Genomic DNA, 54,634 nt, shown 5'->3' with positions numbered 1-54,634 from the left:
GCACTCCGTGCTCGGGCCCGCGTGCCGCAGCCCCGCACGGGGTCCGGCGGTGCTTGGATGCCCCGAGCGGCGCATCGGACAGATGTCCGCACAGTCGGACAGAGCGGACCGAGGAGGTGGCGGATGACCCGGCGTACCGCACTTCTCGTCGTGGGTGAACTCCTGGCCTGGTGGGCCGGGCTCGCCCTGCTGTGGCTGGTGTTCATCACGTCGGTCGACACCGTGGAGCGGATCGTCGGCGCGAGTGCCGCCGCCGTGGCGGCGCTGTCGGCCCGGGCCGGACGGCGGGCGGTGACCTGGCGGTGAACGGCTGGATCCTCGCGGCGACCGTCGAACTGGGCGGTGCCGGGGCGGCCGTCCTGTGGGGAACGGCCACCGGCCCGCTGCCCCGCCGGGTCATGGCCCAGAACCTGGCCACCTCCGTGGTCTGCCCGGCCCTGCTGCTCCTCGCCCAGGGCTACGGCCGCCCCTCCTACATCGACCTCGCCCTGCTGATGGCCCTGCTGGGCCCGGTCGGCACCCTCGTCTTCGCCCGCCTGCTCGCCGAGGAACTGAGAGCCGACCGGCCGAGCGCCTGGGGGCCCACCTGGGCCGCCGCCGGCCTGGGCGCGGCGGTCGTGGTGGCCGTGTGCGTGGCCACCGGGCCGGGCCGGGCGATGGTGAAGCTGCTGGTGATCGGCGCCCTGCTGATCGGCGGCAACGTCATCGCGACCCGGGCACTGGCGGGTGGGTTCCGGGGGGTGCGAGGTGCCTGACACGGTGGCCGTCCCCGTACCGGGCGGTTGTGCGCAGGTGCGGCATGGCTGATGCCGTGATCGTCGTGGCCCTGCTGCTCGTGGCCGCCTCCGCCACCGCCGCCGTGGCCCAGCGCGAACCGGCCCGGCAGGCCCTGGTGCTGTCCGTGCTCGGTGTCGTCCTGGCCGTCCTGTTCACCGTGCTCCAGGCCCCGGACGTCGGCCTGTCACAGCTGGCCGTGGGCTCGGCGCTCACCCCGCTGCTGATCATGCTGTCGGTGCGCAAGACCGGACGGCGGGCCCGGACGAGGGACCGCCCCCGATGAACCGGCGGCTGCGGCTGTGGCTGCTCGCCGTGGGCGGCGCGGGGGTGGCCGCCCTGCTGGTCGCCGCCTGCCTCGACCTGCCCGCCTTCGGCGGCCGTTCGCACCCGTACGGCGAGCGGGCCGTCCGTGCCTCCCTCGCCCGGCACACCGCCAACACCATCGCCTCCGTCAACTTCGACCAGCGCGCCTACGACACCCTCGGCGAGATCAGCATCCTGTTCGCCGCCGTCCTCGGCTGCCTGGTCCTCCTGCGCGAGGCCCGCGACGAGCGCCGCGCACCACCGGAGCCGGCCGAAGTGGATCGGCCCGTCCGCCGCTACGCGCTGATCGTGCTGCCCGTCGCCCTCCTCACCGGCCTCTATGTCGTGGCCCACGGCCAGCTCAGCCCGGGAGGCGGCTTCCAGGGCGGAGTCGTCGCCGCGACCGCCCTGCACCTGCTGTACCTCGGCGCCGACTACCGCGCTCTGGAACGCGTCCGTCCGCTCGGCATGTTCGAAGTCTGCGACGCGCTCGCCGTCTCCGCCTACGTCGTCCTGGGCCTGGCCGGCATCCTCGCGGGCACCTCGTTCCTCGCCAACACGCTGCTGCCGTACGGCACCTTCAACACGCTGTCCTCCGGGGGCACCGTTCCCCTGTTGAACGCGGCCGTCGGCATGGAGGTGGCCTGCGCGGTCGTCCTGCTGCTGGCGGGGTTCCTGGACCAGGCCGTCGAGATCGAGGAGAAGGAGGGGAGTTGAGAGCGCCGTGATGCAGGTCCTTCCCTACCTGGTCGCCGCCTACGTCTTCCTGACCGGCTGCTACGGCCTGGCCACCAGCCGCAATCTGATCCACACGGTCGGCTGCCTCGCCGTGTGCCAGTCGTCCACGTACGTCCTGCTGCTGGCCGTCGGCTACCGCGACGGAGCGACCGCCCCGGTCTTCTCCGATCTCCCGCCCGGCTCGCGGCCGGTCGTGGACCCGGTCGTACAGGCCCTCACCCTCACCGACATCGTCGTCGGTGCCACCGTCACCGCACTGCTGCTCGCCCTCGTCCTGCAGGTCGCCAAGCGGCACGGCACCCTCGATCCGGACGAACTCAGGGAGCTGCGCGGCTGATGCACCATCTGCTCCCGCTGCTCGTCGCGGTGCCGCTGCTCGGGGCCGCCCTGCTGGTGGCCACGGGCCGCCGGCTGCCCCGGGTCGCCGCCGAGACCATCGGCTGCGCGGTCTCCGCCGGCACCGCAGCCCTCGCTCTCGTACTGCTGCTCAACTCCTCCCCGCCGCTGGTCGAATGGGTCGGCGGCCGGCGGCCGGTGGACGGGGAGAGCGTCGGCATCATGCTGGTCGGGGACGGTCCGGCGCTGGGCATGGCCGCGGTCGTCTCGCTGCTGGCCCTGTCGGCGCTCGTGTACTCCTGGCGCTACTTCGACGAGCCGCCGCGCGGCCACGCCGGCTCGTTCCCCGCGCTGATGCTGGTCTTCCAGGGCGCGATGTGCGGCTTCGCCCTCGCGGGCGACCTCTTCAACGCGTTCGTGTTCTTCGAGCTGATGAGCGTCGTCGCCTACGCGCTGACCGGCTACCGGATCGACGAGGCGAAGGCCGTGCAGGGCGCGCTGACCTTCGGGGTCGTCAACTCGCTCGGCGCGTACGCGATGCTGACGGGAATCGGCCTGCTGTACGCCCGCACGGGCCAGCTGGCCATGACGAAGATCGGGCGCGGCCTCGACAGCACGGCCGCGCACGGCGGCCCGGACGCCCTCGTCCTGGCCGGGTTCGTGCTGGTCATGACCGGACTGCTGGTGAAGGCGGCCGCCGTGCCGTTCCACTTCTGGCTCCCTGACGCGCACGCGGTCGCCCCCACCCCCGTGTGCATGCTGCTGTCCGGCGTCATGGTCGAACTCGGCACCTACGGCGTCTGGCGCGTGTACGGAACCGTCTTCGCCGGACCCGGCGGAATCCCTGCCGCCGACCTGACCCGGGTCCTGGTGACACTGGGCGTCGTCACCGCCGCGATCGGCGCCGTCATGTGCTGGTACCAGCGGCACATCAAACGCCTGCTCGCCTACTCCACGGTCGCGCACACCGGCCTGTTCCTCATCGGCCTCGGTGTCCTCACCCCCGAGGGGGACGACGGTGTGGCGCTGTACATCGTCGGGCACGCCGGGGTGAAGGCCGCGCTGTTCGCCTGCACCGGCGCCCTCCTGGACCGGTTCGGCAGCGTCGACGAGCATGCCCTGTACGGCAGGGCACGCGAGATGCGCGCCTTCGCGGTGATGTTCGCGATCGGCGGCCTCGCCCTGGCGGGTCTGCCGCCGTTCGGGACGGCCCTCGGCAAGGCGGTCGCCGAGGAGGCGGTCGGCGGCCCGCTCACCGTGGTGTTCGTGGTCGCCTCGGCGGTGACCGCGGGCGCCGTGCTGCGAGTCACCGCCCGGGTGTTCCTGGGGCTCGGGCCGCGCCCGGAAGACGCCGAGTACGAGACCAGCGGGTCCGGCGAACGGCCCGAGACCGGCAGCAGGCTCCGCCGCATCCCGGACTCCATGACCGCGGTGCCCGCCGTACTGCTCGCCGCCGCCTTCGCCGTCGGCGCGGCGCCCGGCTTCGCCGCACTGGTGGCCCGCTCGGTCAACGAGGCCGGGTCGGGCGGCGCCCACGCCTCCGTCCACTGGACACCGCACGGCATCCTCCTGGGCCTGGCCTCCACCCTGCTCGCCGCGGGCCTCGCCGCCCTCGCCGTGACCCGCCCGCGCCGACTGGCCACTCCCGACCGGGCGCTGCCCCTGCGCCGCCTGCAGTCGGGTCACGTTGGCGACTACGTGGCCTGGCTGCTGGTCGGCGCCACCGTGCTGGGCGCGCTGGCCCTCCCGGGAGTGCTGGGCGGCTGATCAGGACCCGTACGAGACGTGCACCTCCTTGAAGCCGAGGGAGCGGAGCAGCCCCTGCAGCATGCCGGTGGTGTTGGTCTCGGCCCGTGTGGTCAGCCCGCTGCCCTTCGCGGCCTCGCCGATGTGCCGCACGGCGAGCCTCTGCACCGCCTGCTCGCTGTTGGGGTTGTCCGAGAACAGGTCGCCGAGCCGGTCCAGCAGACCGCGCTGCTTGGACACGGCGTAGGAGTGGTCGGGGTCGAGGGCCGGCCTGCCGAGGCGTGCGTGCGGCAGCCGGAGGGTCGCCGAGGTGCGGTCGCCGTCGACCGTCACATCCTCTGTGCCGACCTGGCCGAGGTCGACGTACGCGTCCACGGTGCCCGCGCCGACGTACAGGGTGCGGCTGCCGCGGATCGCGTCGGGCAGGTACTTGGCGTTCTTCTCCAGGTCCACCACGACCTGGAAGGTGCCGGAGGCGGCATCGTAACGGCTCATGTCCTGAATGGACTTGAGGAGTGCGGGGCCGGAACGGTCGTGCGACTCGGTGCCGAACAGGTCTTTGATGCCCGGGAGTACGGCCAGCCGGATGCCCGCGAACAGCACCACGAGCACCAGCGCGAACGCCGTGACCACCTTGGCCCAGCCGGGCATGCGCCGGGGCAGGCGCCTGACGGAAGTCGTCATGTCACGGTCCTCCTTCCTGTTGACCGGATTCCCGTAGAACGCCGTGCCAGACCGCCGAGTTGACCGAATGGCACCCATTGACGTACGCACCGGCTCACATCCTGGGCGTAAGGGCCCGGCGGCCGGGCGTCCGGTCATCGCCGGAGTTCGGGCACATCGTGGTGGCGCGGCTGGGCCGGGCCGCCGAGCGGTATCCACACGGTGAGCCGCAGGGCCGCCGTCAGAGCGTCCAGGGCGCGGGGCGAGGGCTGGGGCCGCGGGCCTGTTCCAGGCGTGTGCAGTAGTCGGCCGACATGTGGGCCGGCTCCCGCACCGGCAAGCACATCGCCCGTCTGCCGGCCGCCGAGGGCTTCACCGTGCACGTCGGCTCCCGAGACGCGTGGCGTGGGGAGGCGCCCGCGACGGAGACCGGCGCGGGCGCCCGCCCGCTGGGCCTCGACGTCATGGATGCGGAGGGCATCGACCGGGCCGCGGCTCGCATCGACCACCTGGACGTTCAACGCCTTCCTGCCCCCCTGCGCCGCTCCGACCGCCCGCGTGTCGTCAACGTCTCCAGCGGCACCGCGTCCCTGACCCGGAGCAGCCGGCCCAACCCCCGGTTCACCCCGGGCAGCGGGGGGCCGCAGGCCGAGGAGGGCTTCAAGGTGAACGCGCTCGCCCCCGGGCTCCGGGCCGCAGATCTCAACCCCCGGGCCACGGCCTGCGGCGGCGATCCGGCCGAGGCCGTCGAGGCGGCCCTGCGACTCGCGCTGCTGTCGGACGACGGTCCCACCGGCGGGTTCTTCTCCTGGGACGGCACACCGGTGCCCTGGTGAGGGTGGTGCCGCCAGTAGCATGACCGGCGCAGCCCGTGATGATCATGCGAGGAGCGGATCGTGCGAGACATCGCCGTCTTCAGTGGCAGTGCCCATCCCGAACTGGCCCAGGAGGTCTGCGCACACCTCGGAGTGCCGCTGAGCCCTATCCGGGTCAGCCGGTTCGCCAACGACTGTCTGGAGGTGCAGCTTCAGGCCAACTGCCGGGAGCGGGACGTCTTCCTGATCCAGCCGCTGGTCAGGCCGGTGCAGGAACATCTGGTGGAGCTGCTGCTGATGTGCGACGCGGCCCGCGGTGCCTCCGCGGGCCGGATCACCGTCGTCATGCCGCACTACTCCTACGCGCGCTCCGACAAGAAGGACGCGCCCCGCATCTCCCTCGGCGGGCGGCTGGTCGCCGACCTGCTGGTGGCGGCGGGAGCGAGCCGCGTTCTCGCCATGACCCTGCACGCGCCGCAGGTGCACGGCTTCTTCTCGGTGCCGGTGGACCACCTGCACGCGCTGCGCGAACTGGCCGCGCACTTCAGCCGGTACGACCTCTCGCGCACCACGGTCGTCTCCCCGGACCTCGGCAACGCCAAGGAGGCCGCCGCCTTCGCCCGGCTGATCGGCGCGCAGGTGGCGGCCGGCGCCAAACAGCGGTTCGCGGACGACCGGGTGAGCATCAGCTCCGTCATCGGCGATGTCGCCGACCGGGACGTCATCGTCCTGGACGACGAGATCGCCAAGGGCAGCACCGTACTCGAACTCCTGGACAGGCTGCGGGAGTCGGGGCCGCGCTCGATCCGGGTGGCGTGCACGCACGGCCTGTTCGCCTCCGGTGCGCTCAAGCGGCTGAGCGAGCAGCCGGACGTGCTGGAGATCGTGTGCACCAACACCGTGCCGGTGCCCCTGGACGAGCACACCGACAAGCTGCGCGTCCTGTCCATCGCCCCGGCCCTCGCCGAGGCGGTACGCCGTATCCACAACGGTGAATCGGTCAGCGCCCTCTTCGAGGACCCGCGCAACGGCTAGCCGGGAACAGGCGGCGCGGCACTCGCGGACTCGGCGGCCCGGCAGCCGCCCTCACAGGGAGCCGGACGCGGCCTCCGGCTGTTCCAGGGCCGCCTCCAGGGTCGGCTGCGGCGGCAGCAGCCGGGACAGGCCGGTGACCCGGAAGACCCGCAGGGTCAGCGGGTGGGTGCACACCAGGTGCAGCCGCCCGCCGCGCTCCAGTACCCGGCTGCGGGCCCGGTAGAGCAGGCGCAGCCCCGAGCAGTCGAAGAACTCCACGGACCGCAGGTCGATCACGATCCGGACGCCGGGCCGGTCGGTGGCCCGGTCCAGGGCGGGAGCGAGCTCCGCCGCCGCCGCGATGTCGATCTCTCCGCGTAATTCCAGGACCGTGTGCCCGCGGGCCTCGCGGATACGCAGATGCCGGGTGGGCGGTGTGGGCTCCTGCTGCACGACGGCATCACCTCCCACGCACGCCCGGAAACTGTTTCCCCGACCGTCAAGTTACCCTCGTCGGAAGGAATTTGAGCATGTTCGATTGACATATGTCTTCGAGTTTGTGGATGCGTGCCGCTCCCTTCGCGAAGACCGGCCGGTCGGTGCGGGACCTGAGCACGGGCAAGGCGATCAAGCCCGTGCCCACCTTCGGGCCCCGGGGGCTCAGTCCACCAGCAGCACCGGCCCGCCCGTCGTCCGGCCGGTGTCGCCCAGCTCGTGCGCCTTGGCGGCATCGCCCAGCGGGAAGGTCCCCGCGATCGTGGTCCGCAACTTGCCCGACTCCGCCGGTTCGGCCACGGACCGCATCCCGGACCGGTCGGCGTCCACCAGCATCCGCACCGCCCGCGCACCGAGGCGCTCGGCCTCTTCGTAGAAGTCCCGGTCGCCGACCGGCAGGATCGACACCACGACCCCGCCGGGACGCAGCACCCGCAGCGACGCGACGGACGTCTCCCCGCCCAGCGTGTCCAGCACCACGTCGGCGTCCCGGACGGCCTCGGTGAAGTCGGTCGAGCGACCTGCCGGTGGACCCCATCGCCGCCGAGGTCGGCTTCGCCACCGGCGCCTCGCTGCGCAGCACCGGCACGTGTCGATCGGGGTGTCCCCGAAGGCCTGCCGGTGCACGTTCCGGAAAGTCCGCTGAGCCGCGAACGTTCCGGCCCGGCCCCGCGTCGGAGGAGCGCAACGACAGTCCAGGAACAGGGGCGGGCATGCGCAGAGGGCTTGTGGCGGTGGCGGTGCTGGCGGCCGTGACCGTCGTGGGGTGCGACGACGGCACCGGAGTGCGGGTGACGGTCGAGGGCACGGCTCCGGCCACTCCGTACAGCGGTCCGCTGTACGTCCCCACCCGGGCCGTGGACGACAACAGCCCCCCTTCCCTGCGCCTGGCCTCCGGAGCAGCGGGCCGGGCCCTGGAGTGCGACGGGGAGATCTTCGAGGGCGGCGGCCCCGACGGGTGGGGCAAATCCGACGGCGGTGAGACACCGGAGGAGGGGCTGAAGCTCTACTTCGACATGTTCCGGCCGGTGCAGCCCGACCACGGCTACCGCGTGGAGCGCAGGGAGACGGACCGGGTGTTGTACTCCTTCGACGTGAGGGGCCGCACCAAGGTGGCCGTCGTGGTGGCCAAGGACCGGAAGGGACGCCCCGGTTGGGGCCCGGAGACCAATGCCTCCTGCGATCCCGCCGAACTCCCCGGCTCGTCCACGGCCGCCGAGGGCTGGGAGGTCTGGAGGGACCGCGACGGCAAGCGGGTGCCGGTGAGCCGGCTCAGCAGTTCCACCGGCCCGGAACACTGCAACTGGCAGTCGGCCCACTTCCTCGACATGGGCGACCGTTCGTACGTCCGCGATCCCGACGGCGTGCTCGGCGGCGAAGGCCTGCTCGAAGCGCCGTACCGCAAGCAGGTCCGCATGCCGGCGGGCGCCCACGACACTGGCTACCACTACCGCGACTGGCGCCTGTGGCTCACCGACGACAAGGACACGGCCTACGTCCGCACCTCCGAGGGAGTGGAGGCCTGGCCGCGGTCGAAGCACGGCGTCGGCTGCAAGTGACCCGTCACCGGCTCCGGTGCAGTGCGACCAGCAACTGCCACACCTGGTCCGCCACTTCGTCCGGCCCTGCCGCCAGCAGCCCGTGCAGCCAGTCCGCGAGGACCCCCGCGAAGGTCGCCGCCACCGCCGAGGCGACCAGCGGGGCGTCCGCCGCGCCCGCCAGTTCGCGCTCGGCCAGGCTGCGAGCCCGCAGGTCCCGGTGCAGCACCCGGCCGAGCGGCCCGCCGCCGCCCGGCGCGAGCAGCGACCGGTACAGGGCCGCGTGCGGGGCCAGACCGGCGAAGAACTCCCGAAGCGCCGGCGGGGCGTCGACCGGATCGGGCCGCCCCCGCCAGGCGTGCAGCGCGTCCACCGCCTGCCGTACGACATCCGCGCAGGTGTCGACCGCCAGCGCCTCCAGCCCGTCGTAGTGCACATAGAACGTGGCCCGGCCCACCCCGGCCCGGCGTACCAGGGCGGCCACGCCGACCTCCTCCAGTGGGCGCTCGGCGCACTCCGCGAGCAGGGCCGCGCGCAGCCGGGCGCGGGTGCGCGCCGCCCGCGGGTCCTCCTGGGGCGCCCGGGTCATCGGGCGGCGAGCACGGCCGCCAGGGCGATCGCACCCGGCAGCGCCTGGGCGAACAGGATGCGGCGGTTGGCGGTGGCGGCGCCGAACACGCCCGCCACCACGACACACGACAGGAAGAACACCTGGGCCCGGAACCCGGTCGGATCGGCCGCGACGAGCCCCCACACCAGGCCCGCCGCCAGGAAGCCGTTGTACAGGCCCTGGTTGGCCGCCAGCGGCGCGGTCGTCCGGGCCATCTCCGGATCGAACCCGTGCAGCCCCCGCCCCGGCTTCTTCTGCCACAGGAACATCTCGAGCACCAGGATGTACGCGTGCAGCGCGGCCACCAGGCCGACCAGCACGTTCGCCACGATCTCCATGACCAGCGGCCCCCTCATCTACTTGGACAGGTGTCCAGGATAACGGGACACCTGTCCAAGAAGTCACTCGGGGGCCGCTCCTCGCGCCGTGGTACCTCTGCGCAGCTCCCGGGCCCGTAACGCCAGCTGGATCTCGAAGCGGGCCGCCGGGTCGTGCAGCAGCCCGCCGAACAGCTCGTCCAGCTGCCGCATCCGGTACCGGACCGTCTGCGGGTGCACCGCAAGGCGCACCGCCACCTCCGCCACTCCCCGGCCGGACTGCAGCCAGGCCAGCAGGGTCTCCGCCAGCCGTTCCCGCTGCGGCGGCCGCACCTGTTCGAGCGGGCGCAGCCACCGCTCGGCCATCGCGTCGAGCAGCGCGTCGTCGCGCAGGAGCAGCAGCGTGGACAGATGGTCCTGGCAGCGCACCACTCCGCCGGCCGTGTCCGTGCCGGGCAGGACGCCTCGCCGCACGAGGTCCAGCGCCTCCGTGGCCCAGCGCAGCGAGCGCGCACCCTCGTCCAGCGCCACCGTCGGCCCCATCGCGGCGCGCAGCCCCTGCAGTGCGGCGGCGACCGCGCGCGCCCGGCCCGGCCCCTCCGGATCGGGCACCACCAGCAGCACGGGCTGCACCGCGAACCGGGTGAGGAACTCCGGCGGCACGATCGGCGCCGCGCCCGGTCCGGGGTCCACGGCCACCACCGCCACCGCCCGTGGCAGCGTCCAGCGTGCGGCATGCGCGAGATCGGCGACCGCTCCCGCCGGGGCCGGGGGATCGGCGGTCAGCAGGTCCACCAGCCGGGCCCGCCGCTGCTGGAGTTCGCCGGCCGCGTGCAGCCGGGCCTCGGTGTAGGCGGCCGTGGCCGCGGCCGCCATCTCGTCCAGGTGCAGGAACAGCGCCTCACCGAAGGCCCCCAGCACGTTGCGGGGCAGCAGCCCGTCGTCGACCAGGGCGTTGACCCGGCGCCAGGTCACCCGGGCGCCGAGCCGCAGCGCCGACTGGAACGAGTCGAGGCTGCGGCCCTCCTCGGCCTCCCCGCGGCCGATACGCTCATACGTCGCCTTCACCGGTTCCCAGTCGGTGTCCGGCTGGGCCATCCGCTCCAGCAGCCCGCGCAGTGCGTGGTCCACACCCAGGTGCACGGTCTGCATGTACGTGTCGTCCATCGGACGCGCGTACTCCGGTATCCCGGTTCCGATCGCGCGGACGACCTCCTCGGTGATCTCGGCGACATACGGTCTGAGGCGGTCGTGCAGTCCCGCGGGCAACGCCTTGAACGGGCCGCCCGTGTCGACACCAACCGCTGCGGCTCTCTTCGGCATGCCGGTGACGATACCCGCGAGTAACCCGTACGGGCTCATCACCCGGGGACAGTTGTCCGTGCGGAATTTGTGCGTCGCTGACAAAAGGGCCGACTCACGTCCCATCGGCCGCGTACACCCGTTCGCCTCCCACGTAGGTGAGCGCCACCGAGGTCTGCGCGATCGCCTCCGGCGGCCCGGCGTACGGATCGCGGTCCAGCACCACCAGGTCGGCGAGCGCTCCGACGGTCACCCGGCCCGTGTCGTCCAGGTGGTTCACATACGCCGACCCGGCCGTGTACGCCGTCAGTGCGTCCGTCAGGCTCAGCCGCTCGCCCGGCAGGAACACCGGCCCGCCGCCGCCCGGTTCCACACGGTTGACCGCGACATGGATGCCCTGGAGCGGGTCGGGACTGCTCACCGGCCAGTCGCTGCCCGCCGCGAGCCGCGCCCCGGAGCGCAGCAGCGCCCCGAACGGGTACTGCCACGCGGCCCGTTCGGGCCCCAGGAACGGGATCGTCAGTTCGTCCATCTGCGGCTCGTGCGCGGCCCACAACGGCTGGATGTTGGCGGTGGCGCCGAGCCGGGCGAAGCGCGGCACGTCGTCCGGGTGCACCACCTGGAGATGCGCCAGGTGCGGCCGGGTGTCACCCGGCCCGTTGGCCGTGCGGGCCGCCTCGACGGCGTCCAGCGCGTCCCGTACGGCACGGTCGCCCAGTGCGTGGAAGTGGCACTGGAAGCCGAGCGCGTCCAACTCGGTCACATACTCGGGGAGTCGACCCGGATCGATGAAGCTCTTGCCCCGGTTGGCGGTGGCGCAGCCGCACCGGTCGAGGTAGGGGTCGAGCAGCGCGGCGGTGTGGTTCTCGGCGACCCCGTCCAGCATCAGCTTCACGGTGCCCGCACGGAACCGGCCATGGCTCGACGCGGCCCGCTTCTCGACGAGTTCGGGCAGTTGCTCGGCCCCGCGCTCCCGGTCCCACCACAGCGCGCCGACCACCCGGGCCGTGAGCGAGCCGTCCCGGGCCGCCGTCAGATAGGCCTCGGCCGGATCGTCCATGCCGAGGAAGTCCCCGACCAGCGCGTCCTGCCAGGCGGTGATGCCGAGCGCGTGCAGATGCCGCTGGGCGTGCAGCAGCGCGGCCAGCCGGTCCGCCGCCGTGGCGGGCGGTGCGAGCCGGCCGACCAGCCGCATCGCGCCCTCCTGCAGCGTGCCGCTCGGCCCGCCCGAGGCGTCCCGCTCGATCCGTCCGTCGGCCGGGTCGGGCGTGTCCCGGTCGATGCCGGCCAGCTCCAGTGCGCGGCTGTTCACCCAGGCTCCGTGGTGGTCCCGGTTGGGCAGGTACACCGGCCGGTCCGGGACGACCGCGTCCAGCAGCTCCCTGGTCGGCGTCCCGCCCTCGAACGCCTCCATCGACCAGCCGCCGCCGAGGATCCACTCCCGCCCGGGGTGGGCCTCGGCGTACGCGCGCACCGCGGCCACGGTGGCCTCGGCCGTCGTCGTCCCGGTCAGGTCGCACTGGGTCAGTTCGAGGCCGGCGGGCACCGGATGGACGTGCGCGTCCTGGAAGCCCGGCAGCAGCAGCCGCCCGGCCAGGTCGACCACCTCGGTGCGCGGCCCGGCCAGCTCGCGCAGTCCGCCGTGCCCGACGGCGGTGACGCGGTCCCCGGTGACGGCCACGGCGGTCGCCGTGCGTCCCCCGGGGGTGAGGACGGGGCCGCCGGTGAAGAGCAGATCAGCGTGCATGATGCCTTTCCTGGAAGGTCAGTTGGAGGTGGTCAGAAGCTGCGGGGAGTCGGCGTCGGTGCCCTCGCCGGCGCGGAAGTACGGTGATCGGCGCACCCACTTCGCCCACGCGGCCACGACGAAGCCGGACACGATCATCACCAACGGCATGAGCAGCAGGAACCAGCCGTTGTCCGCGCTGACCTCGAAGTGGTCGGCCGAGGTGTAGAAGGACCAGCCGAGATAGCCGCCGAGGCCCAGCAGGGCGAGAGCGCTCAGGGTGGGCAGGACCACCGCCCGAACCCCCTGCCGCCAGTCCTGCCGCAGCAGCGAGCGGAAGCGGGCGGCGGCCGCGAGCGCGGTGAGCGCGTACGACAGCGAGACGACGATGCCGACGGCGTTCACCGTCGCCATGATCATGTCCGCGAGGCGGGGGATCACCAGGGCGAGCACCGCGACCCCCGTGGCCAGGGCCCCGACCAGCAGCGTTCCGGCCGCCGGCGTTCCGTACCGGGAACTGACCCTGGACCACACCGGCCCGAGGGTACGGTCCCGGCTCATGGCGAACATGCCGCGGGCCGTCGGGATGACCCCGGCCTGGAGCGAGGCCACCGCTGAGAACATCAGCGCCACCAGGGGCAGCGCGGCCAGCGGCTGGGAGGCCAGCCGGTCACCGAAGTACGCCAGCCCCACCGCTCCGTGCCCGGCCAACTCGTCCTCGGACAACACCCGTTGGAAGGCGACCGAGCCCAGCAGGAACAGCCCGAGCATGGTCACCAGGGTGATCAGCCCGGCCCGGGAGGCGTCCCGAGGGTCGCGCACCTCCTCGTTCACGGTGAACGCCGCCTCGAAGCCCCAATAGCAGAACACCGACAGCAGCAGGCCCTGGGCCAGCGCGGTCGCCGAGGGGATCGCGAACGGGTCGAACCAGGCCAGGCGGAAGGGGTGCGGGCCGGTGACGATGCCGTACCCGCAGAAGCCGAGCAGCACGACGTACTCGAAGACCAGCAGCCACGTCTGCAGCCGCGCCGCGGTGCGGACGCCGGTCACGGCGGTGAGGGTCACCGCGACCAGAACGCCGATCCCCACCGCCGTCGTCTGCGCGGTCGAGCCCGGATCAAGGACGAGCGAGCCGACCCGGCGCAGTCCCGCCTCCCCGGCCAGCTGCAGCATCGCGGATCCGGTGACCGCCGTGGTGTACGCGAGGAACGCCACGCTGGCCACGAAGTTGACCCAGCCCACCATGAAGCCGAGCCAGGGACTGAGCGAACGGCCCACCCACACATAGCCGTTGCCCGCGTTCGGCTCCACCCGGTTCAGCCGGGAGAAGGCGCCGGCGATGCCGAGGACCGGCAGGAAGGCCAGCAGCATGATCGCCGGCAGATGCAGGCCGACCACTCCTGCCGTCACCCCGAGGCCGATGCCGATGCTGGTGGTCGCGGCCGTGCTGGAGGCTGCGACGGCGACGCCGTCCAGCATGCTCAGGGACTTGCGCAGCTCGGGCTGCGCGGGTGGATCCACACCGAAGGGTGTCTCGTTCATGGCCGGCTCTCCGCTCGCACCGGGGGGCCTGGTCGGCCCCGGTGACCGCAGATGAAACCGCCCGTGCACTTCACAGGTCAACGGTGTTGTCATAAGGTGCCGGGCACGTCCGGCCGGGAACACCAGGAGGGCCTCCATGAGCGACCGAGTCGTCCCGTCCGCCGACCGGCAGCGCCGGCGCCCCACCAAACAGGGCGTCGTGCTCTCCGCGGAGCTGATCGTCGAGACCGCCCTCCGGCTGATCGAGGAGCACGGCGCCGACGCCCTCTCCGTCCGCCGCCTCGGCCGCGCCCTGGGCGCCGACCCCAGCTCCCTGTACCGCTACTTCCGACACACCGACGACCTGATGCTCGCCATCGCCGACGAGCTGATCGGCCGTAACCTGCGTGTCTGGCGGCCCACCGGTGACTGGTGCGCCGACCTGCGCGACCTCGGCCTGCGCATGCACGCGGGCGCCCTCGGCCACCCCCGGGCCGCGATGCTCAGCGCCCACCGGGTCACCGGGCGGGCGCACGAGATCCAGGCCGTCGAGAGCATCCTCGGCGTGCTGCGCCGGGCCGGGTTCCCGGACGCGGAGGCGGTGCGGATCTACCACGCCTTCGTCGACCAGGCCCTCGCCTTCGGCGCCCTGGACTCCGCCGGCACCGCCCTGCCCAGGGCCGCCCGCGAGGCCGAGGCCGAGGTGTGGAGGGACACCTACGCCCAGCTGCCCGCCGACACCCACCCGCACATCGCGGCCACCGCCCGCCACCTGGTGGCCTCCATGCGCACCAGCTCGTACCCCGCGGCCCTCGACCTGCTCCTCACGGCGACCCGGACACGCCTTGATCAGATCCGTGCGCGGACGGAGGGCTGACGGTCACACTGGAGGTGTTCGCACCTCACCCGCGCATCAGCCTGTCCCGAGGAGGCCGTACGACCATGACCCCGTCGCCCGCTCGCACCGCCGAACAGCGCAAGAAGGACACCCTCCACCGGCTGGAGCACGACGAGGACGCCTGGGTCGCCACCGCGGGCGAGGACGGTGGCGCGCCCTACCTCGTCCCCCTGTCGTTCGTCTGGGACGGCGCCACCCTGCTCCTCGCCACCCCGGCCGCCAGCCCCACCGGCCGCAATCTCCTGGCCACCGGCACGGCCCGGCTGGGCATCGGACCGACCCGGGACGTCGTCATCGTCGAGGGCGCCGTCCGGGCCGTGACTCCCGAGGACCTGCCCGAGGAGGACGCCGAGATCTTCGCCGGCAAGACGGGCTTCGACCCGCGCCGACTCGCCAGCCCCTACCTGTACTTCACCGTCATCCCGCACCGTATCCAGGCCTGGCGCGAGGCGAACGAACTGCAGGGACGGGATCTGATGCGCGACGGCGTGTGGCTGGCCGGCGACTGAAACCGGGGAACCGGGATATCCGCCTGAGAGGACATCTCCCGGGAGGAAGCATGCCACTGGTGAAAACGGGCGTCGTGGTGCTCGACTGCGCGGAGCCCGAGCAACTCGCGCGGTTCTACCTGGAGTTGCTGGAGGGCGAGCAGACGGACGCGTCGGCCAACCTGGTGGAGATCCGGGGCGCCGACGGGGTCCGGCTCGCCTTCCGCCGGGACGTCAACGTGACACCGCCCAGCTGGCCGCGCCCGGAGAACTCGCTCCAGGTCCATCTGGACTTCCTGGTCGAGGACCTGGACGAGGCCGAGCGCCGCATCGTCGGGCTCGGCGGTCGGCCGATCGAGACAAGGGACGCGGCGGGACCGCACGAGGAACGGGGCTACGCGGACATCGCGGGCCATTCCTTCACCCTGCGTCTCCTGCCGCCCACGGCACCCAAACAGGGCTGAGCCCGCCCGGTCCGGACTCGGTTCTCCTGCTCGGTGCCGGGCGGCACGCCGGTCGACGTACGACGCGGCCTCGGCACCGGTCCGTTCGGCGGCGCCGGGCACCACCGCGCGTTCCCCGTTTTCGTCCGCCGGCCCGGTGTGATCCGCCCGGGCAGGGGCAGTCGGCGACAGGTGAGCCGGACTTCCCCGCAACGGGCGACAGCCAAGGACGGTACCGGTACGACGAGCCGACGCGCGCACACGCCGGAGGCCGCGGACCGGCCCCCGCACACCCGCACGCCGGAGACCCCAGAGCCACCGGAGCCGGACGGACCGCCGCGGGACACGACCGCGGGTCCAGGGCACGGACCGAGGGACACGACCGCAGGACCGGAGCACCGGCGACGGGACTCGGTCCGCGGTCCACGGAGCCGGTCGCCGGATCCCGCCGCCGACGGGGAGCCCCGGTCGCCGGACTCCGCCGCCGACGTGAACCCCCCACCGCCGGCGCCCGCGGCCGGCCCGGAGCGCCCGTCTGCGGCCACCACCGCAGGGGCGGAGCCCCGGACTCCCCAAGCGCCCGGTGGTCCCGCGCCCGGTGGTCCCGCGCCCGGTGGTCCCGCGCCCGGTGGTCCCGCGCCCGGTGGTCCCGCGCCCGGCGGGACCGAACCCGGCGTCGGCGCGGACGCTCCCGGTGACACTCCGGAGGCCGGGGGCGAAAGCCGGCCGACCGGCTCGAAGACCGACCGCCACACCCGTGTCACCGTCCTCGTGGCGCTCGCCGCCAATCTGGTGATCGCCGTCGCCAAGGCCGTCGGCGGCGTGTTCGCGGGCTCGCCGGCGCTGCTGTCGGAGGCCGCGCACTCGGTCGCGGACAGCCTCAACGAGGTCTTCCTGCTGGCCGCGCTGCGCCGCAGCCGCCGCCCCGCCGATCGGCGGCACCCCTTCGGCTACGGCAAGGAACGGTTCTTCTGGTCCCTCCTCGCGGCCGTCGGGATCTTCGTGATGGGCGGCTGCTTCTCCTTCTTCCAGGGCTTCGAGGCTCTCCGCAAAGGCACCGAGGAGAAGTTCAGCGGCTATGTGGCGGGCCTGATCGTGCTCGGCGTGGCCCTCGTCGCCGAGAGCGCCTCGCTGGCCCGGGCGCTGTACCAGGTGCACCGGCAGGGCGGCGGTCGCGGCGGGCTGCGCGACCCGGCGCTGCGCACGGTGGTCGCCGAGGACGGCACGGCGGTCGTCGGCGTGACTCTCGCGCTCGTCGGCATGGCTCTGCACATGGTGACCGGGCAGGTCGTGTGGGAGGCCTCCGCGTCGCTGGCGATCGGCGCGCTGCTGGTCCTCGTCGCCTACCGGCTGGGCCGCGACGCCCGGGACCAGCTCATTGGCGAGGCCGCCGACCCGGAGCTGCGCGGCCGGATCCGGGCGCTGCTGGAGGCCCAGCCGGAGATCGACAGCGTGGAGGCGTTGTACACGATGCAGATGGGCCTCGACTCCACGCTGGTGGCCGCCCGTGTCGACCTGGTGCCGGGCCTGGACAGCGAGCGGGTCGAGGAGGTCGCCGACCGCATCAAGCGGTCTCTCGCCGGCATGTTCCCCACCGCCGGCCAGATCTTCCTCGACGTGACCGACCGGCCGGCGGACCGGGCATGCAAGAGCCCCGCCGCGACGGGGGAACGCGGCGGGGCCTGACGCACGGGTGCCCGCCCGGAAACCGGTTCATGCGTCCCCGGCACAGATTTTTCTAAAAGGAACCGCTTCCCGGCCTGAATCAGTTCTCGTCGAGGAGCTCCAGGACGAACACCGGGATCTCCCGGGAGGTCTTCTCCTGGTAGTCGGCGTACGGCGGGAAGGCGGCCACGGCCCGCTCCCACCACTCGGCCTTCTCCGCACCGGTGACCTCGCGGGCCTGCATGTCACGCTTGACCGGCCCGTCCTGCAGCTCCACATGTGGATCGGACTTCACGTTGAAGTACCAGACGGGATGCTGCGGCGCGCCGCCGAGGGAGGCGACCGCGGCGTACCTCCCGCCGTGCTCCACCCGCATCAGCGGCGTCTTGCGGATCTTCCCGCTCCTGGCGCCCCGCGTGGTCAGGACGATGACCGGCATCCCGGTGTCCTGCAACGTCGTCCCCTTCGTCCCGCCGGAACTCTCGTACAGCTCGACCTGCTCGCGCACCCACTGCGTCGGGCTGGGCTCGTACTCGCCCTGAAGTGCCATGGGATCCGTCTCCTTCGTCGGTTCAACGACTCGGTTGCGGCCGGTTACAACACCCGCGGCGGCCCGAATCATCCGTACCGCACGCCTGTTCGCCCGGGCGGGTGATCACCTCGCGGGTCGTCGTGCCGTCGGCATGGCTCGGGCACGGTGGTCCCCGTGGTGATCACCACGCGCCCGCCGCACCAGGCCGAGACAGGACAGGACCGCTCGCGATACCCGGCCGCACCACCCCGACCCGTTCCGTCGTGGACGAACTGCTCCGCAGGATCGGCCAGGCGACCCCGAGCGGATCGGCGAGCTGTACGCCGAGCACGGCGACTGGAGGCTGAGCCGGCCCGAGGACGAGCACGGCCGCGCCGACACCCCGTCGATCCGGCACCGCTCCACCCGCGCCGACGCCGTCGCCCACTGCCGGGAGCCGGCCGCCCGGCACATCCCGGAGAAGGCGGACACCCGGGTCGAGCACGTCGTGGTCGACGGCGACGACGCGGTCGTACTCGGCGCGATCCGGCAGACGGCCCGGTCCACCGGCCGCTCCCGCACCGCCCGGTTCGCCCTGCACCTCACCGTCCGGGACGGGCTGGTCGTACGCCACCACGTCCACGAGGACAGCCTGGCCGTCGCCCGTGCCTTCGCACCGGGCGCCGAGGGCTCCCGCGTGCCCTGACCGGCCGGCCGTCAGCCGGGTGTCACGGTCATCCGCACCGCCAGCACCAGGATCACACCGCTGGAGAGCAGCGACGTCGTCAGCCGCCCGTTGCGGCCGGTGAGCACGCGGCCGAGCAGGGCGCCGCCGCCGGCCAGCAGCAGCTGCCAGCTCGCGGAGGCGACGAAGGCCGCCACGACGAACACGGCCCGCTCCAGCGGCCGTACGGCGTCCGCGGTGCTGGTGCCGAGCACCAGCGCGGCGAAGTAGATCACCGTGACGGGGTTGAGGAGCGTGATCCCGAGAAGGCCGAGATACGCGCGTCCCGCGCCGGGAACCGGTCGCTCGGGGCGGGTGGCGAGCCGATGGGCGCGGTACTGGCGCAGGGCGAGGACCGCGCCCCATACCGCGAGGACGCCGAGGACCAGGGCCGAGGCCCAGCGCAGCGGGGTCAGCACCGGCCGCAGCGCCGCCGCGAGGGCGGAGCCGCCCGCCGCGGCGAGCAGCGCGTAGAGACCGTCGGCCGTGGCGACGCCGAGTGCGGCGCAGGCGCCGGTGCGCAGCGAGGTGCGGGCGGTCAGGGACACCAGATAGGTCCCGACGGCGCCGACGGGTACGGCGATGCCGTAACCGGCGAGCAGGCCCGCGAGGAGCGCGGCCGTCACGGGCGCGCGGAGCCGGGCCTCCGATGACGGCCGGGCTGCTGCTGACCCCGCGTCGGACGGACAGAGGCGGTGGTCGGCGGCACAATGGTGTGGGTAAGCAGCATGGGCCGATCCTGGGGCCGCCGCCCGAGCGCGGGCAAGCGAATTTCGGCGCGTTCCCGTCCCTGGTGACCACATTCTTCGGCCAGATCGCGCCGATCGCCGATCTGGCCGAACTTGGCATCGCCTCATAGGTGCCTCGGGCATCTAATGAAGATCGGCACGATGCACTTCTTTTTGTCTGCGAGGTCTTTCCATGACGGAACTGACGGACACCACCGGCCCGGCGACCCCGGCCGAACCCGTCGCTTTCCCGCAGGACCGCACCTGCCCCTTCGATCCCCCCACCGGATACGACCCGCTGCGCGACGGGCAGGGCCTGTCCCGCGTCACCCTCTTCGACGGCCGTGAGGTCTGGGCGGTCACCGACCATGCCACCGCCCGCGCGCTGCTCGCCGACCCCCGTCTGTCCACCGACCGGACCCGCCCCGGCTTTCCCGCGCCAACGGCCCGCTTCGCGGCCGTCCGCGACCGCCGGGTGGCGCTGCTCGGCGTCGACGACCCCGTGCACCAGACGCAGCGGCGGATGATGATCCCGTCCTTCACCCTGAAGCGTGCGACCGGACTGCGGCCGACCATCCAGCGGACGGTCGACGGACTCCTGGACGTGATGATCGAGAAGGGCCCGCCGGCCGAGCTGGTCTCCGCCTTCGCCCTGCCCGTGCCGTCCATGGTGATCTGCGGCCTGCTCGGAGTGCCGTACGCCGACCACGAGTTCTTCGAGGAGCAGTCCCGCAGACTGCTGCGCGGCCCCTCGGCCGACGACACGCAGCAGGCACGGGAACGGCTGGAGTCGTACATCGGCCGGCTGATCGACCGCAAGGCGCTGCAGGCCGAGCCCGGCGACGGAGTCCTCGACGACCTCGTCCACCAGCAGCTGAGCCAGGGCGCACTGGACCGCGCCGAACTGATCTCGCTGGCCGTCATCCTGCTGGTCGCCGGGCACGAGACGACGGCCAACATGATCTCCCTCGGCACATACACGCTGCTCCAGCACCCCGACCGGCTGGCCGAGCTGCGCGCCGACCCGGCGCTGCTGCCCGCCGCCGTCGAGGAGCTGATGCGCCTGCTGTCCATCGCGGACGGACTGCTGCGTGTGGCCCTGGCGGACATCGAGGTCGCCGGCGCCACGATCCGCGCCGGCGAGGGCGTGCTCTTCGCGACGTCGGTCATCAACCGCGACGGGTCCCTGTACGACGACCCCGACGCCCTGGACTTCCACCGCCCCACCCGCCACCACCTGGCCTTCGGCTTCGGCATCCACCAGTGCCTCGGCCAGAACCTGGCCCGCGCGGAACTGGAGATCGCTCTCGGCACCCTTCTCGAACGGCTGCCCGGCCTCCGGCTGGCCGCACCCGCCGAGGAGATCCCCTTCAAACCCGGCGACACGATCCAGGGGATGCTGGAACTCCCCGTGACCTGGTAAGAGGCTCTGCCCATGCACATCGACATCGACATCGACAAGAACGTCTGCATCGGCGCGGGCCAGTGCGCGCTGGCTGCGCCGGCCGTGTTCACCCAGGACGACGACGGCTACAGCATGCTGATCCCCGGCCGCGAGGACGGTGCGGGCGACGCGATGGTCCGGGAGGCTGCCCGCGCCTGCCCGGTGAGCGCGATCAAGGTCGGGGAGACGGCCGGCTGAGGGCGGTCCGGCCGGCGGTAGCCACCAGTGCCCGCGCCGCCTCGCGGGCCTCGGCCGCCGGCCGGGTGCTCCCGGTGACGCCCGCCGTGACCATGGCTCCCTCGGCCAGCAGGTACAGGGGGCCGGTCAGTGCGGCGGGCAGTTCCGCACCGGTCACGAGCGAGGCGAGGTAGCCACGGAACGCCTCCTTGTGCGCGCGCACCTGTTCCGCCACCCGGTCCGAGGTGGCGCCCAGCTCGCCGTACGCGTTGATCCAGGCGCACCCGCGGAAGCCGTCCTCGCCGAACCACCCCTCCAGCCAGTCGAAGACGGCCGGGATCCGCTCCCGCGGGTCGGGCTGCTCTGCCACGTGTGCGGCGAGCCGCTGCCGCCAGAGCCCGTCCCGCCGCTCCAGATACGCCTCGACGAGCTGTTCCTTGGTGGGGAACAGCTGGTAGAGGCGCTTGAGCGACACGCCCGAGGCGCCGCGCAGCTCGTCCATGCCGACGGACTGGATGCCGCGGCCGTAGAACAGCTCCTCCGCGGCGTCGAGCGCCTTGTCCCGGGCGACCGCGCTGTCCATCTCCGACCTCACTCCTTGACGAGAGAATGAACGTTCTCCTACGGTGGCAGTCATCTGGAGAACGCGCGTTCTGCACTGTCGCCCCGTACGAGGAGCCGACCATGACCGACCGCCCGCCCCTGCCGCCCTTCACCCGCGAGACCGCCGCGCAGAAGGTCCAGGCCGCCGAGGACGCTTGGAACACCCGCGACCCGCACCGGGTGGCGCTCGCCTGTTCGGAGGAATCGGTCTGGCGCAATCGCGACACCTTCGTGACCGGTCGCGCCGAGATCGTCGCCTTCCTCACCGCCAAATGGCAGCGCGAGCTCGACTACGCGCTGCGCAAGGACCTGTGGGCCTTCGACGGCAACCGCATCGCCGTCCGCTTCCAGTACGAGTGCCGGGACGCCGAAGGGCAGACGTGGCGCTCCTACGGCAACGAACTCTGGGAGTTCGACGAGCACGGTCTGATGACCCGCCGGGAGGCGAGCATCAACGACGTACGCATCGAGGAGGCGCAGCGGCGCATCACCGGACCGCGGCCCGAGGCCGACCGCGGGGCGTCGTTCCCGCTTCAGTAGGGTGCCCGGATGACCCCACAGGCCGAGAAGCCCTTCCTCTACGTCGTCGTCTGCGCGGCCGGGATCGCCGCCGGCGTCAGCAAGCTGATCACCGCGGCACAGGAACGGGACTGGGAGGTCGGGGTCATCGCCACACCGGTCGCCATGGGCGGCTTCTTCGACACCGCCGCCGTCGAGGCGCAGACGGGCCGCCCCGTACGGTCGGCCTGGCGCTCCCCGGCCGACCCGCGGCCGTTCCCGGCGCCGGATGCCGTGGTGGTCGCGCCCGCCACCTTCAACACCGTCAACAAGTGGGCGGCCGGCCTGGCCGACACCCTCGCCGTCGGCACCCTGTGCGAGGCCGCGGGGCTGGGCGTGCCGATCGCGGTCCTGCCCTGCGTGGCGGACGCGCTGGCCGCCCATCCGGCCTATCGGGACAGCCTGGTACGGCTGCGTGGGATGGGCGTCCGCTTCGGTGAGCCCTGGTCCGGCACGCCCGAGGAGGGAGACGGGCGGCCCGAGTTCCGGTGGGAGAGCGCGCTGGACCTGCTGGACCGGCGCCAGGGCCTGCCTGCCGAGTCCTAACCGCAGGACAGCGTCGGCCCGGCCAGCAGGTCTCCGGCGAACAATGCCTGGCCCTTCGGCATCCAGTAGCCGAGCTTCGACACCACCGTGGAGCAGTTCGACGCGAGCGTGACGCGGACCTTGACCGTCTCGGGGTGGCCCGGCTGAAGCTCGGTCAGTGCGCAGTCCAGTGAGTGCTGCAGCCGGGTCTTCGACGGATGCCGGCCGACCAGCGGGTTGATGCAGCGGGCGTCGTCCGTGGCGATCCGCACGCCGGTGCCCTCCTCGCCGATCAGCCCGAACCGGGCGCTTCCGTCGCCCTCGTCGCTGTCCCGGCGGACCGTGTAGGTCAGCGTGGTCGTCGCGCCCCGGCGCAGCGCGGTCCGGTCGACGGTGACGGCGTGCGTGGGCGTCGCCTCGGGCGTGGTCAGGGTGAGCGTGGTCTGGACGGTGCCCGCGAGGTCGACACCGGCGGGCGCGGACCGCACGCGCACGGTGGCCGTGATGTCGTAGGTCCCCGGGCCCGGGTACTGCTGCGAGCCGGGCAGCGTCCCGGTGGCCACGGTCCGGCCGGCGCGCCGGGCCGTCCAGGTGCCCTCGGTACGGCAGGTGTAGCGCACTCGGATTCCGGCGCGTCGGCAGCTCGCCGGGGCGGCCACGGCCAGCTGCGGGGTCCCGCCGGCCGCGCACAGGCTGACGACGGCCCGCTGGCCGTGTGCGCCGCTCAGCGTGCCGGCGGCCGCGCACAGGGTGGACGGCCCTTCGGCCGCCGGTGCCGGAGCGGGCCGCCCCCAGGCGGGGGTGACGAGGGTCAGGGGCAGCAGGGCTGCCCCCATCAGACATCTCAGGATGGTCGGACGTGTCGGCACCGCGGTGTCCTCCGTGCGGCCCGGACCGGCCGTGCGCCGGTCGACTGGGCCGAGGATGAGCCGACGATATGACTGTCGCACTTCCGCCGCGCCGGGAGGTCACCTGCAGGCAGCACCGCACGAGGGCCGGTCGGGCGCCTCACCGCACCTTTCGGACGTATTCGGCCTTGCCCGGTGTGGACACCTTCACGTCCCGGCGGACGATGCTCAGCCGGCCGCCCCAGCGTCCGAGGGCCTTGCGCAGACCGCTGTCGGTGTACTCGATGTCCACCACCCGGTCGTCGAACGCCTTGGCGTACACCTCGCACTCGTCGTACTGCCCGCACTCCTCCGCGACCGCGAAGTCCAGCCCCGCCCGTCGTCGCTGCCCGGCCAGTTCGGCGGTGTTCTTCTGCCCGATGGCCAGGTGCCGGGCGTGCGCGTGCCGGGAGAGCAGCCGCATGAACGCGGTCGCGTCGGCGGCCGTGAGCAGGTGCCGGGAGCGGGTGTAGCTGTCGTAGTTGTCGGGCTCCACGGCGTCGAAGCCCTTCTCCGCGCAGCCGTCGATCCATGTGTTCACCCGTTCCGCCACGCGCTCCCGCTTGGCCGGGGTGCGCAGGTCGAGCAGCGGCTCGTTCCAGTCCTCGTCGATGACGACCCTGCCGCGGGCGTCGCGCAGCAGCAGGTCGTCCGGCCACGAGGAGCGCTCCTGCGGCTGGGCCTGGAAGGCGTTGACGTAGCAGATGTTGTACAGGCCCGCGGCCGGGGAGTCGGACCGGTCGCGGCTGACGATCCGGACGCCGGAGGGCGGGGGATAGGCGCCGCCGATCTGGTAGTCGAAGCCGGCGTGGCGCGGCGGCAGGCGTACCGCGCCGGGCTTCGGCGACGACGCCCCCTGGTGCGTGCCGCCGGAGTCGCAGCCGGACAGCGTGGTCACCGCGAGGGCCAGGGCGAGCAGGGTCGCGCCGACGGTCGTCCCCCGACCTACGACGCGGGAAGCACCCTTGGTGGGCAAGTCCGCTCCATCAATCGCGGGTACGGCCCCGCCTCGGACCGGCGCGGAGCCGTCCTGGCGACTGGGGCCGGGCTGGGACCGTGTCCATGACGACCCGTCACCGGCTGGGCGCACCTCTGCGTGCCCCGCCGGCGGCGCGACACCTGTCAGGATCCAATCGTCCGCGCGAGGCGACAGTCAAGTCGGCCCCCGAGCAGCACGTACTCTCCTGGGAGACCATCCCTCCCGAAGGCAGGAGCAGCAACGATGCAGTACGTGAAGCTCGGTTCGACGGGCCTGGACGTGTCGCGGATCTGTCTGGGCTGCATGACCTACGGCCTGCCCGACCGCGGGGTCCACGAGTGGACCCTGGACGAGGAGGCGTCCCGGCCGCTGATCCGGCAGGCGCTGGAGGAGGGCATCAACTTCTTCGACACCGCCAACGTCTATTCCGACGGCACCAGCGAGGAGATCGTCGGCAAGGTCCTGCGCGAGTACGCCAACCGCGACGAGATCGTGCTGGCCACCAAGGTGCACGGCCGGATGCGGCCGGGCCCCAACGGCGGCGGCCTCTCCCGCAAGGCCGTGATGGCCGAGCTCGACCACAGCCTGCGCCGCCTCGGCACCGACTACGTGGACCTCTACCAGATCCACCGCTACGACCACGCCACCCCGGTCGAGGAGACGATGGAGGCGCTGCACGACCTGGTCAAGGCGGGCAAGGTGCGTTACATCGGGGCGAGTTCGATGTACGCCTGGGAGTTCTCCAAGGCCCAGTACACGGCCGAGCGGCACGGCTGGACCAAGTTCGTGTCCATGCAGAACCACTACAACCTGCTCTACCGCGAGGAGGAGCGGGAGATGCTGCCGCTCTGCGCGGACCAGGGTGTCGGTGTGCTGCCGTGGAGCCCGCTGGCCCGCGGCCGGCTCACCCGCGACTGGGGCACCGTCACCGAGCGCAGCGCGAACGACAACTTCGGTGGCCGCCTCTACCTGGAGAGCGACCGGTCCATCGTCGAGGCCGTCACCCGCATCGCCGGCGAGCGCGGCGTCCCGCGCGCCCAGGTCGCCCTCGCCTGGCTGCTGCACCAGGACACGGTGGCCGCACCGATCATCGGCGCGGCCAGGCCGCAGCACATCGAGGACGCGGTGGCCGCCGTCGAACTGGAGCTGAGCGACAAGGAGATCGAGCAGCTGGAGGAGCCCTACACCCCGCGTGGGATCAGCGGGCACTGAGCGCTCAGTGGGGTCCGTGCGGCGTGAACTCCGTGCCGCACGGACCGCCGCCCTCGCTCTGCGGCAGCGGGACGCGCTCACCGGACATGGTCAGCGTCCGGTAGTAGCCGCCGATGCGCTCGGCCGAGCGGCCCACGTAGTGCCCGATGAAGGAGCGCCGGAAGCGGTCGGCGCTGCGATTGGGCCCCGAGCCGTGTACCAGGCTGCCGTTGAAGAACAGCACGTCGCCCGGCGCCAGGTCCACGGGCACCGGGGTCAGACCGGGTGGCGGCGGGACGTACTCGCGGGCGAACGACAGCTCCTCGTCGGCCACTTCGGGGCAGAACAGGTCCATCCGGTGTGTGCCCGGGACGACTTCGAGACCGCCGTTGTTCCGGTCGATGACGTCACAGGCGACCCACGCGGCCACACAGGTGCCCGGCTCGACCCGCAGATAGAAGTTGTCCTGATGCAGCGCCTGGCCGCGGGCGCCCGGCGGCTTGAAGTAGAACATGCTCTGCGCGGCCAGCACCTCCTCGCCGAGCAGCACCTCAAGCACCGCTCGCAGCCGGGCGTCCAGCAGGAACTCCCGGGCCGGCGGGCTGAACTCGTGCGGCTGCATCACCCGGGGATGCCTGCGCAGCGGATCGGGATCCGCGGGCCGCGGCTCGAAGTGCCCGGGGACCGGCCCGGCCGCCCGCAGCGCCGCGAAGGCGTCGCGCAGCCGGTCGATCTCGTCGTACCCGAACAGCCCGCGTACGACGATGAACCCCTCGCCCTCGAACCGCTGCCGAAGGTCCTCGGGCAGGATGGCGCCGATGTCCCTGGCTGTCATGCGTCCGCTCCTCGCTCCGGTGGCCACTTGCCTGCCACGCTAGGCCGACGCGCCCCCGGGGAGGATGCCCGTGCCCGCTGACACACTGCCCGGGACTGCTGTCTGCGCCCCTTCGCCGCCTCCCGGCCTGGTGGTGGCCGGCCGCTACGACCAGGGCCCGGAGTACGGCGTCGACCGGCCCCAGGGGTCGCGCAGTTGGCTGTTCACCTTCACCACGGGCGGGCGCGGTCTCATCCGGCAGGGTGAGACCGGTGCCGACGCGGTGGCCGGGCACCTGGTGGTGCTGGCGCCGGGGGTGCCTCACCGCTATGCCGTGGCGCCCGGTGCCGCGCACTGGCGGTTCTGGTGGGCGCACTGCCAGGCCCGCCCGTCCTGGGCCCCGTGGCTCGGCCCGTACGCCGTCGCCGACGGCCTGTATGTCGTCGCTCCTGTCCCCGGAACCCCGCACGACCGTATCGAGGCGGCGTTCGACCGGATGCTCGCCGATGCACGCGGGCCCGCCGAAGGCCCCGCGCCCGGGGCGGACCCGGTGGCCGTGGCCGACGGCAGCCTGGCGCGGGAACTGGCCCTGTGCGCGCTGGAGGAGGCCGTGCTGCGCGCCGTCGCCGGCGCCCGCGCACCGGCTCCCGAGCCGGGCGCCGACATCCGGGTGCGCCATGCCGAGGAACTGATCGCCGCCGACCCGGGCGCCCCGCACACCGTCCGCTCGCTCGCCGCGAGCGTCGCCCTCTCGCCGTCCCGGTTCGCCCATCTGTTCACCCGGCGGACCGGCGGACCACCCATGCGCGCCCTGCGCGAGGCCCGGCTGCGGCATGCGGCCCGGCTGCTGGAAGCCACCGACCTGACCGTGGAGCGGGTGGCGGCGGCGTCCGGATTCCCGAGCCCCTTCCACTTCAGCCGCGTCTTCCGCGAACGTTACGGAGTGCCACCGGGCGCCTATCGGGCCGGCGAACGATCGTAATGCGCGGCAAAGGCTTTCATTGACGAAGTGTCGAAGAACGGCTTGTCGACGCAATGTTTAAAAGCGGGAGATCTCTTGTTCAATCACGTCGGCCTGTGCAAAAGTGTGCGCTGTCGGCGTGCAGACAATTACATTTCCCGCTGCATGAGCCACAGGCCGCTCCCGTGCGCCCCCCACGCTTCAAAAGAGCAGCCCAGGTGGACGTTCGGGATGCCGAATACCCACCCATACTCCTTGGTATGGACTAATTTCCGTGTCGCGCCGGAGGAATGCAGCCGTGAATGACGCAGGTCCGTGGGATTCTGCCCCGACCGCCCGCCGGTTCGACGCGTCGGACGAGCAGCTGAGCGCCGAACTGAAGAAGTGGACGGGAACGACGCCCGCGCTCCATCCGGTCGGGGAACTCCTGGACCGGCACTGGGAAGCGGCCTTCGCCTACGCCCGGTTGTGCACCGACGGACCGCGCGCCGCGGGCATGCTCACCACCGCCGCCTTCACCCGGCTGTTCGGCCAGTCCATCAGACAGTCGGGCCCGTCCGCCGCCTGGCGGCCCCAACTGCTGGTCACCGTCCGCCGGATCGCCGCCGAGTGGGACGGCGACGGCCGCCAGGAACTCCTCCACCCCGCCCTGCGACCGGGCCCCGGCAGCGGTGAGCGCGCGGCCGCCCGGCTGCTCCCGCCCTCCGGCCGGCGACTGCTGTCCCGCGCGTTCCAGCGGCTGCCCGAGTCCGCCCGCGCCGTGCTGTGGCACACCGAGGTCGAGTCCGAAGCCCTCGCCGTCCCCGGCGCGCTGCTGGGCCTGGACGAGGAGGAGACCGGGATCGAACTCCGCCGCGCCCGCGAACGGCTGCGCGAGGAATCCCTCCAGGCCCACCGCGAACTCGCCCCCGAGGCCGAGTGCCAGCAGTACCTGCGCATGCTGGACGTGACCTTCCGGCGCGGCGGTGTCGACATCGACCCGGACCTGCAGCAGCACCTGGCCGGCTGCCGGCACTGCCGGCAGACCGCGGACCAGCTCGCCCGGTTCAACACCGGACTCGGCCTCGCCCTCGCCGAGGCGGTCCTCGGCTGGGGCGCCCATGCCTACCTGGAGTCCCGGGCGGCCCGCAACGACGAGACCACCGCCCCGCAACCTGACCCGGCCCGGGCCCCGGCCGCACCCGCGGGCGGCGAGGCCTTCACACCCGTGGCACCCGCGCCGGCCATGCCCGCAGCCACGCCCGCCGCCCGGGCGGCCGCCACCGTGCGCGGCCCCTCCCGCCGTTCCGTGCACCGGGCCGCCCGCCGCGCCCGGCGCCGCAACCTGGCCCTGGCCGTCCTCACCGTCAGCGGCCTGGTCGTCCTCCCGCTGGTGCTGTGGTCGGTGCTCGGCTCGGGCGACGACCAGGCCCCGGCCCCCGGCGGCACGCCCTCCCGGACGCCGGGCAAGGACTCCGCGACACCGGGCAAGTCCTGGGCCGGGACCGGCCCGACCACCCAGGGAGCGCTGCGCGGCCGACTGCACAACCTCGCCTCGGGCCTGTGCGTGGGCGTCGTAGGCAAGAAGGCCGTCAAGGGCGCGGAGACCGAAGTCACCACCTGCTCCTCGACGGCGAGCCAGCAGTGGTCGTACGAGAGCGACGGACTGCTGCGCAACGCCTCCGCCCCCGACCTGTGCCTGGACTCCCACCTCGGCTACTCGGTCCGGCTCGCCCCCTGCACGGCCACCGGGAAGGCCGCCAAGGACATCCGCTACGACTTCACCCTCCAGGGCGCCCTGGTTCCCCGCTCGGACCAGGACCTGGCGCTGACGCCCGCCGCGACCGACGGCTCGGGCGCCCTCGTCCTCAAGAACCGCAGCGCGACCTCCGCCCAGCGCTGGAGCGTCGACACCGCCAAGCCCGACCTGCAGATGGAGATCGTGAACTGGGGCACCGACAGCACCCGTTCGCCGTCCCCGTCCCCGTCGGCCAAGGCCACGCCCAAGGCCTCGAAGACCCCGTCGCCGACCCCCACGCCGTCGGCGACAGAGCCCGGCCCGACGCAGTCGAGTTCCCCCACGCCCGACTACTGCTCGGTCTACCCGGACTACTGCGACTGGGGCGGCGGAGGGTACGGCGGCGGTGGCTACGGCGACGGAACGGGACGGCACCACCACTGAGCGGCGGTGCGGCCGCCGGGCCCACGGCTGAGGGCCCCGCCGCGCGGGACCCGGGCTCAGTGGTGATGCGGCGGCGGGGGAGGGATCGTCCCGAGGTCCGGAGCCGGTTCGGGCCACACCAGCAGCACCGGGCAGGGCGCGTGGTCCACGGCGAACCGGACGGCCGGACCCAGGCTGCGCGGCCCGAGCCGGGAGCGGTCGCCGTCCCGGGCCAGCACCAGCAGATCGGCCCCGCCGGCCGCGGCCACCACCTCCCGCTCGACCCGCCCCGTCCGCTCCTCACGGGTGCAGGGCCGTCCCAGCCGCTCGGCCGCCGCGGCCAGGAGCTGCGCCGCCGAACTCCCGCCGAGCGCCTCCAGCCGGCCGCCCGGATCACGCTCGGGATGCCCACGGCCGAGAAGCCCCGCGTACGCGCCGTGCGCCACCCCGGGCACGTCCGGGCCGGTCACATGGAGCAGCACCACCTCGGCGGCGTGCGGGGCGTGGGTGCGTACGGCGTCCACGCAGGCGGGCCAGGTGCCCTCGACGAGCCAGGCGATCACGCGCATCCGGCCGGCCTCCCTCGGCTCATGGAACCCTTCAGAGAATCTGCAGCGCCCCCCACAGTGCCACCACCGACACCACCAGCGCCGAGGGCACGGCGATCAGACCGAGCCGGGTGAACTCCCCGAGGTCCACGTCGTGCTCGTGCTGCTGCACGATCCGCCGCCACAACAGGGTGGCCAGCGAGCCGGCGTAGGTCAGATTCGGGCCGATGTTGACCCCGAGCAGCACCGCCAGCATCGCACCGGAACCCACGGGAGCGGCGAGCGGCAGCAGCACCAGCACCGCGGGCAGGTTGTTGATGAGGTTGGCGAGGACGGCGGCCAGCGCGGCGGTCCCCAGCAGCGCGAGCAGCCCCGTGCCGCCGGGCAGGACGTGACCGAGCGCATCCGCGAGCCCGTTGTCCACGACCGCGCGCACCACGATGCCCAGCGCCAGCACGAACGCCAAAAAGGCCGGCGCCGCGGCCCGTACCACGGTCGGCACAGTCGCTTTCCGCCGCAGCAGCGCCCGCCCGGCCAGCACCAGCGCTCCCGCGGCGGCCACCCACGCCGGTTCCACCCCGAACGCGGACGCCACCACGAATCCCGCCAGAGTGCACCCCACGGTCACCAGCGCGAACAGCGGAAGCGGCGGCGCAGCACCGGTGTCCGCGCCGACCGGGGCAGCCGCGGTGAGGTCACCGGCGAAGAACCGCCGGAACACCAGGTACTCGGCGCCGATCGCCGCCAGCCACGGCAGCGCCATCAGCGCCGCGAACCGGGTGAAGCTCAGCCCGCTCGCCGCGAAGGTGAGTAGGTTCGTCAGATTGGACACGGGCAGCAGCAGCGACGCCGTGTTCGACAGATGCGTGCAGGCGTACACATGCGGTTTCGGCCGTACGCCCGTCCGCGCGGCGGACGCGAAGACCACCGGGGTCAGCAGCACGACCGTGGCGTCCAGGCTGAGCACGGCCGTGATCGCCGACGCCAGCGCGAACACCGCCGTCAGCAGCCGCACCGGCCGGCCGGCCGCCCAGCGCGCCATCCATGCCCCGGAGGCCCGGAACAGGCCCTCCACGTCGCAGAAGTGGGCGAGCACCAGCACCGCCGCCAGGAACCCCACCACGGGGCCGAGCCGTTCCGCCTCGGCCCGGGCGTGATCCAGCGAGATCGCCCCGGTCGCGGTCGCGATCCCGGCGGCCGGGACGGCCATGGCCGCCTCCGACCAGCCGAAGGGCCGTACGACGGCCCAGGCGAGCACGGCGACGAGCAGCACAGCCGACAGGGCCTCGGCGAGCGGGGTGTTCAGGGCGGGTCCTCCGGATCGGTCAGGTGGTGCCCGCCCATGAAAACAAACGACGGTGTGCGGACTACGAGGAGTGGGTGCCCGCCGCGCCCAGGAACTCCTCCCACCCGCCGGCCGGGGCCTGGCCCGGCACCAGTGTGCGCAGCTTGCGCAGCACCGCCGGGTCCTGTGCCTCCAGCCAGGCCACGAGCTGCTTGAAGGACACGAACCGGACCTCGTCGTGCTCCGCCATCCGGCCGATCGCCTCCTCGACGGCGTCCATGTAGACGCCGCCGTTCCAGCGCTCGAAGTGGTTGCCGATGAAGAACGGGGCGCGGTTGCTCTCGTACGCGCGCCGGAACCCGGCCAGATAGGTGTCCCGGGCCTGTGCGCGCCAGGCGTCGTACTGGGCGCGGTCGCCCAGGGGGTTGCCGCCGGACTGGTTGAACATCATGTTGTAGTCCATCGACAGTACCTGGAAGGAATGGCCGGCGAACGGTATCGACTGCAGCGGGAAGTCCCAGATCCGGTTGCCCTGCACTTTGCCCGGCCAGATCTGCAGCCCGCCGGGGGAGCTGGCGTCGTACTTCCAGCCGAGCGCGGCCGCGGTGGGCAGCAGGTTGGTCTGGCCCTCCAGACAGGGGGTGCGGCCGCCGATCAGCTCCTTGCGGTAGTCGAACGGCAGGGGGTCGAGATCGGTGAAGCCGGTGTTCGTCTTCCACTTCGTGACGAAGCCGACCGCCTGCTCGATCTCGCTGCGCCACTCGGCGGGCGACCAGTTGCGCACGCCGGTCGCGCCGCAGAAGTGCCCGTTGAAGTGGGTGCCGATCTCGTGGCCCTCCAGCCAGGCGGCCCGCACCTGCTGGATCGTGGCGTGGATGTGCCGGTCGGCGAGGTAGCCGATGTCGGACGCGCCGACCGCGTGCTGCGGGGGACGGTACAGGCTCTTCTTGGACTCCGGCAGGGTGTAGATGCCGCTGAGGAAGAAGGTCATCTTGGCGTCGTGGTCGGCCGCGATCTTGCGGAACCGGGAGAACAGCTGGTTGCTCAGCTCGCCGGCGCCGTCCCAGGAGAACACCACGAACTGCGGGGGCTTCTGACCGGGCTTCAGCCGGACCGCCGCCGGCTGGTGCGGCTGGGCGCCGGTGTCGGCGGTGGAGCCGTCGCCTATGGGCTTGACCGGCCGGGCCTGAGCGGTGCCCTTGCCGTACTGCGGGTCCTTCTCGCCGAAGGACAGCCCGCCGCCGGAGGAGCAGGCGGACAGGGCCCCGAGGGCGCCCGCAGCCGCCCCCGCCGTCAGCACTCGCCTGCGTGAGATGCCGCTCATCTTGTTCCCCGATTTCCTCGTCGCGGCTCCCTGCGGAGCCTTCTCGCTGTGTGGTCGACGGGTTCGATGAGGGGAGTTCGAGGAAAGATCGCGGCGTCCGGGACGTGTTGCAGTCCTGTGACACTTGTGGCGCGCTCATGGCGAACCCCGCTGCCCGGGGGCGGACAGCGGGGTTTCGGTGGGGGATTCGGTCAGGCGCCGGTGCCGGAGCCGAAGACGGTCAGGAAGACGGAGGAGGAGTTCCCGGAGACGGGGACCGCACCGGCCGTCCACGCCACCTTCAGCGGGTCCCGCTCGTCCGGCGGGGTGACCACCAGCGTGGCCGGCGTGGCCGTGTCGGCACCGCTGACCTCAGGGTTGGAGAAGGTCAGGCCCGCCCAGGCGCTCTGTCCGGGCCTGAGCGTGACCGTCACCGGGGAGCCCGAGGAACGCTTGGGATCCGGGCCGAGCTGGGAGCCGGAGGCGTTCACGAAGGCCGCGCCCGGATAGCCGCGCAGGGTGCAGGTCCGGGCGGACTTGTTGGTGAGCACGATGGGGAAGTTCTCCTGGCCCGCGCCCGGGTTGTTGCGGCCGACGGAGGCGCGCAGCTCGGAGGTGTGGCAGCGGCCGCCGGCACTGTCGATCTTGGTGCCGGTTCCGGTGCCGGAGGGCGTGGCCTTGCCCGGGGCGGCGGAGGACGTCTTGCCGCTCGGTGTGGAGTCGGACGTGGAGGCCGGGACCGAGCCGCCGGTGCCCTCGGTCGCCGGACCGGCCGTGCCCGGCACCTTCTGGGGCGTGGAGTTGACGTCCTGGCTGCCACAGGCGGTCAGAAGGCCCAGTACGGCGACCGCGCCCGCGAGCAGGGCCCCGCGCTGCGCTGACCGAGATGAGTACGCCATGTCGCTCCACACTCCTGGTTCGTCACGGCACGCTGCCGAGGCGCGCCTGCGGCGCCTGGTGCGCCGTCATCACACTCCGATGCCCGGTCCACCGGAAAAGTTCGGGACTCACAGGGTTCTTTTCCCCGTCTTGACGCTGTTCCTCCCCCCGACCCGCGGACCGGCCGGCGCCCGGTCCGTTCTCTCAGGTGACCCGCAGCGAGCGGAGTATCGCTTCGGTCGCCTCCGCGTCACCCTCCTGGCGCACCTGTACGTACACCTGCGGCTGACCGGAGCCGTCCGCCGGACCGAGCGCGGACTCGGTGACCGAGCCGCCGTCCGGACAGGCGTTCCAGGTCCGGATCAGGCCGTGCCACTGCGCGCTGGAGAAGCTGCGGCTGCCGGTGTAGTGGCAGTCGGAGTGGGCGAGGCCGTTCACCCGGTCGGCGACGTCGCCGTGCTCGCTGACCCCGACGAACACGCCGTCGACCGCGGTCTTCAGGTCGGACCAGTGCGCCAGGTCGTCGGCGACCACCAGCCCGGGCTGGTGCCCCGCCGTCAGCCCGAGCGTGTGCGGATCCCAGCCGGAGTCGCGCAGCTGGCGGGCGAAGGTGGCGGGCACCTCGACGGCGACCCGGCCGGTGGAGTCCGTCACCGCGGTCCGGTCGGCGCTCCCGGGCCGGTGGAGCACCAGCGTCACGGTCACGGCGGCGGCCGCCGCGGCCAGCAGCGCGGCCGCCACCAGGGCCCCGGTGCCGAGCCGGCCCCGGACGGCGTCCAGCCGCCGGCCCGCCCGGACGCCGGAGGCCGCCGCCAGCCGGTCCAGCTCGTGCGCGAACGCCTGCGCTCCCGGCCAGCGCCGCTCTCGGTCCGGCTCCAGGGCGCGCAGCAGCGCCCGCTCGACCGCCTCGCCGAGGTCCGGGCGCAGCCGCCCCGGCGGTACGACCTTCCCCGGCGGGCCCGGCACGGTCCCGGTGACCAGCTCGTAGCCGACCGCGCCCAGGCTGTACACGTCGGCCCGTGCGTCGATGCCCTCGCCCGGCTCGGCCTGCTCCGGCGGCTGGTAGCCCGCCGAGCCCGCCGCGAGCGTGAGCACCGAGGCCTGTGCGAGGCTCTTGGCCAGGCCCAGGTCGGCCAGCAGCACCCGCCGTTCCCCGTCGGGGGCGGTGTGCAGCAGCACGTTGGTCGGCTTGATGTCACGGTGCACGATGCCCGCCTCGTGCAGATCGGCGGCGCTCCGCGCGGCCAGCGCGGTCAGCGCGAGCGCCTGGGCCACCGGCAGCGGGCCGGCCACCAGCAGATCGGCGAGCGTTCCGCCGTCGGCGTACTCCATCACGAAGTACGGCCTGCCGTCCGGGAGTTCACCGACGTCGTAGACCTGCACCACGCGGCTGGAGCCGGCCCGGCGCAGCAGTCGCGCCTCGGACAGGAAGCGCTCCCGGATGTCGAGCCGGTGCGCCCAGTTCTCGGCGAGTACCTTCACCGCCACGGGGGCGTCCAGCTCTTCGTCGTGTGCGAGCCATACGGTGGCGAAGGCGCCGGTGCCCAGACGTCGTTCGAGGCGGTAGCGGCCGATCCGCTCCAGGGAGTGCATACGACTATCATGCCTGCCCTGAGATCGACTACGAGGGGGACCCTGACGTGCAGGACCCGGTGACGGCCGAAGACCTGGCCCGGCAGGCCGCGGCGGGCGACCGAGCGGCCCTTGACCGGCTGCTGACCGAGCTGCGGCCCGAGATCCTGCGGCGCTGCGGGCGCTTCCTGCCCTGCCGGGAGGACGCCGAGGAGGCCGCCCAGGACGTGCTGCTCCAGGTGGCCCGGCACATCACCGCCTTCGAGGGCCGCAGCCGCTTCAGCACCTGGCTGTACACAGTCGTCGCCAACTGCTGCCGGCAGAAGTACCGCGAGCTGAAGCGACGGGCCGCCGAACAGCCCGTGATCATCGAGCCCGCCGAGCACATCGACCCGCGCACCACCAGCGTCATCGCGGGCTCCCGGATCGATCTGCTGGAGGCGCTGGACCGGCTGGAGCGCGAGTACCCGCACCTGGTCGCGCCCCTGGTCTACCGGGACATCTGCCAGCTGGAGTACGCCGAGGTCGCCGAGCGCATCGGGATTCCCCTCGGCACGCTCAAGTCCCGTCTCCACGAGGCCCGCAAACAGGTGAGGCCCTGGCTGCGGGGCTACTGATCCTCCTCCAGCAGCCCCAGCTCCGCCCAGATCGTCTTGCCCTCGGCGGTGTGCCGGCTGCCCCAGCGCTGGGTGAGCTGGGCGACCAGCAGCAGCCCCCGGCCGCCCTCGTCGAAGATCTTGGCGCGCCTGAGGTGCGGTGCGGTGTGGCTGGTGTCGGAGACCTCGACGATCAGCGTGGCCGTCTCATGGATCAGCCGCAGCCGGATCGGGTGGGAGCCGTACCGGATGGCATTGGTGACCAGCTCGCTCACCACCAGCTCCGCCGTGAACGCGATCTCGCTCAGCGACCAGCGCTCCAGCTGGTCCTCGACCTGCTTGCGGATCGGCGCGACCAGCGCCGGATCGGCGGGGATGTGCCAGGTCGCGACCTGGGAGGCGGGCAGTCCCCGGGTGCGGGCCAGCAGCAGCGCCACGTCGTCGGCGGCGCCGCCCGCCGGCAGCAGGGCGTGCAGGACCCGGTCGCAGGTCTGGTCCAGGGCGTCGGGATACCCCCGCAGCGCCCCGAACAGCTGCTGCCGGCCGGAGTCCCCGGCGCGCTCCCGGGACACCATCAGGCCGTCCGTGTACAGGGCGATGACGGTGCCCTCGGGCAGCTCAAGCTCGGCCGACTCGAAGGGCAGCCCGCCCAGGCCCAGCGGAGGACCGGCGGGCAGGTCCAGCTGGCGGGGCTCGCCACCCGGCTCCAGCACCACCGGCGGCGGATGCCCGGCCCGGGCCAGGGCACAGCGCCGCGACACCGGGTCGTAGACGGCGTACAGACAGGTGGCGCCGACCTCGCCGGGGCTGCCGTCGCCGCCGGACTCCTCCGACAGCCGGATCACGAGGTCGTCCAGGTGCGTGAGCAGCTCGTCCGGCGCCAGGTCGATGTCGGCGAGGGTGCGTACCGCGGTGCGCAGCCGGCCCATGGTGGCCGAGGCCTGGATGCCGTGCCCGACGACGTCCCCGACGACCATCGCGACCCGCATCCCCGACAGCGGGATCACGTCGAACCAGTCGCCGCCCACCCCCGCCCGGGCCGCAGGCAGATAGCGGGAGGAGACCTCCAGGGCGGCCGTGCGCGGCAATGTGCGGGGCAGCAGGCTGCGCTGCAGCGCGAGGGCGGTCTCGCGCTCGCGGGAGTAGCGGCGGGCGTTGTCGATGCAGACGGCGGCGCGGGCCGTGATCTCCTCGGCCAGCAGCATGTCGTCGTCGGTGAACGGGTCCGGGCGCCGGTGCCGGGTGAGGACCGCGACCCCGAGGGTCAGCCCGCGGGCCTGGATCGGCACGGACATCGAGGAGTGGATGCCGAAGTCCCGCACCCGCTCGCCGCGCGCGCTGCTCCAGGTCAGCCACTGGTCCATGGCGCCCCCGGCCACCGTGGCCCGGATGGTGCGGCCGGCCGTCAGTGAGTCGGCCTGCGGGGAGAAGGCCGGGTACACCTCCAGCTGCCCGGGCTTGGCGACCGCCTCCGGAATGCCCCTGAGAATCGACTGGTGGGCGACCCGGCGCAGGTTCAGCGGGGCCGAGAGACGGGCCGGGGGCTCGCCGCCGTACTCCTGCGGGTCCAGCAGGTCGATGGTGACGAAGTCGGCCAGTACGGGCACGCACACATCCGCCAGCTCCTGTGCCGTCCGGGTGACGTCGAGGGTGGAGCCGATGCGCACGCTCGCCTCGTTCACCAGCTGCAGCCGCTGCCGGGCCCGGTAGTTGTCGGTGACGTCATGTGCCGCCAGGCACACGCCCCGCACCCGGCCCTCGCCATCGGTGACGGGTGCCATCCGGGCCAGCCAGGCGTGCGCCCGGTTGTCGGCGCTGGTGCGCATGGCCGTCTGGACGTCCAGTGGCCGGCCGGTGGTGAGCACCTGGAGCAGGCCCTGTTCCAGCTCCTCGCTCTGTGGTCTGCCGCCGATCTCCGAGAGCCTGAGCCCTTGTACGCGCTCCTCGGGCAGGCCTATCACCTCGGCCATGGCGTCGTTCATCCGTCGCAGCCGCAGCGCGTCGTCGTACACGGCGACGGCGCACGGCGACTGGATCAGGCCCGCCCGGATCAGCGGATCGTCGGGGGTGCCGGGGTCCTGGCCGGTCAGCGGGGAGACCAGCAGCCAGTCGCCGCGGTGGCCGTCGCCCGGTGGCCGACGGTGGGCGAGCAGCCACACGGAGAGCGTACGGCCGTCTCGGTGGCGCAATCCGACCGTCCCCGCCCAGCGCAGCCCGGCAGGCACGGCCGGGGCGCCGTCCCCGGCCAGCAGCCCGGCCGCGGGGCGGCCCAGGACGTCGTCGGCGGGGTGGCCGAGCAGGCGCCGCGCGCCCTCGTTCCACTCCATCAGTGTTCCGTCGTCGTCGATGACAGCCCGGGCCGTCGCCGCATCGTCGAACGGATAGACCCGGCTCATCGTCGCCGCTCCCAAGAGCACACTCACAGTGAACAGGTGGCACCACGTGCGTTCCAGCGTAGTGCGTCGCGCACGCCCGTGAACCGCGCCCCCCGGCGACCCGGCCGATCGGTCGAACACGGTCAAGGGGGAATTTCGGCCGAAGTGCCGTCCCCGGTGGCAGCGGGATCCCGCACCCTTGACGTCTGCGTGTGGCGGACCGTCAGAATCTGTTTGTTCGCGATTAGTTGTGAGTACTTCTGGTCCCTGATGAGGGAGAGTCGCCATGACGGTCACACGCAGATCGGTTCTGGTCGCAGCCACGGCAGCGCCGGCGGCCGGAGCACTCCTGGGCGGCCCGGACGCCGCGGCCGCCGGGACGTCCGGTGCGGCCGCGGGACGCCAAAGCGTCGCACTGCGGGACGGCTGGCGCTTCGCGCTGGTCGACCCCGGCGGAATCACCGACCCGGCGGGCGCCTACGCGCGGGCCGCCGAGCCCGGGTACGACGACTCGGCCTGGCGCGAGGTCGCCGTACCGCACGACTGGAGCATCGAGCAGACCCCCACGACGGACCACGGCACCACCAGCGGCACCGGCTTCTTCCCGGGCGGCCTCGGCTGGTACCGGTTCACCTTCACCCTCCCGCCCGCCCACGCCGGCAAGCGCATCTCGGTGGAGTTCGACGGCGTCTACATGGACTCGTACGTCTACTGCAACGGCACCGAGGCGGGCCACCACCCCTACGGCTACACCGGCTTCGCGCTCGACCTCACCGACCTGGTGCACACCGACGGCAGCACCCCGAACGTCCTCGCGGTCAAGGTTCAGAACCAGCTGCCGAGCAGCCGCTGGTACTCGGGCAGCGGCATCTACCGCGAGGCCCGGCTGGTGATCACGGAGCCCGTGCACGTGGCCCGCTGGGGCACGTACGTCACCACGCCGCAGGCCGGTGCCAAGCGGGCCGTGGTGCGGGTGGCGACCACCGTGCTCAACGAGTCGGGCACCGGCACAGACGTCCAGGTCCGCTCCCGGATCGTCGGCCCCGACGGCCGCACGGTCGCCCGTACGTCCACCACGGTCGCCGTCGCCGAGCAGGCCACCGAGCCCCATGAACTGACGGTTCCCGAGCCGCTCCTGTGGGACTTCGCCACTCCCGGCCACCGCTACACCCTGCACACCGAACTCCGCGCCGCAGGCCGCACCACCGACACCCACCTGACCGCGTTCGGGATCCGCAGCTACCGTTTCGACCCGGACGAGGGCTTCTCCCTCAACGGCACCCCCACCAAGATCAAGGGCGTCGACCTCCACCACGACCAGGGCGCCCTCGGCGCGGCGATCAGCATCGACGCGGTGCGCCGACAGATGACGATCATGAAGTCGATGGGTGTGAACGCCTTCCGCACCTCGCACAACCCGCCCTCGCCGCAGATGATCCAGGTCTGCGAGGAGCTGGGCATCGTGATGATGGTGGAGGCCTTCGACTGCTGGAGGACCGGCAAGACCAGATACGACTACGGCCGGTTCTTCGACGAGTGGTGCGAGAAGGACGCCACGGAGATGGTGCTCGCCGCCCGCAACTCGCCCGCCGTCGTCCTGTGGTCCATCGGCAACGAGATCCCCGACTCCACCTCGACCGCCGGGCTCGCCATGGCCGACCGGATCATCGGCGCGATCAAGGCCGCGGACGACACCCGCCCCCTCGTCATCGGCTCGAACAAGTACCACGGCGTGCCCGCGACCGGCTCGGCGGCCGACCGGATGCTCGCCAAGCTCGACGGCCTGGGCCTGAACTACAACACGGCCAAGTCGGTCGACGCCCTGCACGCCACGTACCCCCACCTGTTCCTCTTCGAGTCCGAGTCCTCCTCGGAGACCTCGGCCCGGGGCGCGTACCAGGAGCCGGAACACCTGAACACCGGCGAGAACCACACGCCGGGCAGGCGCGAGACGTCCTCCTACGACAACAACCTCGCCTCCTGGACGATGAGCGGCGAGTACGGACACAAGAAGGACCGGGACCGGAAGTGGTTCGCGGGGCAGTTCCTCTGGTCGGGCATCGACTACATCGGCGAGCCGACCCCCTACGACGTCTTCCCGGTGAAGGCGTCCTTCTTCGGCGCCGTCGACACGGCCGGTTTCCCCAAGGACATGTACCACCTGTTCAGAAGCCAGTGGACGGCCGAGCCGATGGTCCACCTGCTGCCGATGAGCTGGAATCACGGGCCGGGCGACACCATCGAGGTCCGGGCGTACGCGAACGTCCCCTCCGTCGAGCTGTTCCTCGACGGAAAGTCCCTGGGGGTCAGGGAGTTCGACGTCAAGAAGACCACCGACGGGCGCACCTACCTGGAGACCACCGAGGCCACGGGAGACGACAAGACCTTCACCGACGGCCCCTACCCGGGCAGTTACACCAGCCCCAACGGCAGCGCGGGCAAGCTGCATCTGACCTGGAAAGTGCCCTACCGGCCCGGTGAGCTGAAGGCGGTGGCCCGGCGGGACGGCAAGGAGGTCGCCACCGACGTCCTGCGCACCGCCGGCGCCCCGTATGCCGTGCGCCTCGGCGCCGACCGCACGTCCCTCGCCGCCGACGGCCGTTCACTGGTCTTCGTGACCGCCGAGATCGTGGACGCGCACGGTGTGGTCGTGCCCGACGCCGAGCACCTCATCTCCTTCGACGTGACCGGCGGATCACTGGCCGGCCTCGACAACGGCCGCGAGGAGAGCGCCGAGCGCTATCAGGCCGCCACCCGCACCGCCTTCCACGGCAAGGCCCTCGCCATCGTCCGGTCCGGCAGCGAACCAGGCACGCTGAAGGTCACGGCACGGGCGGACGGTCTGCGCCGGGGCACGGCGAGCGTGCGCACCACACCGGCTCGCGCCGCCGCCACCACGGCCGCGCCCGCGTTCCAGCCCGACCACCCGGCGGCCGTCAACCATCCCTGGGCGGACGCCAGTTACTCCGGCCGCCCGGACACCCTGCCCGCCGCGATGCTGGACGGCGACCCGGCCACCGGCTGGTCCAACGCGTTCGCCAAGTCGGCCACGGCCCTGCTGCCCGCCTTCAACGGTGCCCGCACGAAGGACTGGGTGTCGGTCGACTTCGGGCGGACCCGGACCCTCGACCGGGTCGCGGTCTCCTTCACCGTCGACGGCACGCACGCACTGCCCGCCGACGCCGAAGTGGCGGTCTGGGACGGGCGCGCGTACCTGCCGGTGACGGGCGCGAAGACGGACTGGGCCACCGCTTCGGACAGCCCGACGGTGATCACCTTCGAAGCGGTACGCGGCTCTCGGGTGCGCCTCATGCTCACCAGCGCGTACCCGGGCGAGGCCAGGGGAGCGGTGCGCATCAGCCGGCTCGATGTCTGAGGGCTGCGGCCCGTGAGGAGGATCGGAACGGCCGGTGATGACGGCGGGACCAGCTCGGTTCCGGTTCGTTGAATCTGGCCATCTTTCCTGGTCAGCGGCTCTGCGTTCCGGGTCGTGCCGGTTGATCTCCCGTCCGGCGCGGGTCTCGGAGCCGGAGCGGCCGCGGACCGGGCGGATGCGGGTGTCGGGCACCGCGATGCGCGAGACCCTCGACCGCGCGCGGGAGGTGCGCTCGCTCGGGGCCGGTCCACTACGCAGTTCAGGACCTGTCGGTGGGACGAGGACGGCTGGTCAGGCGCTGTCGGGCCACGGGAACCCGAGTTCCTCGGCGCGCTCACGGCTCCCACCGCACACCCGTGCGTAGGACTTCGGGTCCTCTTCAGCGAGCCGTCGCAAGGCGGCTGCGGCCTGGGCCTCGGGCGGGGTCCCGTCGTCCGGCACGACCCAGCGGAACTGAAGCGGCCTGTCGGCACGATCCGGATTGCCAGATGCCAGCCCCGGCACGTACCAGAAGGTCACCACGGCGGTGCCGGGGTCGTCGAAGCCACTGCTGATCCAGCCTCGGCCGGCATCCCATCGGCTCAGCAGATCCGGTTCCTCGATCAGCCCCGCCTTGATCAGGCGGGCGATGGTGCGAGCCCGCCAGGACCAGGAGCAGTCGGTCTCCGCTCTGGCGATCTCCGTGTCATAGGCGGAGGCCTCGAACCGGTAGGCGGGCAGCTCCGCTGCGGGATTGCGGGAGCCCGGCATGGTCTTCCGCCAGTTCTCCCAGACCACCTGGTCCGCGTCTCGTCGGATGGTGACGTAGAGCGCGCCACAGCACCCCTCAGTGCAGTGAGCCTCCGCGAGCTGCACCTCGCGAGGCTCCACCCCGGCCCGCAGCCGACCCTCGTCCAGCAGGTACTCGGGGCTGTGGGCGGGCCCGCTGTCGAACACCGACGGAACCACCGGACGGCCATCGATGAGCACACGTGCCTCGACGGGTTCCCGGTCCGCGGGGTCGCCGGCCACCACCTCGATGCGGAATGAGCCGGGCACGGCTGTGCGGTGCTCGAACGGCCGCCGTCCGGTGCGGCGGATCCAGTCGGCTCGCAGCCGCTGGTCCGCCGCGCTTGCGGTGGCGCCTGCGGCCACCCACCGGGGCTCGGCCAGTAGCCGCCCCAGCGATTCCAGCAGTTCGGCGCGCCGCTCGGGCGGCCAGTCCAGCAGAACGCCGGGGCCGCTGCTCAGGTCCAGGGCGAGCGACAGCAGCAGGGCAGCGTTGTCGAGGGTGGGCGGCAGCAGACCGGCTCGGCCGACGACGCTGTCATACACGTGCAGCGCGTCGCGGTAGGCGAGGAGGTCGGTCGGGTCGTTGCGTGAACACCCCATCCGGACGAGCAGTCTGCCCGCGCGGGCGAGCAGGCCGGTGTCGGAGGGGTGGTGGTCGAGGAGGTCGGGCAGTGGGGAAGCCTCCGCGATCCGGCGGGCGACCGTGCTGCTGACGAAGCGGGGTGAGGCAGGCAGTGCGACCAGTTCCGGGCGGACGGCCTGCCGGTCACCTGTCCACAGGGCGCGGACGAATGGCTGAAGTTCGACACGGCGGGCGTAGGCCACGAGCCACACGATGGCCCCGGATCGGCGATCGAGGATGTCGAGCGCGTTGACCGCTGCGCCGGCAAGTTCCCGGAACAGTCCGAGAACGGAGAGATACGGGACGTCCTCGGGCTCGCCCAGGCGGCCCAGCAGGGCGATGCCCGCGGTGACGGTGGGCGCGGTCGTGCCGGTCCGGATCAGCATCCGTCCCAGAGTGCGGGCCACATCCACCTGATCAGTCGGCAGTGGCAGCCCGGCGACGGTGGACCTGATCAGATGGATGTGGCGATCCTGAATGCCGAGTCGTTCGAAGCGGCGTTGCAGAGTGATGGGGTCGTCCGGGAGCGGGCTGAGCGCTTCCCGGACGGCACTCTTCGCCTCTTCCCGGGAGAGCGGATCCTCGCCCGCAGCGGTTTTCAGAGGCAGGCAGTAACCGCGCCTGGGCGGGACCCCACCGGGGGACTCGCGCAGCAGATGCAGGACGTGGTCATACAGAGCGGTCGGGGGAGTGAGCGCGCTGCGCTCTTCCTGGGCGCTCACCGAGTGAAGCGTGACTCGATTCCGTAGGTCATGTGCACAGCCTGCCGGCCCGGTCGGCACCGTGTCGAAGGAATTTGGTGAGGCCGCGGCAGGTACCGGCATCTTGAACAAACCCTCATCCGTGCAGGGGACTGTCGAGGGTCCGGACCGGGAGGCCGTTCGCAGCCATCCCGGTCCGGACCGTTGACGGAGTGTCATGTCTGGAACAAGCATGGTGGGCGTCCGCATCTGGGAGCGCTCCCACCGGGGCGCCCACCCGCACCTCCCCCGAGGAGCCCAGACGTGAAACGACGCAGAACCGCCCTGCTGTCCCTCGCCGCCCTGCTGGTTGCGGCCCTCACCGCGGCTCCGGCCGCTCCGGCCGCGGCCGACGAGGTCGAACAGGTCAGGAACGGCACCTTCGACACCACCACCGAGTCCTGGTGGACCACCGGCAACGTCACCGCGGGCCCGGCCGACGGACGGCTGTGCGCGGATGTGCCGGGCGGCACCGCCAACCGCTGGGACGCGGCCGTCGGGCAGAACGACATCACGTTGGTGAAGGGGGAGTCGTACCGCTTCTCCTTCAAGGCCTCCGGCGTGCCCGCGGGGCACGTGGTGCGGGCGATCGTGGGGCTGCAGGCGGCGCCGTACGACACCTGGTACGAGGTCGGTCCGCAGCTGAGCGCCTCCGGCGACTCGTACGCCTACACCTTCACTTCACCCGTCGACACCGGCCAGGCGCAGGTGGCCTTCCAGGCCGGCGGCGCGGCGGACGCCTGGCGGCTGTGCCTGGACGACGTGTCGCTGCTCGGAGGCGTCCCGCCGGAGGTGTACCAGCCCGACACCGGGCCCCGGGTCCGCGTCAACCAGGTGGCCTATCTGCCCGCCGGGCCGAAGAACGCCACTCTCGTCACCGACGCCGGCACCCGGCTGGCCTGGCAGCTGAAGAACGCCGACGGCCGGCCGGTCGCCCACGGCTGGACCGTACCGCGCGGAACCGACGTCTCCTCCGGGCAGAACGTCCACTCGATCGACTTCGGCACCTTCCGCGGGCGCGGCAAGGACTTCACCCTGGTCGCCGACGGGGAGACCAGCCGACCGTTCGACATCGGGACCGGAGCCTACGAGCAACTGCGCCTGGACTCGCTGAAGTACTACTACACCCAGCGCAGCGGCATCGCGATCCGCGACGAGCTCCGCCCGGGCTACGGCAGGCCCGCCGGTCACCTGAACGCCACACCCAACCAGGGCGATGCGAACGTGCCCTGCCGGCCGGGCCTGTGCGACTACACGCTGGACGTCACCGGGGGCTGGTACGACGCCGGCGACCACGGCAAGTACGTCGTCAACGGCGGCATCTCCACCTGGGAGCTGCTGAGCACCTACGAGCGCTCCCTGCTCGCCCGCACCGGCCGGCCCGGCCGGCTCGGCGACGGCAGCCTGGCCCTGCCCGAGAGCGGCAACAAGGTGCCGGACATCCTCGACGAGGCCCGCTGGGAGCTGGAGTTCCTGCTGACGATGCAGGTGCCGGACGGGCAGCCGCTCGCCGGCATGGCCCACAGCAAGGTGCACGACGCCCAGTGGACCGGACTGCCCCTGCTGCCCGGCGACGACCCGCAGAAGCGGGAGCTGCACGCCCCGACCACCCAGGCCACGCTGAACCTGGCGGCGGCGGCCGCGCAGGCGGCCCGCCTGTACCGGCCCTACGACCGGGAGTTCGCGGCGAAGGCGCTCTCGGCCGCCCGCACGGCATGGCGGGCCGCCCTCGCGCACCCGGAGATGTACCCCGACCCGGACGACGGCACCGGCGGCGGCGCCTACCCCGACGACAACACGTCCGACGAGTTCTACTGGGCCGCCGCGGAGCTGTACCTCACCACCGGGGAGCGGGAGTTCGCCGGCCATGTGCTGAAGTCGCCCGTCCACACCGCCGACATCTTCGGCCCGCTCGGCTTCGACTGGAGCCGCACGGCGGCGGCCGGCCGCCTCGACCTGGCCACCGTGCCGAGCGGGCTGCCGGGCCGGGACAAGGTCCGCCGGTCGGTGATCAAGGCGGCCGACACCTATCTGGCGACGGCCGGTTCCCAGCCGTACGGCATGCCGTACGCACCCGACGGCAATCTCTACGACTGGGGCTCCAACGCCCAGGTCCTCAACAACGCGCACGTCATCGCCACCGCCTACGACCTCACCGGTGCGGCGCAATACCGTGACGGCGCGCTGGAGAGCATGGACTACGTCCTCGGCCGCAACGCGCTCAACATCTCGTACGTCACCGGTTACGGCGAGGTCGCCTCCCACCGGCAGCACAGCCGTTGGTACGCCCACGAGCTCGACCCGAACCTGCCCGACCCGCCGAAGGGCACCCTCGCGGGAGGCGCCAACTCGAGCATCCAGGACCCGTACGCACAGAGCAGACTCAAGGGCTGCACGGGTCAGTTCTGCTACATCGACGACATCCAGTCCTGGTCCACCGACGAAACGGCCGTCAACTGGAACGCGGCGCTGGCCTGGATGGCCTCGTTCGCGGCGGACCAGGACTAGGGTTCGGCTCCCCCGCGCAACTGGTCAGGTGCGGTATCCGAGGATGGTCATCATGCCGCTCTCCGAGTGGTACTGGTTGTGGCAGTGGAACATCCACAGGCCGGGGTTGTCGGCGTCGAAGTCCACGACCAGCTTGCGGTGGGGGAGGACGATGGTGGTGTCCTTGCGCGCGCCGACGGCGTCCAGGCCGGTGAGCGCGAACGTGTGGCCGTGCAGGTGCATCGGGTGCCACATGCTCGTGGCGTTGATGAGGGTGAGCCGGACCCGCTCGCCGGCGCGGACAGGGTGGCGCTGGTGGAGGTCGTAGGCCTTGTGGTCGAAGCCCCAGTCGAACCTCTTCATGCTGCCGGTGACCCTGATGCGCATCTCGCGGTCGGGTTCGCGGTCCTCCAGGGCCACCGATTCGTGCGGCACGAGCCGGCGGGCGGGGACGATCTTCCCGTCCAGCTCGACCGGGCGGACATGCGCAGGGGGAACGGTTCTTCCCTTGTTGGTGCGCAGGACGGCGAGGGCCTGGCCCTTCTTGCCCTCGGCGAGTGCGACGAGGGGGAAGACGCCGTCCTTGGCGGTGATGAGAACGTCGTAACGCTCGGCCATGCCGATGAGGAGGGCATCGGTCCTCGTGTGCTCCACCGGGTAGCCGTCGGTGTGCGTGATCGTCATTTCGTGGCCCTCCAGCGCGACACGGAAGGCGGTTTCGGAGCCGGCGTTGATGATGCGCAGCCGGATGCGCTCGCCGGGGCGGCACCGGAACTCCGAGGGCTGGCCGGCCATGCGGCCGTTGGCGAGATAGATGGGGTAGTCGACGCTGCCCGCCTCCCCGTGGAGCATGCGGCTGTGCGAGTTGTGCAGCAGGCGGGAGGGTCCGCTCGCCGTGCGGGAGTGCGACGCGTGCGGGCCCGCCGACGCGCTGGGACCGGGACGGCCGGCATCGGGGCCCATGGCCATGCTGCCCATCTTCATGCCCGTACTTCCCGAGAGCTGTCTGAGCACCCCGTCCGGGGTGGAGCCGCCCACACCGTCGAGCCAGTCGTCCAGGAGGAGGATCCATTCCTTGTCGTACGCGAGGGGCTCCTTGGGGTCGTCGACGATGAGCGGGGCGTACAGACCGCGGTCGGGCTGGATCCCCACATGGGAGTGAAGGAAGTAGGTGCCCGGGTGGGCGACGGTGAACCGGTAGGTGAAGTCGGTTCCCGGATCGATGGCCTTCTGGGTCAGATCCGGAACGCCGTCCATGTCGCAGCGCATGCGCACGCCGTGGGAGTGGAGCGTGGTGGTCGCCGGCAGGCGGTTGGCCAGAGTGAGGCTGAGGACGTCACCGGCCGTGACGCGCACCAGCGGCCCGGGCAGCTGCTCGTGGTAGGCCCAGGTCCGCACACTGCGCCCGCCCAGGTCCAGGGTGGTCTCGGTGGCGGTCAGCTTCAGCATGCGTACCGGGCCGGAGCCGCGCTTGCGCTCGGCGGCACGGACCTCCGGACCTGACGGGTCGACATATCCCTTGGGCCCTGGGGGAACGAAATCCCCCTGGGCGGCCGCCGCGCCGTGCGGGCCGGGGCGGGCGGGGGAGCCGGAGTCGGTGCAGGCAGCCAGGAATCCCGCGCCGGCGGCAGCGAACGGGGCTCGGAGCAGGGTACGCCGCGAAGGTGTGTGCATGTATGAAATAAGACACTTTTTGCCCTGAAATATGCGGGAACTTCGGCGGCGCGTCTGATGGTGTCGGGTGCCAGGGGGTGGTGCGACGCGCCCGCTTCAGGCCGCGTCGTGGAACACCAGCCCCAGGGTGCGGCGCCGCCCGGACCGCACGGTGCTCACTCCGTGCCGCATCGCTCCGGCCGACCAGCCGCGGCGCGTATGCACGGGACGGTCACGGGTCGTGAACACCAGACCGTGCCCCTGCCGCAGGGCGGTCGCCGTCCCCCGGGACTGGGCGCGCGGCCGTTGCTCGACCATCAGGAACTCGCCTCCGGTGTAGTCGGAGCCGCAGGCGTCCAGGGCGATCACGACCTGGAGAGGGAAGACCAGCTCGCCGAACACGTCCCGGTGCAGGGCGTTCCAGTCACCCGGTCCGTAGCGGAGCAGGATCTGCGCCGACCGGTCCTGTCCGGCGGCGTGGCAGCGCTCCAGCCACTCGGCCAGGGAGTCCGGCCAGGGCGCCGGACGCTCCAGACGGGCCGCCCAGTCCCGGGCGACGGGGAGCAGGCGGGGGTAGAGGGCGGCCCGCAGCGCGGCCACGGGGGCGGGCAGGTCGTGGGTGAAATAGCGGTACTCGCCGGAGCCGAACCGGTGCCGGGCCAGATCGACGGTGGTGCGGAACAGCTCCGGTGCGTCGTAGAGCGCGGCCAGGCCGGCGCACTCCCCGAGGGTAAGCAGCGGGCCCGTGGGCGCGCTGCCGTGTTCGTCCAACTCGGCCGTGAGCGCGGCCCAGTCGGTTCCGGCCACCCGGCGCAGGGCCTCGGCATGGGTGAGTTTCATGACTCCGTCCTTCTCGCGGTCCCTCACAGCAGGGTCGGCTGCAGCGCGCCCTCGTGCGTGAGCAGCCACACCTTGCGCTCCACGCCGCCCGCGTACCCGCGCATCGAGCCGTCCGCGCCGATCACCCGATGGCAGGGGCGCACCAGCAGCACGGGGTTGGCGCCGAGGGCCCGGCCCACCGTGCGGATCTCGGCCCGGGGCACGCCCAGCCGCGCGGCCAGTTCGCCGTAGCCGGCCGTGGTGCCGTAGGGGATGTCGTCCAGCGCCCCCCACACCCGCTGCTGGAACGGGGTTCCGGCGGGGGCGAGCGGCAGGGAGAAGCGGGTGAGGCGGCCGGCGAAGTAGGCGTCCAGCTGCCGGCGCGCCTCGGCGAACGCCCGGTCGTCGCGGCTCTCCGCGCGGACGGCGGGCGCGCCGCGTTGCCCCGGCAGGGCCAGCGAGACGAGAGTGAGGAGGCCGCCGGACTCCTCACCGGTCAGCAGCAGTTCCCCGAGCGGGCTCGGGCAGGTGGTGTGGACGGTGTGCGTGGTCATCGCAGCTCCTGACTCTCGGCTTCGCTGTCGAGTCTGCTGCGCCCGGCGCCGTGTCACCGGCGGAAAACGGACATGACACTGACCTGGCGCTGACCCTCCGCGGGTACCGCGGGAAAGGGTGCTTGACCTGGTGATATTTACGGGTAAGTACCCGCGCGGTACCGTGATGGCATGCCAGCTCTCAACGTGGAGTTCAGCGAACGCGAACTCGAGGACCTGCGGCAGATCGCCAAGGAGCGCGGAACGTCGATGAAGGCCCTCGTCCGCGAGGCCGCCGCAGCCGACATCGCCCGGCACCGGGCGCTGCAGGAGGGCGCGGAGGCGTTCCGGAGCTTCTTCACCGCCCACGCCGACGAGTTCGCGGCCGCGTTCCCCGACGACGAGGCCCCCGCCAAGGGCCAGGCCGCCTAGTGATGCCTTCCGTCATCCATATCGACGTCCCGTGGCTGCTCCAGCGGCACGAGGAGGTCCTGCCCGACCAGCCCACGGTCGACGACTTCTCCGCGCTGGTGGCCGCCGTCGCCCGGCATCGCGTCGACCCGCCCCGGCTCGGCGTGGACTCCGACCCCGCCTGGCGGGCCGCCGCCCTGCTGCACACCCTCGCGCTGCTCAAGCCGCTGCCCGCGGCCAACGCCCGCTTCGCCTGCGCGACCGCGGTGGCCTACATGTTCGTCAGCGGCGTGGGTATCGACCCGCCCTACGGCGCCCTGGTCGACCTCGCCCGCGACCTGATCTCCGGCAAGGCGGACGTGTACGGCGCGGCCGACCGGCTCCGTTCCTGGCAGATCTGACACCGCCCGGACCGGCGGGGGAAGCCGCCGGGGCCGCCGGCCGCGGGCGGAGGAACGGGGCCGGCGGCCGGTTGCGCGCAGGAGAGCCGCCGTCCTGCGCGGGGCCTTCCGAGGGGGCCGGACCCCAGTCCACCACCGGGCCGGACACCCCGGGAGCGTGCGTGGCCGGCCGGTGTGTGCGCGCCTTTCGCACGGGGCGCACGGAAAACCGAATGCCGCCGTCGCGGAGCCGGTGTCCCACCCCGCTTCTGACTTTCCTTCAAAACTGCCGATGTCTTACGAGCGCCTTGTTGCGTGTGTGGAGGTTGTGCAAGGGTTGAAACACCTGTGCGGGGGACAATCGCCGGGACCTTTCCGGCAGTTGGGGAACCGGGCCGGTACTGCATCGGCGAATTCCCGCTCCCCGCGCGCGCATCCCTGAGATTGGCGCCGACGCGCCATACGCACAAAGGATTCCGCTCAGTGCCCACCCCCCACCCTCCTCGTCCTCCCTACCCGCCCCCCGGGGGCGATCCCGGGGAGTCCGACGAGTCCCTCGCCGCACCGCTGCGCGCCGGTTCCGACGCGGAGGCCTCCCGTTCGGCCGCCCTGCTGATGGCCCGGCACTGGCGGCCCGTGCAGGACTACGCGGTCATCTGCCTGGCCACGTCCGGGCCTCTCGCGCACATGGTCGCCGCGGCCGCCTTCCACCAGGTCCTCGACCGGCTCGCGCTCGGCGAATCCGCCGAGGCACTCCGGCCCCGTCTGCTGGTCGCCGTCCGGGACGCGGTCGTGAACTGGTCCTCCGCGGACCGGATGGCCGCCGTACTGCCGGGACTCCAGAAACCCGCCGGGGGCCGCAGTATCCGTGCGGCGAAGTCCCTGATACCGGAAAACCGCGCCCTGTCCGAACGTTCTTTCCAAAGCCTTCCCCGACTCGAACAGGCGTTGCTGTGGCACACCGAGGTCGAGGCCGAGCCGATAAATGTCCCCGCGGGGATGCTCGGCTTGGACAGCGACAGCGCGGCGGCCGCACTCGAACAGGCCCGCGAGAAATTCCGGGAAGGCTGTGTCAGCGCACACCGGGAACTCGCACCGAGCACCGACTGCCGGCACTACAACCGCCTCCTCGACGTACCGATCCGCCGGGGCGGCGCGCTTCTGCCGGACGTCCAGCAGCACCTCGCCGGCTGTCCCTACTGCCGGCACGCCGCCGAGCAACTGAGCCAGATCGAGGCCGGGCTGGGCGTGCTGCTGGCCGAAGCGGTCCTCGGCTGGGGCGCCCGCCGGTACCTGGAGTCGCGCCCCGGCCGCGGCCGGCCAGGACCCGCGCGCAGCCGCAGCACCTCCCGGGGCTCCGGCGGCCGCCGACGCGCCGGCGGGCCCGGGCTGCTGGAACGGGTCACGGCGCCCGGCGGCCGCCGACGGGGCGGCGCAGAGCCCGGGACGCTCGCCCGGACCTCAGGACGCCGTGCGCCCGGGGGCGGCTGGTCGTCCCGGACCCTGCTCACCGGAGTCGGCGTCGCCTCCGCCGGGCTGCTGGCGACCGTGCTCGCGATCAGTGTGTGGCCGGACGACGGCGACGGCACCGACCCGGTCGCCTCCACCAGCGCCGCCCCCGGCACCGACGCCCAGTCACCGCCCGCCTCCGACACGGCACCCGGCACGGCGGGTCTGCCCTCGGCCGGTCGGCCGACCCGGCTGCACAACGCAGCCGCCGACCTGTGCCTGGACATCAAGGGCAAGCCCGTGGCCGGCGCGAGCGCGGTACTGGCCGTCTGCTCCTCGGCGCCGACACAGCAGTGGACGTACGACGGCGACGGGCTGCTGCGCAGCGTGGCCGGCTCCGGGCTGTGCCTGGACTCGCACGCCGACGCGGGCGTGGTCATCCTCGGCACCTGTGCCGACGCGGGCGCGAAGCGCGGCGACGACGTGCGCTACGACCTCACCCCGCAGGGCGAGTTGCTGCCCCGTTGGGACGAGACCCTCGCACTCGCCACGGGCGGCGAGAACGCGGGCGCCGACATCGTCGTCAAGGTCCGGGACCGCTCCGCCGGACAGCGCTGGCTCGCCGACGGGCCGTCGGCGAGCCCGGGCTCCCTGTCGATCGCCGGCCGCGACGGGTCGTCCGCACGGCCGGCGGAGCTGCTGAGCACGCACACCTAGCCTCCCCTCGCCGCGTCTGGCCACCGGCCCGTGGCGAGACGCGGGCGGGTCCCGGGGGACGGCGAGGATCGAGCGAACCGGGGGCGGGACGCCGTCCGGACACGGGACCTGGGGAGGTGGGACCAGGTCCGCCGATCAGTACCGGGCGGACGGCGAGAAGCGGGGCGGCGGCGCCATGCGGTCCGGTGGTGCCGGGTGGGTCGGCGGTCGGGCGTGGTCCGGTGGTGCCACGGATGGGTCGGGGGTGCGATACGGATCCGCGGCCAGGCACGGGCCGGTGGTGCCACCCGAGCCGGTGGCGGCGGGTGGGCCGACGGTCAGGCATGGTCCGGCGGTGTCGCGCAGGGGCCGACGATGCGTCACGGGTCCGCGGCGAGACATGGCCGGGGTGCCACCAGCTCCGGCGGCGGCCGCATGGGGTGGCGTTCAGGCACGGGCCGGCGGGGCCACGTGGCCCCGCCGTGCCACCTGGGCCGGCGGGGCGACACCGGGTCCGCGGGGCCACCCCGGCCCATGGTCCGGCGGACGCCGGATCTCACACAGGCGTCTCGACGAGGTCGCTCGCCGTGACCGTCGACGGGCGGGAGTGCCCGCAGAGGGCGAGCGTGAGGTCCAGTTCCGCGAGCACACAGCGGACGACATGTTCCACGCCCGCCTGTCCGTCCAGACCGAGGCCGTAGACGTACGGCCGCCCCAGCAGCACCGCCCGGGCGCCGAGGGCGAGAGCCTTGAACACGTCGTCGCCGGTGCGCACCCCGCTGTCGAACAGCACGGTCAGCCGGTCGCCGACCGCGTCCGCGACCCGGGGCAGCGCGTCGGCCGCCGCGACGGAACCGGCCACCTGCCGGCCGCCGTGGTTGGAGACCACCACCCCGTCCATCCCGGCGTCCGCGGCGAGCCGGGCGTCGTCCGGGTGCAGGACGCCCTTGAGGACGATCGGCCCGTCCCAGTGCTCCCGCAGGAAGGCCAGGTCCGGCCAGGTGTGGCCGGGGTCCCCGAACAGGCCGAGGAAGTGCAGCACGGCCGCGTTCGGGTCCTCGTGCACGGGCTTGTCGAGGCCCGCCCGGAAGGCCGGGTCGGTGAAGTAGTTGGCGGTGCCCACCCCGTGCAGGAACGGCAGATACGCCTGGTCCAGATCGCGCGGCCGCCACGACAGCAGCGGGGTGTCCACGGTGACGACCAGCACCGAGAACCCGGCCGCCTTCGCCCGGCCGAGGAAACTCCGCGTCACCTCACGGTCCTTGCCCCAGTACAGCTGGAACCACCGCTCGGCGTCCCCCATCGCCTCCGCCACCTGCTCCATCGGCGTACTCGACGCCGACGACAGGATGTACGGCACCCCCTGCGCGGCGGCGGCCCGGGCGGCCGCCGACTCGGCGTCCGGATGCATGATCGACAGCACGCCCACCGGGGCCAGGGCAAGCGGCGCCGGCAGGGCGCGGCCCAGCACCCGTACCGACAGGTCGCGCTCCCGCACGTCCTTGAGCATGCGCGGCACGATCCGGCGGCGGGCCAGGGCCGCCCGGTTGGCGCGCGCGGTGCTGCCGTCGCCCGCGCTCCCCGCCACATAGCCCACCGGGCCGGGCCCGAGCCGGTGTTCGGCCAGTTCCTCCAGCCGGGTCAGATCGGTGGGTAGCCGGGGTACGGCCCCCGTCATCCCGTTGAGATAGATCTCGTACTGGAAGTCCGCCCAGTGCTTCGCCATCCGTCCCTCCCGCCGTTCGTCACCGCTCGTCACCGCTCGTGCGCGTGCCGACGATACTCGCCGGTAAGTGCGGGGCCGTCCACCGGGGACGGCCCCGAACGGGCCGTCGGCCGTCAGCCGACCCGGGCGACCGCCCGTACCGGAGCGCCGTCCGCCCCGGGGAGCCGCAGCGGGAAGAGGAACACCTCGACCGCCCGAGCGCCGACCAGCCGGTCGAGACCGGTGAGGTTCTCGGCGATCACCCCGCCCGCACCGCACAGCACCCGATGGGCCGGCAGACCGAAGTCGGCGTGGGGATCACCGGGCCGGGGCGTCGGGTCCACACTGAGCGCGTCCACCGCCACCGTGCGGGCCCCGGCCCGTACGACGGCCCCGGCGGCCTCGGGCGTCAGCCACGGGTGGGCGAGATACGCCTCGGTGCCCCAGTGCGCCGACCAGCCCGTGACAAGCAGCAGCAGCGCCCCGGGAGCCGCCGCCAGGGCGTCCAGCGCGGGGGCCAGCAGGGCGGGCGTGATGGGCGACCGTGGCGGCAGACCCCGGACGTCGGCCACGACCGCGGGCCCGGCGAACCGTTCCAGCGGCAGCTCGTCCAGGCGGGGCCAGGCGTCGTCGACGTGGTAGGGCGCGTCGACGTGCGTGCCGGACTGCGAACCCAGGTGCAGGGCCAGGACGTTGACGCCGTCGGCCGGGGCCCGCAGCGCGGACGAGACCGTGACCTCCGGGTCACCGGGATACACGGGCATCCCGGTGACCACGGGCACCGACAGATCGAACCA

General features: G+C 72.8%; 52 protein-coding genes and 3 pseudogenes (1 of these 55 running past the window's edge). 28 read left to right on the top strand and 27 right to left on the bottom strand.

Annotation, left to right across the window (positions count from 1 at the left end; all coding sequences use genetic code 11):
- Positions 1–123: 123 nt before the first annotated feature.
- The 6 genes from ACIRU3_RS20575 to ACIRU3_RS20550 are packed head-to-tail and all read left to right on the top strand — an operon-like array spanning position 124 to position 3,921.
- Complete coding sequence (locus tag ACIRU3_RS20575; protein WP_404058118.1) at positions 124–306, top strand: hypothetical protein; 183 nt, start codon at positions 124–126, stop codon at positions 304–306.
- On the top strand, positions 303–755 hold the full coding sequence (locus ACIRU3_RS20570) for a monovalent cation/H+ antiporter complex subunit F (RefSeq protein WP_404058116.1): 453 nt from the start codon (positions 303–305) through the stop codon (positions 753–755). The genes ACIRU3_RS20575 and ACIRU3_RS20570 overlap by 4 nt, the downstream gene beginning before the upstream one ends.
- 44 nt (positions 756–799) lie before the next feature.
- Positions 800–1,060 (top strand): hydrogenase subunit MbhD domain-containing protein, encoded by a 261-nt coding sequence (locus tag ACIRU3_RS20565; protein WP_404058114.1) that lies wholly within the window; start codon positions 800–802, stop codon positions 1,058–1,060.
- The gene (gene mbhE, locus ACIRU3_RS20560; protein ID WP_404058112.1) at positions 1,057–1,797 is read left to right on the top strand and encodes a hydrogen gas-evolving membrane-bound hydrogenase subunit E; all 741 of its coding nucleotides are present in this window, start codon (positions 1,057–1,059) and stop codon (positions 1,795–1,797) included. The genes ACIRU3_RS20565 and mbhE overlap by 4 nt, the downstream gene beginning before the upstream one ends.
- Positions 1,798–1,807: 10 nt before the next feature.
- Entirely contained in the window at positions 1,808–2,155 is a 348-nt protein-coding gene (locus ACIRU3_RS20555; protein ID WP_404058461.1) for a sodium:proton antiporter, read from the top strand.
- Positions 2,155–3,921: a complex I subunit 5 family protein gene (locus ACIRU3_RS20550; protein ID WP_404058110.1), complete on the top strand. Its 1,767-nt coding sequence runs from the start codon at positions 2,155–2,157 to the stop codon at positions 3,919–3,921. The genes ACIRU3_RS20555 and ACIRU3_RS20550 overlap by 1 nt, the downstream gene beginning before the upstream one ends.
- On the opposite strand, the gene ACIRU3_RS20545 is transcribed toward ACIRU3_RS20550, so the two are convergent.
- Together ACIRU3_RS20545 and ACIRU3_RS20540 are read right to left on the bottom strand one after the other, a co-directional pair.
- Positions 3,922–4,584: a DUF4230 domain-containing protein gene (locus tag ACIRU3_RS20545; protein WP_404058108.1), complete on the bottom strand. Its 663-nt coding sequence runs from the start codon at positions 4,582–4,584 to the stop codon at positions 3,922–3,924. It lies immediately after the preceding gene.
- A gap of 200 nt (positions 4,585–4,784) precedes the next feature.
- Positions 4,785–4,939: pseudogene (locus ACIRU3_RS20540) on the bottom strand (transcriptional regulator); the annotation flags it as partial.
- On the opposite strand from ACIRU3_RS20540, the gene ACIRU3_RS20535 reads away from it, so the two are divergent.
- Positions 4,878–5,399, top strand: a complete 522-nt coding sequence (locus ACIRU3_RS20535; protein WP_404058106.1) for a short-chain dehydrogenase — start codon at positions 4,878–4,880, stop codon at positions 5,397–5,399. The pseudogene ACIRU3_RS20540 and the gene ACIRU3_RS20535 overlap by 62 nt on opposite strands.
- A gap of 60 nt (positions 5,400–5,459) precedes the next feature.
- Positions 5,460–6,413, top strand: a complete 954-nt coding sequence (locus tag ACIRU3_RS20530) for a ribose-phosphate diphosphokinase (RefSeq protein ID WP_404058104.1) — start codon at positions 5,460–5,462, stop codon at positions 6,411–6,413.
- Positions 6,414–6,464: 51 nt separating this feature from the next.
- Here ACIRU3_RS20530 and ACIRU3_RS20525 read toward each other — a convergent pair whose 3' ends face one another.
- Both ACIRU3_RS20525 and ACIRU3_RS20520 read right to left on the bottom strand, forming a co-directional pair.
- On the bottom strand, positions 6,465–6,845 hold the full coding sequence (locus ACIRU3_RS20525) for an anti-sigma factor antagonist (protein WP_404058102.1): 381 nt from the start codon (positions 6,843–6,845) through the stop codon (positions 6,465–6,467).
- A gap of 207 nt (positions 6,846–7,052) precedes the next feature.
- Positions 7,053–7,406, bottom strand: a pseudogene (locus tag ACIRU3_RS20520) (zinc-binding dehydrogenase); the annotation flags it as partial.
- A 194-nt stretch (positions 7,407–7,600) separates the two neighbouring features.
- Between ACIRU3_RS20520 and ACIRU3_RS20515 the strand changes: the two are divergent.
- On the top strand, positions 7,601–8,446 hold the full coding sequence (locus ACIRU3_RS20515; RefSeq protein WP_404058100.1) for a hypothetical protein: 846 nt from the start codon (positions 7,601–7,603) through the stop codon (positions 8,444–8,446).
- A gap of 4 nt (positions 8,447–8,450) precedes the next feature.
- Here ACIRU3_RS20515 and ACIRU3_RS20510 read toward each other — a convergent pair whose 3' ends face one another.
- From ACIRU3_RS20510 to ACIRU3_RS20490, 5 genes are all read right to left on the bottom strand, one after another.
- Entirely contained in the window at positions 8,451–9,014 is a 564-nt protein-coding gene (locus tag ACIRU3_RS20510) for a TetR/AcrR family transcriptional regulator (RefSeq protein ID WP_404058098.1), read from the bottom strand.
- The gene (locus ACIRU3_RS20505) at positions 9,011–9,373 is read right to left on the bottom strand and encodes a DUF1304 domain-containing protein (protein ID WP_404058096.1); all 363 of its coding nucleotides are present in this window, start codon (positions 9,371–9,373) and stop codon (positions 9,011–9,013) included. Before ACIRU3_RS20505 ends, ACIRU3_RS20510 begins: the two co-directional genes overlap by 4 nt.
- A gap of 63 nt (positions 9,374–9,436) precedes the next feature.
- Positions 9,437–10,675 carry a helix-turn-helix domain-containing protein gene (locus ACIRU3_RS20500; RefSeq protein WP_404058094.1) on the bottom strand — a complete coding sequence of 413 codons (1,239 nt, stop codon included), beginning with the start codon at positions 10,673–10,675 and terminating at the stop codon, positions 9,437–9,439.
- Between the two features lie 94 nt (positions 10,676–10,769).
- The gene (locus ACIRU3_RS20495; RefSeq protein WP_404058093.1) at positions 10,770–12,401 is read right to left on the bottom strand and encodes an amidohydrolase; all 1,632 of its coding nucleotides are present in this window, start codon (positions 12,399–12,401) and stop codon (positions 10,770–10,772) included.
- An 18-nt stretch (positions 12,402–12,419) separates the two neighbouring features.
- Positions 12,420–13,922, bottom strand: coding sequence for an APC family permease (locus tag ACIRU3_RS20490; RefSeq protein ID WP_404058091.1), 1,503 nt, complete (start codon positions 13,920–13,922; stop codon positions 12,420–12,422).
- Between the two features lie 136 nt (positions 13,923–14,058).
- Between ACIRU3_RS20490 and ACIRU3_RS20485 the strand changes: the two genes are divergently transcribed.
- From ACIRU3_RS20485 to ACIRU3_RS20470, 4 genes are all read left to right on the top strand, one after another.
- A complete protein-coding gene (locus ACIRU3_RS20485; RefSeq protein ID WP_404058089.1) occupies positions 14,059–14,778 on the top strand; it encodes a helix-turn-helix domain-containing protein in 720 nt (239 codons plus the stop codon).
- Between the two features lie 65 nt (positions 14,779–14,843).
- Positions 14,844–15,308 (top strand): pyridoxamine 5'-phosphate oxidase family protein, encoded by a 465-nt coding sequence (locus ACIRU3_RS20480; protein ID WP_404058087.1) that lies wholly within the window; start codon positions 14,844–14,846, stop codon positions 15,306–15,308.
- A 50-nt stretch (positions 15,309–15,358) separates the two neighbouring features.
- On the top strand, positions 15,359–15,751 hold the full coding sequence (locus ACIRU3_RS20475; RefSeq protein ID WP_404058085.1) for a VOC family protein: 393 nt from the start codon (positions 15,359–15,361) through the stop codon (positions 15,749–15,751).
- Positions 15,752–16,501: 750 nt separating this feature from the next.
- Positions 16,502–17,416 (top strand): cation diffusion facilitator family transporter, encoded by a 915-nt coding sequence (locus ACIRU3_RS20470; protein ID WP_404058459.1) that lies wholly within the window; start codon positions 16,502–16,504, stop codon positions 17,414–17,416.
- Positions 17,417–17,495: 79 nt separating this feature from the next.
- On the opposite strand, the gene ACIRU3_RS20465 is transcribed toward ACIRU3_RS20470, so the two are convergent.
- The gene (locus ACIRU3_RS20465; RefSeq protein ID WP_404058083.1) at positions 17,496–17,945 is read right to left on the bottom strand and encodes a nitroreductase family deazaflavin-dependent oxidoreductase; all 450 of its coding nucleotides are present in this window, start codon (positions 17,943–17,945) and stop codon (positions 17,496–17,498) included.
- A gap of 212 nt (positions 17,946–18,157) precedes the next feature.
- Here ACIRU3_RS20465 and ACIRU3_RS20460 point away from each other — a divergent pair.
- A pseudogene (locus ACIRU3_RS20460) lies at positions 18,158–18,612 on the top strand (nuclear transport factor 2 family protein).
- 11 nt (positions 18,613–18,623) lie between these two features.
- Here ACIRU3_RS20460 and ACIRU3_RS20455 read toward each other — a convergent pair.
- Positions 18,624–19,256: a LysE family transporter gene (locus ACIRU3_RS20455; protein ID WP_404058081.1), complete on the bottom strand. Its 633-nt coding sequence runs from the start codon at positions 19,254–19,256 to the stop codon at positions 18,624–18,626.
- An 89-nt stretch (positions 19,257–19,345) separates the two neighbouring features.
- Here ACIRU3_RS20455 and ACIRU3_RS20450 point away from each other — a divergent pair, with 89 nt between their 5' ends.
- From ACIRU3_RS20450 to ACIRU3_RS20440, 3 genes are all read left to right on the top strand, one after another.
- Positions 19,346–19,489, top strand: coding sequence for a hypothetical protein (locus ACIRU3_RS20450; protein ID WP_404058079.1), 144 nt, complete (start codon positions 19,346–19,348; stop codon positions 19,487–19,489).
- 62 nt (positions 19,490–19,551) lie between these two features.
- Positions 19,552–20,781, top strand: a complete 1,230-nt coding sequence (locus ACIRU3_RS20445; RefSeq protein WP_404058077.1) for a cytochrome P450 — start codon at positions 19,552–19,554, stop codon at positions 20,779–20,781.
- 12 nt (positions 20,782–20,793) lie between these two features.
- Complete coding sequence (locus ACIRU3_RS20440) at positions 20,794–21,000, top strand: ferredoxin (RefSeq protein WP_404058075.1); 207 nt, start codon at positions 20,794–20,796, stop codon at positions 20,998–21,000.
- On the opposite strand, the gene ACIRU3_RS20435 is transcribed toward ACIRU3_RS20440, so the two are convergent.
- A complete protein-coding gene (locus ACIRU3_RS20435) occupies positions 20,975–21,562 on the bottom strand; it encodes a TetR/AcrR family transcriptional regulator (RefSeq protein ID WP_404058073.1) in 588 nt (195 codons plus the stop codon). The genes ACIRU3_RS20440 and ACIRU3_RS20435 overlap by 26 nt on opposite strands.
- Before the next feature lie 101 nt (positions 21,563–21,663).
- Between ACIRU3_RS20435 and ACIRU3_RS20430 the strand changes: the two genes are divergently transcribed.
- Both ACIRU3_RS20430 and ACIRU3_RS20425 read left to right on the top strand, forming a co-directional pair.
- Positions 21,664–22,122 carry a nuclear transport factor 2 family protein gene (locus ACIRU3_RS20430; RefSeq protein ID WP_404058071.1) on the top strand — a complete coding sequence of 153 codons (459 nt, stop codon included), beginning with the start codon at positions 21,664–21,666 and terminating at the stop codon, positions 22,120–22,122.
- 9 nt (positions 22,123–22,131) lie between these two features.
- Positions 22,132–22,686 carry a flavoprotein gene (locus ACIRU3_RS20425; RefSeq protein ID WP_404058069.1) on the top strand — a complete coding sequence of 185 codons (555 nt, stop codon included), beginning with the start codon at positions 22,132–22,134 and terminating at the stop codon, positions 22,684–22,686.
- On the opposite strand, the gene ACIRU3_RS20420 is transcribed toward ACIRU3_RS20425, so the two are convergent.
- The gene (locus ACIRU3_RS20420; protein ID WP_404058067.1) at positions 22,683–23,501 is read right to left on the bottom strand and encodes a hypothetical protein; all 819 of its coding nucleotides are present in this window, start codon (positions 23,499–23,501) and stop codon (positions 22,683–22,685) included. The genes ACIRU3_RS20425 and ACIRU3_RS20420 overlap by 4 nt on opposite strands.
- 172 nt (positions 23,502–23,673) lie before the next feature.
- Positions 23,674–24,528 carry an endo alpha-1,4 polygalactosaminidase gene (locus ACIRU3_RS20415; protein ID WP_404058065.1) on the bottom strand — a complete coding sequence of 285 codons (855 nt, stop codon included), beginning with the start codon at positions 24,526–24,528 and terminating at the stop codon, positions 23,674–23,676.
- A gap of 246 nt (positions 24,529–24,774) precedes the next feature.
- Between ACIRU3_RS20415 and ACIRU3_RS20410 the strand changes: the two genes are divergently transcribed.
- Entirely contained in the window at positions 24,775–25,743 is a 969-nt protein-coding gene (locus ACIRU3_RS20410) for an aldo/keto reductase (RefSeq protein WP_404058063.1), read from the top strand.
- 4 nt (positions 25,744–25,747) lie between these two features.
- On the opposite strand, the gene ACIRU3_RS20405 is transcribed toward ACIRU3_RS20410, so the two are convergent.
- Positions 25,748–26,557, bottom strand: a complete 810-nt coding sequence (locus tag ACIRU3_RS20405; RefSeq protein ID WP_404058061.1) for a phytanoyl-CoA dioxygenase family protein — start codon at positions 26,555–26,557, stop codon at positions 25,748–25,750.
- 64 nt (positions 26,558–26,621) lie between these two features.
- Here ACIRU3_RS20405 and ACIRU3_RS20400 point away from each other — a divergent pair, with 64 nt between their 5' ends.
- Together ACIRU3_RS20400 and ACIRU3_RS20395 are read left to right on the top strand one after the other, a co-directional pair.
- Positions 26,622–27,518 (top strand): helix-turn-helix domain-containing protein, encoded by an 897-nt coding sequence (locus tag ACIRU3_RS20400; RefSeq protein ID WP_404058059.1) that lies wholly within the window; start codon positions 26,622–26,624, stop codon positions 27,516–27,518.
- A 277-nt stretch (positions 27,519–27,795) separates the two neighbouring features.
- On the top strand, positions 27,796–29,658 hold the full coding sequence (locus ACIRU3_RS20395; RefSeq protein WP_404058057.1) for a ricin-type beta-trefoil lectin domain protein: 1,863 nt from the start codon (positions 27,796–27,798) through the stop codon (positions 29,656–29,658).
- Between the two features lie 56 nt (positions 29,659–29,714).
- On the opposite strand, the gene ACIRU3_RS20390 is transcribed toward ACIRU3_RS20395, so the two are convergent.
- The 5 genes from ACIRU3_RS20390 to ACIRU3_RS20370 all read right to left on the bottom strand — a co-directional run bounded on the left by ACIRU3_RS20390 (position 29,715) and on the right by ACIRU3_RS20370 (position 35,245).
- Positions 29,715–30,206, bottom strand: a complete 492-nt coding sequence (locus ACIRU3_RS20390) for a universal stress protein (protein WP_404058055.1) — start codon at positions 30,204–30,206, stop codon at positions 29,715–29,717.
- A 31-nt stretch (positions 30,207–30,237) separates the two neighbouring features.
- Positions 30,238–31,491: an SLC13 family permease gene (locus ACIRU3_RS20385; protein WP_404058457.1), complete on the bottom strand. Its 1,254-nt coding sequence runs from the start codon at positions 31,489–31,491 to the stop codon at positions 30,238–30,240.
- Between the two features lie 61 nt (positions 31,492–31,552).
- Positions 31,553–32,794 (bottom strand): hypothetical protein, encoded by a 1,242-nt coding sequence (locus ACIRU3_RS20380; protein ID WP_404058053.1) that lies wholly within the window; start codon positions 32,792–32,794, stop codon positions 31,553–31,555.
- Positions 32,795–32,985: 191 nt separating this feature from the next.
- Positions 32,986–33,672 (bottom strand): DUF4232 domain-containing protein, encoded by a 687-nt coding sequence (locus ACIRU3_RS20375; RefSeq protein WP_404058051.1) that lies wholly within the window; start codon positions 33,670–33,672, stop codon positions 32,986–32,988.
- A 184-nt stretch (positions 33,673–33,856) separates the two neighbouring features.
- The gene (locus tag ACIRU3_RS20370; RefSeq protein ID WP_404058049.1) at positions 33,857–35,245 is read right to left on the bottom strand and encodes a serine/threonine-protein kinase; all 1,389 of its coding nucleotides are present in this window, start codon (positions 35,243–35,245) and stop codon (positions 33,857–33,859) included.
- Positions 35,246–35,292: 47 nt separating this feature from the next.
- Here ACIRU3_RS20370 and ACIRU3_RS20365 point away from each other — a divergent pair, with 47 nt between their 5' ends.
- Entirely contained in the window at positions 35,293–35,841 is a 549-nt protein-coding gene (locus tag ACIRU3_RS20365) for an RNA polymerase sigma factor (RefSeq protein ID WP_404058047.1), read from the top strand.
- On the opposite strand, the gene ACIRU3_RS20360 is transcribed toward ACIRU3_RS20365, so the two are convergent.
- Positions 35,835–38,216, bottom strand: a complete 2,382-nt coding sequence (locus tag ACIRU3_RS20360) for a SpoIIE family protein phosphatase (protein WP_404058045.1) — start codon at positions 38,214–38,216, stop codon at positions 35,835–35,837. The genes ACIRU3_RS20365 and ACIRU3_RS20360 overlap by 7 nt on opposite strands.
- 265 nt (positions 38,217–38,481) lie before the next feature.
- Here ACIRU3_RS20360 and ACIRU3_RS20355 point away from each other — a divergent pair, with 265 nt between their 5' ends.
- Positions 38,482–41,571, top strand: coding sequence for a glycoside hydrolase family 2 TIM barrel-domain containing protein (locus tag ACIRU3_RS20355; RefSeq protein WP_404058043.1), 3,090 nt, complete (start codon positions 38,482–38,484; stop codon positions 41,569–41,571).
- Positions 41,572–41,862: 291 nt separating this feature from the next.
- On the opposite strand, the gene ACIRU3_RS20350 is transcribed toward ACIRU3_RS20355, so the two are convergent.
- On the bottom strand, positions 41,863–43,686 hold the full coding sequence (locus ACIRU3_RS20350) for a hypothetical protein (RefSeq protein ID WP_404058041.1): 1,824 nt from the start codon (positions 43,684–43,686) through the stop codon (positions 41,863–41,865).
- A gap of 282 nt (positions 43,687–43,968) precedes the next feature.
- On the opposite strand from ACIRU3_RS20350, the gene ACIRU3_RS20345 reads away from it, so the two are divergent.
- The gene (locus ACIRU3_RS20345) at positions 43,969–46,212 is read left to right on the top strand and encodes a glycoside hydrolase family 9 protein (RefSeq protein ID WP_404058039.1); all 2,244 of its coding nucleotides are present in this window, start codon (positions 43,969–43,971) and stop codon (positions 46,210–46,212) included.
- A gap of 24 nt (positions 46,213–46,236) precedes the next feature.
- Here ACIRU3_RS20345 and ACIRU3_RS20340 read toward each other — a convergent pair whose 3' ends face one another.
- The 3 genes from ACIRU3_RS20340 to ACIRU3_RS20330 form a co-directional block, all read right to left on the bottom strand.
- Positions 46,237–47,865, bottom strand: a complete 1,629-nt coding sequence (locus ACIRU3_RS20340; RefSeq protein ID WP_404058037.1) for a multicopper oxidase family protein — start codon at positions 47,863–47,865, stop codon at positions 46,237–46,239.
- Between the two features lie 96 nt (positions 47,866–47,961).
- Positions 47,962–48,684 (bottom strand): 2OG-Fe(II) oxygenase, encoded by a 723-nt coding sequence (locus tag ACIRU3_RS20335; RefSeq protein ID WP_404058035.1) that lies wholly within the window; start codon positions 48,682–48,684, stop codon positions 47,962–47,964.
- Positions 48,685–48,707: 23 nt separating this feature from the next.
- Entirely contained in the window at positions 48,708–49,217 is a 510-nt protein-coding gene (locus tag ACIRU3_RS20330) for a methylated-DNA--[protein]-cysteine S-methyltransferase (RefSeq protein WP_404058033.1), read from the bottom strand.
- 171 nt (positions 49,218–49,388) lie between these two features.
- On the opposite strand from ACIRU3_RS20330, the gene ACIRU3_RS20325 reads away from it, so the two are divergent.
- The 3 genes from ACIRU3_RS20325 (at position 49,389) to ACIRU3_RS20315 (ending at position 52,153) form a co-directional block, all read left to right on the top strand.
- Positions 49,389–49,628, top strand: coding sequence for a hypothetical protein (locus tag ACIRU3_RS20325; protein WP_404058031.1), 240 nt, complete (start codon positions 49,389–49,391; stop codon positions 49,626–49,628).
- 2 nt (positions 49,629–49,630) lie between these two features.
- Positions 49,631–50,008, top strand: coding sequence for a toxin Doc (locus ACIRU3_RS20320; RefSeq protein ID WP_404058029.1), 378 nt, complete (start codon positions 49,631–49,633; stop codon positions 50,006–50,008).
- A gap of 462 nt (positions 50,009–50,470) precedes the next feature.
- Positions 50,471–52,153, top strand: coding sequence for an RICIN domain-containing protein (locus tag ACIRU3_RS20315; protein WP_404058027.1), 1,683 nt, complete (start codon positions 50,471–50,473; stop codon positions 52,151–52,153).
- A 535-nt stretch (positions 52,154–52,688) separates the two neighbouring features.
- Here the strand turns inward: ACIRU3_RS20315 and ACIRU3_RS20310 are convergent.
- Positions 52,689–53,858: a lactate 2-monooxygenase gene (locus ACIRU3_RS20310; protein WP_404058025.1), complete on the bottom strand. Its 1,170-nt coding sequence runs from the start codon at positions 53,856–53,858 to the stop codon at positions 52,689–52,691.
- A gap of 113 nt (positions 53,859–53,971) precedes the next feature.
- Positions 53,972–54,634: the 3' portion of a cyclase family protein gene (locus ACIRU3_RS20305; RefSeq protein WP_404058023.1), read on the bottom strand. Its footprint extends 9 nt past the window's final position; only the last 663 of its 672 coding nucleotides appear in the window; its start codon lies off the right edge, out of view; its stop codon occupies positions 53,972–53,974.

Source organism: Streptomyces sp. NPDC101151, assembly GCF_044768335.1.
In the GTDB taxonomy this organism is placed as follows: domain Bacteria; phylum Actinomycetota; class Actinomycetes; order Streptomycetales; family Streptomycetaceae; genus Streptomyces.
This window is presented reverse-complemented; position numbering and strand designations above follow the sequence as displayed.

What these genes read in the sequence shown, in the direction of transcription:
- ACIRU3_RS20310 (WP_404058025.1), bottom strand. Translation starts at nt 53,858, where the DNA reads ATGGCGAAGCACTGGGCGGACTTCCAGTACGAGATCTATCTCAACGGG.
- ACIRU3_RS20425 (WP_404058069.1), top strand. Translation starts at nt 22,132, where the DNA reads ATGACCCCACAGGCCGAGAAGCCCTTCCTCTACGTCGTCGTCTGCGCG.
- ACIRU3_RS20370 (WP_404058049.1), bottom strand. Translation starts at nt 35,245, where the DNA reads ATGCACTCCCTGGAGCGGATCGGCCGCTACCGCCTCGAACGACGTCTG.
- ACIRU3_RS20400 (WP_404058059.1), top strand. Translation starts at nt 26,622, where the DNA reads ATGCCCGTGCCCGCTGACACACTGCCCGGGACTGCTGTCTGCGCCCCT.
- ACIRU3_RS20495 (WP_404058093.1), bottom strand. Translation starts at nt 12,401, where the DNA reads ATGCACGCTGATCTGCTCTTCACCGGCGGCCCCGTCCTCACCCCCGGG.
- ACIRU3_RS20360 (WP_404058045.1), bottom strand. Translation starts at nt 38,216, where the DNA reads ATGAGCCGGGTCTATCCGTTCGACGATGCGGCGACGGCCCGGGCTGTC.
- ACIRU3_RS20435 (WP_404058073.1), bottom strand. Translation starts at nt 21,562, where the DNA reads ATGGACAGCGCGGTCGCCCGGGACAAGGCGCTCGACGCCGCGGAGGAG.
- ACIRU3_RS20420 (WP_404058067.1), bottom strand. Translation starts at nt 23,501, where the DNA reads ATGGGGGCAGCCCTGCTGCCCCTGACCCTCGTCACCCCCGCCTGGGGG.
- ACIRU3_RS20480 (WP_404058087.1), top strand. Translation starts at nt 14,844, where the DNA reads ATGACCCCGTCGCCCGCTCGCACCGCCGAACAGCGCAAGAAGGACACC.
- ACIRU3_RS20505 (WP_404058096.1), bottom strand. Translation starts at nt 9,373, where the DNA reads ATGGAGATCGTGGCGAACGTGCTGGTCGGCCTGGTGGCCGCGCTGCAC.
- ACIRU3_RS20565 (WP_404058114.1), top strand. Translation starts at nt 800, where the DNA reads ATGGCTGATGCCGTGATCGTCGTGGCCCTGCTGCTCGTGGCCGCCTCC.
- ACIRU3_RS20465 (WP_404058083.1), bottom strand. Translation starts at nt 17,945, where the DNA reads ATGGCACTTCAGGGCGAGTACGAGCCCAGCCCGACGCAGTGGGTGCGC.
- ACIRU3_RS20375 (WP_404058051.1), bottom strand. Translation starts at nt 33,672, where the DNA reads ATGGCGTACTCATCTCGGTCAGCGCAGCGCGGGGCCCTGCTCGCGGGC.
- ACIRU3_RS20535 (WP_404058106.1), top strand. Translation starts at nt 4,878, where the DNA reads ATGTGGGCCGGCTCCCGCACCGGCAAGCACATCGCCCGTCTGCCGGCC.
- ACIRU3_RS20510 (WP_404058098.1), bottom strand. Translation starts at nt 9,014, where the DNA reads ATGACCCGGGCGCCCCAGGAGGACCCGCGGGCGGCGCGCACCCGCGCC.
- ACIRU3_RS20475 (WP_404058085.1), top strand. Translation starts at nt 15,359, where the DNA reads ATGCCACTGGTGAAAACGGGCGTCGTGGTGCTCGACTGCGCGGAGCCC.
- ACIRU3_RS20390 (WP_404058055.1), bottom strand. Translation starts at nt 30,206, where the DNA reads ATGCGCGTGATCGCCTGGCTCGTCGAGGGCACCTGGCCCGCCTGCGTG.
- ACIRU3_RS20485 (WP_404058089.1), top strand. Translation starts at nt 14,059, where the DNA reads ATGAGCGACCGAGTCGTCCCGTCCGCCGACCGGCAGCGCCGGCGCCCC.
- ACIRU3_RS20325 (WP_404058031.1), top strand. Translation starts at nt 49,389, where the DNA reads ATGCCAGCTCTCAACGTGGAGTTCAGCGAACGCGAACTCGAGGACCTG.
- ACIRU3_RS20320 (WP_404058029.1), top strand. Translation starts at nt 49,631, where the DNA reads ATGCCTTCCGTCATCCATATCGACGTCCCGTGGCTGCTCCAGCGGCAC.
- ACIRU3_RS20380 (WP_404058053.1), bottom strand. Translation starts at nt 32,794, where the DNA reads ATGAGCGGCATCTCACGCAGGCGAGTGCTGACGGCGGGGGCGGCTGCG.
- ACIRU3_RS20410 (WP_404058063.1), top strand. Translation starts at nt 24,775, where the DNA reads ATGCAGTACGTGAAGCTCGGTTCGACGGGCCTGGACGTGTCGCGGATC.
- ACIRU3_RS20440 (WP_404058075.1), top strand. Translation starts at nt 20,794, where the DNA reads ATGCACATCGACATCGACATCGACAAGAACGTCTGCATCGGCGCGGGC.
- ACIRU3_RS20550 (WP_404058110.1), top strand. Translation starts at nt 2,155, where the DNA reads ATGCACCATCTGCTCCCGCTGCTCGTCGCGGTGCCGCTGCTCGGGGCC.
- ACIRU3_RS20340 (WP_404058037.1), bottom strand. Translation starts at nt 47,865, where the DNA reads ATGCACACACCTTCGCGGCGTACCCTGCTCCGAGCCCCGTTCGCTGCC.
- ACIRU3_RS20330 (WP_404058033.1), bottom strand. Translation starts at nt 49,217, where the DNA reads ATGACCACGCACACCGTCCACACCACCTGCCCGAGCCCGCTCGGGGAA.
- ACIRU3_RS20575 (WP_404058118.1), top strand. Translation starts at nt 124, where the DNA reads ATGACCCGGCGTACCGCACTTCTCGTCGTGGGTGAACTCCTGGCCTGG.
- ACIRU3_RS20555 (WP_404058461.1), top strand. Translation starts at nt 1,808, where the DNA reads ATGCAGGTCCTTCCCTACCTGGTCGCCGCCTACGTCTTCCTGACCGGC.
- ACIRU3_RS20500 (WP_404058094.1), bottom strand. Translation starts at nt 10,675, where the DNA reads ATGCCGAAGAGAGCCGCAGCGGTTGGTGTCGACACGGGCGGCCCGTTC.
- ACIRU3_RS20355 (WP_404058043.1), top strand. Translation starts at nt 38,482, where the DNA reads ATGACGGTCACACGCAGATCGGTTCTGGTCGCAGCCACGGCAGCGCCG.
- ACIRU3_RS20430 (WP_404058071.1), top strand. Translation starts at nt 21,664, where the DNA reads ATGACCGACCGCCCGCCCCTGCCGCCCTTCACCCGCGAGACCGCCGCG.
- ACIRU3_RS20335 (WP_404058035.1), bottom strand. Translation starts at nt 48,684, where the DNA reads ATGAAACTCACCCATGCCGAGGCCCTGCGCCGGGTGGCCGGAACCGAC.
- ACIRU3_RS20490 (WP_404058091.1), bottom strand. Translation starts at nt 13,922, where the DNA reads ATGAACGAGACACCCTTCGGTGTGGATCCACCCGCGCAGCCCGAGCTG.
- mbhE (WP_404058112.1), top strand. Translation starts at nt 1,057, where the DNA reads ATGAACCGGCGGCTGCGGCTGTGGCTGCTCGCCGTGGGCGGCGCGGGG.
- ACIRU3_RS20405 (WP_404058061.1), bottom strand. Translation starts at nt 26,557, where the DNA reads ATGACAGCCAGGGACATCGGCGCCATCCTGCCCGAGGACCTTCGGCAG.
- ACIRU3_RS20545 (WP_404058108.1), bottom strand. Translation starts at nt 4,584, where the DNA reads ATGACGACTTCCGTCAGGCGCCTGCCCCGGCGCATGCCCGGCTGGGCC.
- ACIRU3_RS20445 (WP_404058077.1), top strand. Translation starts at nt 19,552, where the DNA reads ATGACGGAACTGACGGACACCACCGGCCCGGCGACCCCGGCCGAACCC.
- ACIRU3_RS20515 (WP_404058100.1), top strand. Translation starts at nt 7,601, where the DNA reads ATGCGCAGAGGGCTTGTGGCGGTGGCGGTGCTGGCGGCCGTGACCGTC.